The organism is Bacillus ectoiniformans (assembly GCF_016908875.1).
Lineage (GTDB): Bacteria > Bacillota > Bacilli > Bacillales > Domibacillaceae > Bacillus_BX > Bacillus_BX ectoiniformans.
This window is the reverse complement of sequence record NZ_JAFBES010000006.1, coordinates 57,672-115,342: the sequence shown is the minus strand read 5'-3', so window position 1 is coordinate 115,342 and position 57,671 is coordinate 57,672. Positions and strand designations below refer to the sequence as shown.

At 39.6% G+C, this 57,671-nt stretch carries 52 protein-coding genes and 1 pseudogene (2 of these 53 cut by a window edge); 34 read left to right on the top strand and 19 right to left on the bottom strand.

Annotated elements, in window-relative coordinates; translation table 11 throughout:
• From JOC78_RS10240 to paaX, 6 genes are all read left to right on the top strand, one after another.
• Positions 1–327, top strand: the final stretch of a protein-coding gene (locus tag JOC78_RS10240; protein ID WP_204555068.1) for an enoyl-CoA hydratase-related protein. It extends 447 nt beyond the left edge of the window; the window shows 327 of its 774 coding nt (coding positions 448–774); its start codon lies beyond the left edge, outside the window; it ends in the stop codon at positions 325–327.
• Positions 328–342: 15 nt separating this feature from the next.
• Positions 343–1,857, top strand: a complete 1,515-nt coding sequence (locus tag JOC78_RS10235) for an aldehyde dehydrogenase family protein (protein WP_204555064.1) — start codon at positions 343–345, stop codon at positions 1,855–1,857.
• Between the two features lie 66 nt (positions 1,858–1,923).
• Complete coding sequence (locus JOC78_RS10230) at positions 1,924–2,793, top strand: 3-hydroxyacyl-CoA dehydrogenase (protein WP_204555061.1); 870 nt, start codon at positions 1,924–1,926, stop codon at positions 2,791–2,793.
• Complete coding sequence (locus JOC78_RS10225; RefSeq protein ID WP_204555059.1) at positions 2,790–3,995, top strand: thiolase family protein; 1,206 nt, start codon at positions 2,790–2,792, stop codon at positions 3,993–3,995. The genes JOC78_RS10230 and JOC78_RS10225 overlap by 4 nt, the downstream gene beginning before the upstream one ends.
• A gap of 55 nt (positions 3,996–4,050) precedes the next feature.
• On the top strand, positions 4,051–4,827 hold the full coding sequence (locus JOC78_RS10220) for an enoyl-CoA hydratase-related protein (RefSeq protein ID WP_204555057.1): 777 nt from the start codon (positions 4,051–4,053) through the stop codon (positions 4,825–4,827).
• 91 nt (positions 4,828–4,918) lie between these two features.
• Positions 4,919–5,797, top strand: a complete 879-nt coding sequence (paaX, locus tag JOC78_RS10215) for a phenylacetic acid degradation operon negative regulatory protein PaaX (RefSeq protein ID WP_204555055.1) — start codon at positions 4,919–4,921, stop codon at positions 5,795–5,797.
• 54 nt (positions 5,798–5,851) lie between these two features.
• Here the strand turns inward: paaX and JOC78_RS10210 are convergent, their stop codons facing one another.
• On the bottom strand, positions 5,852–6,394 hold the full coding sequence (locus tag JOC78_RS10210; protein WP_204555053.1) for a gamma carbonic anhydrase family protein: 543 nt from the start codon (positions 6,392–6,394) through the stop codon (positions 5,852–5,854).
• An 81-nt stretch (positions 6,395–6,475) separates the two neighbouring features.
• Here JOC78_RS10210 and JOC78_RS10205 point away from each other — a divergent pair, with 81 nt between their 5' ends.
• Positions 6,476–7,441 carry a DUF561 domain-containing protein gene (locus tag JOC78_RS10205; protein ID WP_204555050.1) on the top strand — a complete coding sequence of 322 codons (966 nt, stop codon included), beginning with the start codon at positions 6,476–6,478 and terminating at the stop codon, positions 7,439–7,441.
• Positions 7,442–8,401: 960 nt separating this feature from the next.
• On the opposite strand, the gene JOC78_RS10200 is transcribed toward JOC78_RS10205, so the two are convergent.
• Positions 8,402–8,995 carry a TetR/AcrR family transcriptional regulator gene (locus tag JOC78_RS10200; RefSeq protein ID WP_204555048.1) on the bottom strand — a complete coding sequence of 198 codons (594 nt, stop codon included), beginning with the start codon at positions 8,993–8,995 and terminating at the stop codon, positions 8,402–8,404.
• Between the two features lie 154 nt (positions 8,996–9,149).
• On the opposite strand from JOC78_RS10200, the gene JOC78_RS10195 reads away from it, so the two are divergent.
• The 4 genes from JOC78_RS10195 (at position 9,150) to JOC78_RS10180 (ending at position 13,176) form a co-directional block, all read left to right on the top strand.
• Entirely contained in the window at positions 9,150–10,151 is a 1,002-nt protein-coding gene (locus JOC78_RS10195) for an NADPH:quinone oxidoreductase family protein (RefSeq protein ID WP_204555045.1), read from the top strand.
• A gap of 343 nt (positions 10,152–10,494) precedes the next feature.
• Entirely contained in the window at positions 10,495–11,835 is a 1,341-nt protein-coding gene (locus JOC78_RS10190) for a cytochrome ubiquinol oxidase subunit I (RefSeq protein ID WP_204555482.1), read from the top strand.
• Positions 11,832–12,866 (top strand): cytochrome d ubiquinol oxidase subunit II, encoded by a 1,035-nt coding sequence (locus tag JOC78_RS10185; protein ID WP_204555031.1) that lies wholly within the window; start codon positions 11,832–11,834, stop codon positions 12,864–12,866. The genes JOC78_RS10190 and JOC78_RS10185 overlap by 4 nt, the downstream gene beginning before the upstream one ends.
• Positions 12,867–13,008: 142 nt before the next feature.
• A complete protein-coding gene (locus tag JOC78_RS10180; protein ID WP_204555016.1) occupies positions 13,009–13,176 on the top strand; it encodes a hypothetical protein in 168 nt (55 codons plus the stop codon).
• Here JOC78_RS10180 and JOC78_RS10175 read toward each other — a convergent pair whose 3' ends face one another.
• Positions 13,177–13,881, bottom strand: a complete 705-nt coding sequence (locus JOC78_RS10175; protein WP_275582025.1) for a serine/threonine protein kinase — start codon at positions 13,879–13,881, stop codon at positions 13,177–13,179. It abuts the gene before it with no gap.
• Positions 13,882–14,283: 402 nt separating this feature from the next.
• On the opposite strand from JOC78_RS10175, the gene JOC78_RS10170 reads away from it, so the two are divergent.
• Both JOC78_RS10170 and opuFB read left to right on the top strand, forming a co-directional pair.
• Positions 14,284–15,243, top strand: a complete 960-nt coding sequence (locus tag JOC78_RS10170) for an ABC transporter ATP-binding protein (RefSeq protein ID WP_204555000.1) — start codon at positions 14,284–14,286, stop codon at positions 15,241–15,243.
• 1 nt (position 15,244) lies between these two features.
• Positions 15,245–16,762 (top strand): osmoprotectant update ABC transporter permease/substrate-binding subunit OpuFB, encoded by a 1,518-nt coding sequence (gene opuFB / locus JOC78_RS10165; RefSeq protein ID WP_204554997.1) that lies wholly within the window; start codon positions 15,245–15,247, stop codon positions 16,760–16,762.
• A gap of 313 nt (positions 16,763–17,075) precedes the next feature.
• Here opuFB and JOC78_RS10160 read toward each other — a convergent pair whose 3' ends face one another.
• The 3 genes from JOC78_RS10160 to JOC78_RS10150 all read right to left on the bottom strand — a co-directional run bounded on the left by JOC78_RS10160 (position 17,076) and on the right by JOC78_RS10150 (position 19,971).
• Positions 17,076–18,098 carry an alpha/beta fold hydrolase gene (locus JOC78_RS10160; RefSeq protein WP_204554995.1) on the bottom strand — a complete coding sequence of 341 codons (1,023 nt, stop codon included), beginning with the start codon at positions 18,096–18,098 and terminating at the stop codon, positions 17,076–17,078.
• A gap of 224 nt (positions 18,099–18,322) precedes the next feature.
• Positions 18,323–18,913: a YitT family protein gene (locus tag JOC78_RS10155; protein ID WP_204555480.1), complete on the bottom strand. Its 591-nt coding sequence runs from the start codon at positions 18,911–18,913 to the stop codon at positions 18,323–18,325.
• 74 nt (positions 18,914–18,987) lie between these two features.
• Entirely contained in the window at positions 18,988–19,971 is a 984-nt protein-coding gene (locus tag JOC78_RS10150; RefSeq protein WP_204554992.1) for a cation diffusion facilitator family transporter, read from the bottom strand.
• A gap of 278 nt (positions 19,972–20,249) precedes the next feature.
• Between JOC78_RS10150 and JOC78_RS10145 the strand changes: the two genes are divergently transcribed.
• Positions 20,250–21,323 carry a branched-chain amino acid aminotransferase gene (locus tag JOC78_RS10145; RefSeq protein ID WP_204554989.1) on the top strand — a complete coding sequence of 358 codons (1,074 nt, stop codon included), beginning with the start codon at positions 20,250–20,252 and terminating at the stop codon, positions 21,321–21,323.
• Positions 21,324–21,449: 126 nt separating this feature from the next.
• The gene (locus tag JOC78_RS10140; RefSeq protein WP_204554975.1) at positions 21,450–22,409 is read left to right on the top strand and encodes an MBL fold metallo-hydrolase; all 960 of its coding nucleotides are present in this window, start codon (positions 21,450–21,452) and stop codon (positions 22,407–22,409) included.
• A gap of 73 nt (positions 22,410–22,482) precedes the next feature.
• Here the strand turns inward: JOC78_RS10140 and JOC78_RS10135 are convergent, their stop codons facing one another.
• Positions 22,483–22,977: a L,D-transpeptidase family protein gene (locus tag JOC78_RS10135; protein WP_204554972.1), complete on the bottom strand. Its 495-nt coding sequence runs from the start codon at positions 22,975–22,977 to the stop codon at positions 22,483–22,485.
• Between the two features lie 249 nt (positions 22,978–23,226).
• Here JOC78_RS10135 and JOC78_RS10130 point away from each other — a divergent pair, with 249 nt between their 5' ends.
• The 3 genes from JOC78_RS10130 (at position 23,227) to JOC78_RS10120 (ending at position 26,304) form a co-directional block, all read left to right on the top strand.
• On the top strand, positions 23,227–24,618 hold the full coding sequence (locus JOC78_RS10130; protein ID WP_204554969.1) for an aspartate aminotransferase family protein: 1,392 nt from the start codon (positions 23,227–23,229) through the stop codon (positions 24,616–24,618).
• Positions 24,619–24,812: 194 nt separating this feature from the next.
• Positions 24,813–25,289: a GNAT family N-acetyltransferase gene (locus JOC78_RS10125; RefSeq protein ID WP_204554966.1), complete on the top strand. Its 477-nt coding sequence runs from the start codon at positions 24,813–24,815 to the stop codon at positions 25,287–25,289.
• 163 nt (positions 25,290–25,452) lie between these two features.
• Positions 25,453–26,304, top strand: coding sequence for a MurR/RpiR family transcriptional regulator (locus tag JOC78_RS10120; RefSeq protein ID WP_204554962.1), 852 nt, complete (start codon positions 25,453–25,455; stop codon positions 26,302–26,304).
• A gap of 32 nt (positions 26,305–26,336) precedes the next feature.
• On the opposite strand, the gene JOC78_RS10115 is transcribed toward JOC78_RS10120, so the two are convergent.
• Together JOC78_RS10115 and JOC78_RS10110 are read right to left on the bottom strand one after the other, a co-directional pair.
• Positions 26,337–27,056: a 3-ketoacyl-ACP reductase gene (locus JOC78_RS10115; RefSeq protein WP_204554959.1), complete on the bottom strand. Its 720-nt coding sequence runs from the start codon at positions 27,054–27,056 to the stop codon at positions 26,337–26,339.
• Between the two features lie 54 nt (positions 27,057–27,110).
• Complete coding sequence (locus JOC78_RS10110; protein ID WP_204554956.1) at positions 27,111–28,949, bottom strand: DNA ligase D; 1,839 nt, start codon at positions 28,947–28,949, stop codon at positions 27,111–27,113.
• Positions 28,950–29,095: 146 nt separating this feature from the next.
• Between JOC78_RS10110 and ku the strand changes: the two genes are divergently transcribed.
• Both ku and JOC78_RS10100 read left to right on the top strand, forming a co-directional pair.
• Positions 29,096–29,926, top strand: a complete 831-nt coding sequence (gene ku / locus JOC78_RS10105; protein ID WP_204554953.1) for a non-homologous end joining protein Ku — start codon at positions 29,096–29,098, stop codon at positions 29,924–29,926.
• A 209-nt stretch (positions 29,927–30,135) separates the two neighbouring features.
• A complete protein-coding gene (locus JOC78_RS10100) occupies positions 30,136–30,897 on the top strand; it encodes an exodeoxyribonuclease III (RefSeq protein ID WP_204554950.1) in 762 nt (253 codons plus the stop codon).
• 55 nt (positions 30,898–30,952) lie between these two features.
• Here JOC78_RS10100 and JOC78_RS10095 read toward each other — a convergent pair whose 3' ends face one another.
• Together JOC78_RS10095 and JOC78_RS10090 are read right to left on the bottom strand one after the other, a co-directional pair.
• The gene (locus JOC78_RS10095) at positions 30,953–31,882 is read right to left on the bottom strand and encodes an endonuclease I family protein (protein ID WP_204554947.1); all 930 of its coding nucleotides are present in this window, start codon (positions 31,880–31,882) and stop codon (positions 30,953–30,955) included.
• 43 nt (positions 31,883–31,925) lie between these two features.
• A complete protein-coding gene (locus JOC78_RS10090) occupies positions 31,926–32,840 on the bottom strand; it encodes a ketopantoate reductase family protein (protein ID WP_204554944.1) in 915 nt (304 codons plus the stop codon).
• 339 nt (positions 32,841–33,179) lie between these two features.
• Here JOC78_RS10090 and JOC78_RS10085 point away from each other — a divergent pair, with 339 nt between their 5' ends.
• Positions 33,180–33,827 (top strand): 2OG-Fe(II) oxygenase, encoded by a 648-nt coding sequence (locus JOC78_RS10085; RefSeq protein ID WP_204554941.1) that lies wholly within the window; start codon positions 33,180–33,182, stop codon positions 33,825–33,827.
• Between the two features lie 111 nt (positions 33,828–33,938).
• Here JOC78_RS10085 and JOC78_RS10080 read toward each other — a convergent pair whose 3' ends face one another.
• A complete protein-coding gene (locus JOC78_RS10080; protein WP_204554938.1) occupies positions 33,939–34,676 on the bottom strand; it encodes a CPBP family glutamic-type intramembrane protease in 738 nt (245 codons plus the stop codon).
• A gap of 169 nt (positions 34,677–34,845) precedes the next feature.
• Between JOC78_RS10080 and JOC78_RS10075 the strand changes: the two are divergent.
• Positions 34,846–37,356, top strand: a pseudogene (locus JOC78_RS10075) (dynamin family protein); the annotation flags it as partial.
• A gap of 1,291 nt (positions 37,357–38,647) precedes the next feature.
• Positions 38,648–41,248, top strand: a complete 2,601-nt coding sequence (locus tag JOC78_RS10070) for a DEAD/DEAH box helicase (RefSeq protein WP_204554932.1) — start codon at positions 38,648–38,650, stop codon at positions 41,246–41,248.
• Between the two features lie 48 nt (positions 41,249–41,296).
• Here JOC78_RS10070 and JOC78_RS10065 read toward each other — a convergent pair whose 3' ends face one another.
• On the bottom strand, positions 41,297–41,671 hold the full coding sequence (locus JOC78_RS10065; protein WP_204554930.1) for a nucleotide excision repair endonuclease: 375 nt from the start codon (positions 41,669–41,671) through the stop codon (positions 41,297–41,299).
• A 227-nt stretch (positions 41,672–41,898) separates the two neighbouring features.
• Here JOC78_RS10065 and JOC78_RS10060 point away from each other — a divergent pair, with 227 nt between their 5' ends.
• The 5 genes from JOC78_RS10060 to JOC78_RS10040 all read left to right on the top strand — a co-directional run bounded on the left by JOC78_RS10060 (position 41,899) and on the right by JOC78_RS10040 (position 47,113).
• Entirely contained in the window at positions 41,899–43,416 is a 1,518-nt protein-coding gene (locus JOC78_RS10060; RefSeq protein ID WP_204554927.1) for a spore germination protein, read from the top strand.
• Positions 43,403–44,506 carry a GerAB/ArcD/ProY family transporter gene (locus JOC78_RS10055; protein WP_204554923.1) on the top strand — a complete coding sequence of 368 codons (1,104 nt, stop codon included), beginning with the start codon at positions 43,403–43,405 and terminating at the stop codon, positions 44,504–44,506. The genes JOC78_RS10060 and JOC78_RS10055 overlap by 14 nt, the downstream gene beginning before the upstream one ends.
• Positions 44,507–44,523: 17 nt before the next feature.
• Positions 44,524–45,609, top strand: coding sequence for a Ger(x)C family spore germination protein (locus JOC78_RS10050; RefSeq protein WP_204554920.1), 1,086 nt, complete (start codon positions 44,524–44,526; stop codon positions 45,607–45,609).
• A gap of 180 nt (positions 45,610–45,789) precedes the next feature.
• Entirely contained in the window at positions 45,790–46,644 is an 855-nt protein-coding gene (locus JOC78_RS10045) for a dimethylarginine dimethylaminohydrolase family protein (protein WP_204554918.1), read from the top strand.
• Between the two features lie 22 nt (positions 46,645–46,666).
• Positions 46,667–47,113: a DUF4385 family protein gene (locus JOC78_RS10040; protein ID WP_204554916.1), complete on the top strand. Its 447-nt coding sequence runs from the start codon at positions 46,667–46,669 to the stop codon at positions 47,111–47,113.
• A 55-nt stretch (positions 47,114–47,168) separates the two neighbouring features.
• Here JOC78_RS10040 and JOC78_RS10035 read toward each other — a convergent pair whose 3' ends face one another.
• Positions 47,169–47,471: a hypothetical protein gene (locus tag JOC78_RS10035; protein ID WP_204554914.1), complete on the bottom strand. Its 303-nt coding sequence runs from the start codon at positions 47,469–47,471 to the stop codon at positions 47,169–47,171.
• A gap of 94 nt (positions 47,472–47,565) precedes the next feature.
• Between JOC78_RS10035 and mug the strand changes: the two genes are divergently transcribed.
• Both mug and JOC78_RS10025 read left to right on the top strand, forming a co-directional pair.
• Complete coding sequence (gene mug, locus JOC78_RS10030; RefSeq protein ID WP_204554912.1) at positions 47,566–48,072, top strand: G/U mismatch-specific DNA glycosylase; 507 nt, start codon at positions 47,566–47,568, stop codon at positions 48,070–48,072.
• A gap of 195 nt (positions 48,073–48,267) precedes the next feature.
• Positions 48,268–49,503 (top strand): Zn-dependent hydrolase, encoded by a 1,236-nt coding sequence (locus tag JOC78_RS10025; protein ID WP_204554910.1) that lies wholly within the window; start codon positions 48,268–48,270, stop codon positions 49,501–49,503.
• A gap of 157 nt (positions 49,504–49,660) precedes the next feature.
• Here JOC78_RS10025 and JOC78_RS10020 read toward each other — a convergent pair whose 3' ends face one another.
• On the bottom strand, positions 49,661–49,783 hold the full coding sequence (locus JOC78_RS10020) for a small acid-soluble spore protein P (protein WP_204554908.1): 123 nt from the start codon (positions 49,781–49,783) through the stop codon (positions 49,661–49,663).
• Between the two features lie 211 nt (positions 49,784–49,994).
• Between JOC78_RS10020 and desA the strand changes: the two genes are divergently transcribed.
• The 4 genes from desA to JOC78_RS10000 all read left to right on the top strand — a co-directional run bounded on the left by desA (position 49,995) and on the right by JOC78_RS10000 (position 53,695).
• Positions 49,995–51,035: a Delta(5) desaturase DesA gene (gene desA / locus JOC78_RS10015; protein WP_204554906.1), complete on the top strand. Its 1,041-nt coding sequence runs from the start codon at positions 49,995–49,997 to the stop codon at positions 51,033–51,035.
• Positions 51,036–51,151: 116 nt separating this feature from the next.
• Positions 51,152–52,255, top strand: coding sequence for a sensor histidine kinase (locus JOC78_RS10010; RefSeq protein ID WP_204554903.1), 1,104 nt, complete (start codon positions 51,152–51,154; stop codon positions 52,253–52,255).
• 15 nt (positions 52,256–52,270) lie between these two features.
• Positions 52,271–52,870 carry a response regulator transcription factor gene (locus JOC78_RS10005; RefSeq protein ID WP_204554900.1) on the top strand — a complete coding sequence of 200 codons (600 nt, stop codon included), beginning with the start codon at positions 52,271–52,273 and terminating at the stop codon, positions 52,868–52,870.
• Between the two features lie 189 nt (positions 52,871–53,059).
• Positions 53,060–53,695, top strand: a complete 636-nt coding sequence (locus tag JOC78_RS10000) for an endo alpha-1,4 polygalactosaminidase (protein WP_204554897.1) — start codon at positions 53,060–53,062, stop codon at positions 53,693–53,695.
• 31 nt (positions 53,696–53,726) lie between these two features.
• On the opposite strand, the gene JOC78_RS09995 is transcribed toward JOC78_RS10000, so the two are convergent.
• The 4 genes in view from JOC78_RS09995 to pelG are tightly spaced (at most 15 nt apart) and all read right to left on the bottom strand, a layout consistent with a single transcriptional unit that may run on beyond the window.
• A complete protein-coding gene (locus JOC78_RS09995; RefSeq protein ID WP_204554894.1) occupies positions 53,727–54,407 on the bottom strand; it encodes a DUF4956 domain-containing protein in 681 nt (226 codons plus the stop codon).
• Between the two features lie 13 nt (positions 54,408–54,420).
• Complete coding sequence (locus JOC78_RS09990; protein WP_204554892.1) at positions 54,421–55,119, bottom strand: polyphosphate polymerase domain-containing protein; 699 nt, start codon at positions 55,117–55,119, stop codon at positions 54,421–54,423.
• Positions 55,116–56,855 carry a CotH kinase family protein gene (locus JOC78_RS09985; RefSeq protein ID WP_204554890.1) on the bottom strand — a complete coding sequence of 580 codons (1,740 nt, stop codon included), beginning with the start codon at positions 56,853–56,855 and terminating at the stop codon, positions 55,116–55,118. Before JOC78_RS09985 ends, JOC78_RS09990 begins: the two co-directional genes overlap by 4 nt.
• 15 nt (positions 56,856–56,870) lie before the next feature.
• Positions 56,871–57,671 carry the 3' portion of an exopolysaccharide Pel transporter PelG gene (gene pelG, locus JOC78_RS09980; protein ID WP_204554888.1) on the bottom strand. Its footprint extends 636 nt past the window's final position, so the window shows 801 of its 1,437 coding nt (coding positions 637–1,437); its start codon lies off the right edge, out of view; its stop codon occupies positions 56,871–56,873.

Here is a 57,671-nt window from a genome sequence, read left to right as displayed (position 1 = left end):
GTAGGAGAAGCAAAAGCGATTGAACTGTCAGTACTTGGTGAAAGAATTACGGCAGAACAATCATTAAATATGGGGCTCGCAACGAAAGTTATACCGGCCGCTGACTGGGAATCAGCAGTGGACCAATTCGCTTCTCATATTGCCAATCTTCCGACAAAAGCCATTGGGTTAATCAAACGCTTGCTAACAGCAGCAGATTCGCTGACCTTTACTGAATATCTGGAGCGTGAAGCACAAGGACAGAGAATTGCTGGGTTAACGACTGACCATCGAGAAGGAATTAGTGCCTTTTTAGACAAAAGAAAACCGACTTTTTCAGGAAAATAAAAGGAGTGAATAAAAATGTCAGCACAACAAACTACACTTGAAACAACTTCATTAAAGCGTGATTATTACCACCTTATTATCAACGGCGAGAAAGTGGAAAGTTCTAATAATAATGTATTTGAAACGGTTAACCCGGCCACTGGCCAAATCATTGCAAGAGTAGCTAAGGCCTCACAAGAAGATGCAGAAAGAGCAGTGACCGCGGCACGCGAAGCATTTGATCATGGGAAATGGCGTAAGTATCCAATCAACCGCCGTGCTCAAACAATGAATAAGATTGCTTCAATAATGCGTTCACGTTTTAATGAAATTGTCGAACTGGAAATTTTGGATACAGGTAAATCACTTCATGCAGCACAAGGTCAAGTAACACAAGCTATTGAAGATTTTGAATTCTATGCGGGCGCGATCGTTGGGCATCGCGGATCCGTAAATAACGTACCAGGGCAATTTCACAATTACACTGAAAAAGAGGCGGTTGGCGTTTGCGCTCAAATTATTCCGTGGAATTATCCATTGATGATGGCAGCTTGGAAAATCGCTCCAGCTATTGCTGTAGGCTGTTCAGTAGTTGTAAAACCGGCAAGTTTAACACCTCTGACAGCTATTATACTTGGCGAAATTTGCCTGGAAGCTGGTGTACCGGCAGGAGTTGTTAATATTATCCCTGGCTCAGGATCTGAAGTTGGCAATTACTTAGTCGAGCATCCAAAAGTAGATAAAGTCGCCTTTACGGGGTCCACTCCAATTGGAAAAGACATTATGGGTAAAGCTTCTCAAACGCTGAAACGTGTGACATTGGAGCTTGGAGGAAAATCTCCAAATCTAGTTTTTGAAGATGCGGATGTCGACGCAGCCGTTGATGGTTCTTTATTTGGAATCTTTTATAACACAGGCCAGTCATGCGAAGCGCGCTCTCGTCTTTATGTCCACGAAGATATCTATGATGAGTTTGTTGAAAAATTCGTTGAGAAAACGAAAAAACTTCAGCTCGGCGATCCATTTGATAAGTCGACGCATGTTGGTTCAATTATCGATCAAGGTCAGCTTGATGTAATAGATGGTTACGTAAAGTCAGCTATTGAAGACGGTGCAGACATTCTGACTGGCGGCAAGCCTGCACAAATTGAAGGATTTGAAGGCGGATTCTGGTATGAGCCGACTGTTATTGCTAACGTAAATCATGATATGACAGTGGTAAAAGAAGAAATCTTCGGTCCAGTTGTTGTTATCATGAAATTTAAAGATGAAAAAGAAGCCATTCGCCTGGCAAATGACACAGAATTTGGTCTAGGTTCAGCTGTTTGGTCTAAAGATGGCGCAAGAGCAACCCGTGTTGCTAACCTAATCCAAGCAGGTATCGTTATGGTCAACTGTCCATTCTCTGCATTCCCTGGAACTCCATTTGGCGGATATAAGCAATCTGGTTTTGGCCGGGAACTATGCATCGAAACACTTGATTTATACACGGAAACAAAAAGTATTTTGTCCTACTATGGCAGCCGTCCATTGAATCCTTTTGGTCTTTAATAAATAAACTTTCGTACGAATGAGCCAATGTCTCATTCGTACTTCTTTATAAGAGGGGGAAAGAATATGAATAATATTACTGTTGTAGGTTCAGGGGTAATGGGTCGAGGAATAGCGTATGTAAGTGCAGTGGGCGGATTCTCTGTTACGTTGGTGGATGTAAATCAATCGGCACTAAAAAATGCGGAAGCTGAACTGAATACAATTTTTGAAAAAAGCCTTTCTAGAGGAAAACTTTCTAATGAGGAAGCTCAGCAGGCGAAGTCAAACCTGCAGTTCTCAAGTGATCTGTCGTCTGCGGTATCTGCTGCTGACCTGGTTATTGAAGCAGTACCGGAAAAAGAATCAATTAAACAACAGGTATTTGAAGTGCTAGAACAGTATGCACCGGCAGATTGCCTGTTTGCAACCAACACATCAACCATGAGTCCAACAGAGATCGCTTCCTATGCTAAGCGCCCGGATAAAACAATTGCGATGCATTTCTTTAATCCAGTACATAAAATGCCGCTTGTTGAAATTATCCGAGGCTTGGAAACTAGTAATGAAACTGCGGAAGCCGTTCGTAAAGCAGCAGAACGAATGGGAAAAGAAACGGTTGTGATTAATGAATTTCCAGGGTTCGTAACAAGCAGAATTAGCGCGCTCGTCGGCAATGAGGCGTTCTACATGCTTCAAGAGGGGCTAGGAACTCCAGAAGAAATTGACAAGGCAATCAAGCTTGGGCTTAACTACCCGATGGGACCTTTTGAGTTAGTTGACCTGGTAGGGCTGGACGCCCGATTAAACAACTTAAACTATTTGCATGAAAAGCTCGGTGAAAAATACCGCCCTGCTCCATTGCTTGAACAGTATGTAAAAGCTGGACGGCTCGGACGTAAATCAGGCAGAGGCGTATATGACTATACAAAAGATAAAGAGCTGGTGAAAAAATGAGAGAAGTTGTGATCGTCGATGCTGTCAGAACACCTATCGGAAAATATAAAGGGGCCTTAAAAAGCGTTCGGCCGGATGATCTTGGCGCGGTTGTGATAAAAGCGTTAGTCGAACGAAATCCAAAGCTGCCGCCTGAACAAATTGAAGATGTAGTTTTAGGCAATGCCAATCAAGCAGGGGAAGATAATCGGGATGTGGCAAGAATGTCCGCGCTTTTAGCGGGACTTCCTGTTGAAGTGGGTGGCACAACGATTAATCGATTGTGCGGTTCTGGCCTGGATGCTGTCATTTATGCTGCTCGGTCTATAGCAGTTGGTGAAGGTGATGTTTATATTGCAGGTGGAACTGAAAGTATGACAAGAGCTCCTTATGTCATGGCTAAACCCGAAAGTGATTTTCCTCGTGGGGCAATGGAACTTCAAGATACCACGATTGGCTGGCGTTTCACCAATAAAAAGCTGAAAGAAATGTATGGAGCGGATACTATGCCGCAAACAGCAGAAAACGTAGCTGTACGTTGTTCTGTTTCACGTGAAGATCAGGATCAATTTTCTCTAGAAAGCCAGCAGAAGGCTAAAATTGCAATGGACTCCAATCGTTTTGCGGAAGAAATCGTTCCAGTCCGTTTTCGCGACCGGAAAGGAAATGAAGTGGTCTTTGATCAGGATGAACATCCCCGTCCGGATTCAACGATAGAAAAGCTTGCAAAACTTAAACCGATTTTTGAAGGAGGCACAGTTACAGCGGGGAATGCCTCTGGTGTAAATGATGGGGCATCGGCTCTTCTAATGATGAGTGCAGACAAAGCGAAGGAGCTCGGACTGAAACCTTTAGCGCGATATGTAACCAGTGCTGTAGCTGGACTTGAGCCTGCTGTGATGGGGCTTGGCCCAATATATGCGACTAGAAAAGCCTTGGAACGAGCCAATTTGTCTATACAGGATCTCGGCTTGATCGAACTTAATGAAGCATTCGCCTCTCAGTCTCTTGAATGTATCCGTCAACTAGAGCTGGACCAGGATAAAGTAAATGTAAACGGTGGAGCTATTGCATTTGGGCATCCGCTTGGGGCGAGCGGAGCCAGAATTTTGACAACCCTGCTTTATGAAATGAAAAAGCAGAATGTACAATACGGGTTAGCAACTATGTGTGTAGGTGTCGGACAGGGAATTGCAGCTATTATTGAAAATATAGAAGAATAAAAATAAGCCCTTATGTAGCAGTAAGGGCTATTTCAAATAAATGGAGGCGGAAATAATGTCAAATGTTTTATATACTGTAGAAAACCATGTAGGTTATGTAACTGTGAATCGCCCGGATGTTTTAAATTGCTTTAACTATGAAACTCTTTCTGAGCTGCAGCATACTGTGGATGCTATACATAATAACCATGATGTTCGGGTGGTCATTTTTACTGGATCAGGAGATAAGGCTTTTAGTGCGGGCGCCGATTTAAAAGAGCGAAAAACGCTTAATGAAGCTCAAGTAAGACGGAATGTAAAAGCGATTCGCGACGTTTTCAACAGCATTGCCGCGCTTCCACAGCCAACAATTGCTGCAGTGAATGGATACGCTTTAGGAGGCGGGTTTGAATGGCTGCTATCTTGTGACTTTGCCATTGCCGCAGAGGGAGTGTCACTGGGGTTGACTGAAACAAGCTGGGCCATTATACCGGGCGCCGGGGGGACTCAGCGACTTCCGAGACTAATAGGTGAGATGAGAGCTAAGGAGTTAATCTTAACATCTAAAAAAATATCTGCAGAAGAAGCTGTGGAACTTGGCATCATATTAAAAGCTGTGCCGCGCGGTGAACTTCATGAAGCTTGTAATCAACTTGCCGCAGCTATGATGAAAAATGGTCCTGTCGCTTTAAAACAGGCTAAGTATGCGATTACTCAAGGCATGAATACAGATTTGCAGACTGGGCTTGCTATTGAATCAAAAGCATACGAATTAACCATCCCTACACAAGACCGAATTGAAGCGCTTAATGCATTTAGTGAACGGAGAGAACCGCAGTTTTCAGGTAAGTAAAGTTGCGTTTCTATTATAAATAGATATAATATGAATAATAGGAACCGTGTAAAAAACGTAAGGGAAAACAGTTGGGAAGAGTGAATAATTTATGGGCGCAAACACACAATCGATGATTTTTACTATCTATGGTGATTATATACGGCATTATGGAAACAAAATATGGGTGGGGAGCCTTATTCGCTTAATGAAAGAGTTTGGGCATAACGAACAGGGTGTACGCGTAGCTGTTTCTCGAATGGTTAAACAAGGCTGGATTCAGTCAGAAAAACAGGGAAATAAAAGCTTTTATTTTCTTACAGGCCGCGGAGTAAACCGGATTGAAGAGGCGGCAAAGAGGATTTTTAAGCTGAATCCGCATGAATGGGACGGAAAGTGGCGGATTTTAATGTATACAATCCCGGAAGAAAAACGCAGCGTCCGTGATGAATTGAGAAAGGAACTTTTATGGAGCGGATTTGGAAGCTTCTCCAATTCGTGTTGGATTTCACCCAATAACCTAGAAAAAGAAGTCCAATCTCTTATTAATAAGTATGAAATAAGCGAGTATGTGGATTTTTTCGTTTCTGACTACAAAGGACCGAAAGAAAATGAATCTCTCGTAGAAAAAAGCTGGCCGCTTGAAGAAATTGAGAAAAAATATGAAGAATTTATTAATACTTACAGCAAGCAGTTTGTCATTCACCAAAGCATTATCAGCAGGGGCGAAATGTCAGATGCCCAATGTTTTGTGGAAAGAACAAAGCTTGTGCATGAATATCGAAAGTTTCTATTTATTGACCCGGGTCTGCCTAGAGAACTGCTGCCGCCGATGTGGGATGGAAATCATGCTGCGTCGCTATTTAGCCAGTATTACAAAATTTTGGCGGAGCCGGCAAGCCGTTTTTTTGAAAGTGTATTTGAAGCGGATAACGACCTTAGAAGAAAAGACGATTCTTATGACGCGACAGATCATCCGTTGATTCTGTAATCAAAAAAGCCGTTTCTTGGTTGTTAATAAACAACCAAGAAACGGCTTTTTCATTTAAGGCTGATGAATAGGATTTTTCTCTTGATCTTCTAATATAACTTTAAATTCTTTCCCTTTTTGTACATAAGAGTCTATAGATAATTGAATTAACTCTAAATCCTTGCTGCCCAGTTCTCGAATTACTTTTCCAGGAGAGCCGACAACGAGAGAGCGAGGGGGTATTTTTTTTCCTTGAGGTATAAGTGTATTTGCCCCAATAATACACTCTTCTCCAATTTCCGCGTGATCTAAAATAGTGGATCCCATACCGATGATGGATCTTTTCCCAACTTTGCAGCCGTGTAAAATTACATTATGACCAACCGTTACTTCATCTTCAATGATTACAGGGGATCCTTCAAATAAATGAACGGTCGTGTTATCTTGTATACTGCATCTCTTTCCAATTGTAATAGAGTCTTCATCTCCCCTTAATACAGCATTAAACCAGATCGTGGATTCTTCTCCTACTGCCACATCGCCTATTATGTGTGTTCCGGGAGCAACGAACACAGTTTTGTCTATTGCTGGGGACTTGCCATTATAAGAAATAATCATCTTTTTCTCTCCTTTTTAAAAAATCAGAATTGTTTTTCTGTTTAATATAGTATAACATAAAATTAATAGGGGGTAGAAAAAGTGAAATACTTATGTGATCTTCTTTCAATAAAATATCCAATTATTCAAGGGGGCATGGGAAATATAAGTAATGCCCAACTGACAGCAGCTGTGTCAAATGCCGGGGGACTGGGCACAATCGGCTGCGGAACCATGAGGCCAGAACAAGTGGAAGAAATTATTGTGGAAACAAAAGAAAAGACTTCTCATAGCTTTGCGCTGAATATACCTATTAATGTCAGTTCATACACCAAAGACTTAATTCAGCTTGTATTAAAGCATGATATCCCTGTAGTTTCCTTATCAGCAGGCAATCCCGCTCCGTATATTAAAGTTTTACATGAACACGGCATAAAAGTAATTGTGGTGGTTGCTTCTGTTAAGCATGCGCAAAAAGCAGAAGAAGCGGGTGCTGACGTACTGGTTGCAGAAGGATTTGAAGCCGCTGGAATAAACTCTAATTTGGAATTAACAACCTTTACTTTAATTCCTCAAATCAGCCGTAACGTAAAAGTGCCGGTAGTAGCTGCGGGAGGAATTGGTGACGGCCGGGGACTTGCTGCTGCATTAGCATTAGGAGCATCTGGCGTACAGTTAGGAACTCGCTTAATTGCCACTCAAGAAGCACCGTTTCACTCTGCCTATAAACAGAGATTAATTAATGCAACGGATAATGAAACAACTATTTTAGGACGTTCAGTTGGTCAAGTAAGACGAGTATTAAAAAGTTCTTATGCTAGCGAGGTCATTGAATCAGAACGCAACGGAATAGATCTTGAGAAATATCAGGAGATGACATCTGAGAAGTACCATTTAAAAGGCGCAATTCAAGGAGACGAAGACAATGGTTTTATGAACAGCGGACAAGTTGCCGGCCTCATTGAGACAATTCCGCCTGTAAAAGATTTGTTTGACAGCATGATGAATGAGGCGGCTGCTCAACTGGAACAGCAGCTAAATCAGTTTGTTATGCCGAGCGGAACTTAGTAAACTTAGTACTCAGATCAATTCTCGAAAATTATTAGGATAGAATCATTATTTGGAAAAAAGCTTTGCTAAAATTCAAATTCCAGCAAAGCTTTTTTGTCTTGTCGCTAAATTAACAATTATTTTCTTCTGATTACATATTTAACGTTCCTCTAATATTTTCACCAGTGCATTTTTCTCTTTATTAATTTCATCGGATGTCCGGACTCTGGCTTGTCTGATTACGGTTAGGGACGGGCACCAACCTTGCAGGGGCTGCTGACAGTCCCTGACAGGAAGGTTCATTTTCGGTTGATGGTTAATGCGAGGACACTGCCAATAATCACTAAAGTGATGGATTGGCCTCAAGCACTCTTTCGGTATCGAACTCTCTATGTAACTTTTCGATTATTTTTCAATCCCTTCCTCGCTGCTGTGCTAATAAAATTGAATATTTCTTTCAATTTGACGTTTAATCTTTTCATTAATCTCTGGTTTCGTTGCTTTTAGTAGTAGATGGAAAATTTATTTTTTAAAACCTCGTATAGTCATTCATTTTCTATTCATACCTTTACTTCTATTGACATGTGGTTAAAACAAACATTAAAAAATACTAGGCTCTTTTGAACATAGAAGAATATATTTACATTTCTGTCTGGTTAAAACCAATCATTCCGGCAACAATAAAAAAATATTGCGACTTGCGCGAAGAAAGGAAGATAAGAATGGATGAATTACTGATTGCCCGCATGCCAATGAATTCGGCAAAGTGGCTAATGCCCTTTATAAACCCATTTATGTTCCTAATTGAAAAAGCACCGTTTAACGGGAGGCTACTGAAATTTGTTTTTCATAAATAAAAAACCAGGACCATTCCATATTCGGAATAGAATCATCCTGGTTGTTTATTGGCTTATAAGCCTAATTAAATGGAAAGGAAGGTATGAAGGTTCCTGTTTTCTCTGGCAGTTTAAGGCCTTTTCATTTTTGGAAATTTAGAATTTGAAGGATGGATTCGTAACATGTATCTCTATAATACCTATGCAAGCCAGCATCGTCTCTCATTAACCATTGAATTAAACTGCCATCAATCATACACCGAATACTAATAACAGTTTGTTCGATATTTTCTACCTTAAATTCACCTTCATCCACGCCTTGTTTGACTATATTCCTGCCGATTGACCAGCAATTTTCGTAAAACTGCTGATTAATTTCCTTATACCGATGATTATTTTTCGTCTGGGCTAAAAAATCTAAGTACACACGGTAGAATTTTTTATTCTCTTCAGGATTAATGAAGACTTGGTTTATATACGCTTCAAGCTTTTCAATGGCTGTTTTCTTTTCATCAATGGATTTCACTTCTTTTTCATATATTCTCGTCGTGATCCAATCAAATAAGTGAGCAAATACATCTGCTTTATTTTTAAAATAATAGTTTGTTACTCCTTTGCTTACCTCTGCATAATCGGCAATATCCTGTAATGTTACAGATTCATACCCTTTTTCAGAGGCAGCTTGAAAGGCGGCTTTTAAAATTTGTTTACGTCTTTGTTCCGCTTTATTACTCATCATCAATCCTCCATTTGCAGCTTAAATGTATTATACCAAAGGCTACCTGTATTTTATACCGACTGGACAAAATAAATTGACCAGTCAGTATAAAATTGTTATAGTCAGTTAAAAGAACAAGTAAAGTAATCTATTCAGAAGGGAACGAGATGAGATGTCAAACAAATTCAACGCTCTTGTTGTGAATAAAACAGAGGAAGATTTCACAGTAAATATTGAACCGTTATCCTTTGAAGACTTGCCAGATGGAGATGTGACGATACGTGTTCATTATTCAAGCGTCAATTATAAAGATGGTTTAGCAAGTATTCCAAATGGAAAGATCGTTCAGTCATACCCATTCGTTCCAGGAATTGACCTGGCAGGAATAGTTACCTCGTCGAAGGATTCGCGATATAAAGAAGGGGATCAAGTGATTGTGACCAGCTATGAGTTAGGTGTTTCCCATTATGGAGGGTACAGTGAATATGCCAGAGTTCCTGGAGATTGGGTTGTCCCTTTACCAGATCAATTGACATTAAAGGAAGCAATGATCTTTGGGACAGCAGGGTTTACAGCAGCTCTTTCTATCCATCAGCTAGAGAAAAACGGACTAACACCAGAAGATGGAACCATTTTAGTAACAGGGGCAACTGGCGGAGTAGGGAGTATGGCAGTGTCAATGCTTGCTAAACGAAACTATGATGTGACAGCAAGTACAGGTAAAGAGTCTGAATATGATTACTTAAAGAAATTAGGAGCAAAACAGGTGATCTCGCGTGAAGAAGTTACACCGGAGAAACTTCGTCCTATTGGAAAACAGAGATGGGCAGGGGCTGTGGATCCTGTCGGAGGTAAAACGCTGGCTTCTATTTTAAGCAGTACGAAATATGGAGGATCTGTTGCGGTGAGCGGGCTAACAGGTGGAGTAGAAGTGCCAACCACTGTTTTCCCCTTTATTCTGAGAGGTGTAAATCTGTTAGGAATTGATTCGGTCTATTGTCCAAAAGATATAAGAGAAACTTTATGGAAACGCATGGCAACGGATTTAAAGCCAGAAGGTTTAGAGGAAATAGGAAATGAAGTATCTCTTAAAGACCTGCCCCAAACGCTATCTGACATATTAGCAGGGAAAGTAAGAGGAAGAACGGTTGTCAATTTGCAAAGCGATCAGTGAAGTCTTCTGTACAAAAAGCAAGTAAGCTAATATATGCAACTAAAAAATATCATAGAAGTGAACATCATTTTAGAAGAGGACAGATGTCCGGTCAATCAGAAAAATCTTACTATAATAAAATCTAAAGATAATACAGGTAAATGAAGCAGACAGCTATCTGAACGAAATGAATCAGATAGCTGTCTTTTAATTGTTCAAAAATAGCTTAAGGCCTAAAAGCAGATTTTTTAAAGCGACAACTAGGCAAATAAAAGATAAAATTTACATTTCTTCCCGGTTAAAACCAATCTTTCAGGCAACAATAAAAAAATATTGTGACCTGCGGGGAGAAAGGAAGATGAAAATGGATGATTTACTGATTGCCCGCTCGATGTTTGGAACAACCATGGGGTTCCATATTATTTTTGCCACGATCGGCGTCGGGCTGCCGTTAATGATATTGGCTGCGGAATTACTCTATCAAAAAACGAAAGATATCCAATATGAAGTCATGGCGAAAAGATGGACGAAAGCTTTTGCTGTCTTGCTTGGTGTCGGTATTCCAACAGGCACAATTGCTGGTGTTCAGCTTTCTTTGTTATGGCCTGGATTTATGGAAGTCATCGGCACGGTCATGGCGTTGCCGTTTCAAATTGAAATTTATGCTTTCTTTATCGAAGCATTATTTATGTCCATCTACGTATATGCAGCGAACCGAATTGCTCCTTGGATGAGAATTGTGAGTCTCTCTTTAGTTGCTTTAGGGGCGCTTGCATCTGCTGTATTAATTACAAACGTGCATGCCTTTGAAGGAACCCCGGCTGGATTTAGATTTGAGGATGGGAAGATTGTAGATGTCGATCCGTGGGCGGCCTTTTTTAATCCAAGTTTTTTCGTGACGGCCGGCCATGTTGCCTTATCGGCTTATACAACGGGAGCTTTCGTCATTGCTTCTGTAGCGGCTTTTAAAATGCTGAAAAATAAATACGGCAGCCAAGTCTATCTTTTTCATAAAAAAGCGTTATTGTTCAGTCTCGTGATCGGCGGTATTTTTTCTTTCCTGACAGCTATAAATGGGCATGAATCCGCACAAATGCTTCATGAATATCAGCCGGAGAAACTGGCCGCGGCTGAAGGGTTGTTTGAAACACAGTCCCACGCACCGCTGGCAATCGGCGGGTTTACCGATAGAGAAAGTGAAACGGTCAAATGGGGGATTGAAATTCCCTGGGCGTTAAGCTTCTTAGCTGGTGACAGCTTTGATACGGTTGTGATTGGGCTGAATGATTTTCCGGAAGAAGAATGGCCACCATTGTTTGTACATACGCTGTTCAATGGAATGGTTGCGATCGGCAGTTTGTTAATCCTTCTGTCATTTGGAGGGATCATTTGGCACAGGTTTTTGAAAAAAGAAAGATTTCCGAAATGGCTGCTTTGGTCTTTCGTTTCAACAGGTCCTTTAGCAGTGCTAGCGATTGAATTCGGCTGGGTCTTTGCTTGTACAGGAAGACAGCCCTGGACCATTTATCGAATGCTTTCCACTGAAGATTCAGTTACCACCGCCAATAATCTCGGCATTTTGTTCATCTCATTTGTGCTTATTTATTTAATATTAAGTGTCGCTGTTGTATCCGTGCTTCTATATTACTTTAAGCGCCACGCGGTCGCAGATGATTTACGTAAAAGAGAGGAGGCGCACGCATGACAGATGCATTACTGGCCATCACGGTTTTATGGGGGTTTGTGTTTATCTATTCAGTCATGGCGACGATGGATTTTGGTGCGGGATTTTGGTCGATGATCTATATAAACCGGGAAAAAACAATGGCAACGAATATTGCCAATCGCTATTTATCGCCGACATGGGAAGTGACCAATACGTTCATTGTCGCGCTTGTTGTAGCCATCTATAGTATGTTTCCTGGGGCTGCTTATACATTAGGAACGATTCTTTTAGTGCCAGGAAGTATCATTCTATTGCTGTTAGCCTTGCGAAGTGCATTTCTGGTGTTTTCTCATATTGCGATTGAATATAAAAAGCCGCTTACGTATGTGTCAGGTATAACGGGGATTTTAATTCCAGGGCTGTTAATCAGTGTTCTTCCGATTACACATGGTACGTTTGTAAACTTTGAAAATGGCCAGCAGGAATTGAATCTGATGAAATTGTTATCAAGTCCAAATGAATATGCGTTTATTGGATTTGCGATCAGCAGCACATTGTTTTTGTCCTCGCTTTTGTTATCGGATTATTCAAAAGCAGCGGGGGAGAAAGAAGCCTACCTCATTTATCGAAGAGATGCTATCATTATAGGTCCGATTTCTCTCCTAATGGCATTTTTCATCATGCTGACATTAAAGAATGAGGCAAGGTGGATTTATGATAAAATGATGCTGGACTGGCCGTTATTAGCAGTTTCAGCTGGTTTCTTTCTGATTGGAGGAGTGGCATTATTCTTGCCTTCCTTGATTAAAAAAGAAATAAAAGGAATGCCAAGGGTTGCCGTCGTTGCTGTGACCATTCAATACCTTATAGCAAGTTATGTCTACGGCAAAGCTCATTTGCCTTATATGGTCTATCCTGATGTAACAATCGAATCTGGCTTTACAGATCCCGCATCATTCAGAGCCGTTTTTATCACCTATATCGCAGGGTTTGCGATACTCTTTCCCGGGTTTTTCTACTTTTGGCGCTTATTTATGAAGGATAAGCGATATGTGAAAAATATGGAATAACATCATGTGAAAATTTCAAAAGAAAATTAAGAACTCGAAAAAATATAAAGCGTTCGAGAGCAGTTTGTTTATCTGTTCGTTATATCTATGGTAGGTTAAGGTTAAATACAAAGAAATTTAAATAAATTCAAGGAGTGTTTGAATGCTTAAGAAAATCCTTAAACAGTTAAAACATCTTTCAAGCGGCAGCAGTGAGCGGAGACATAAACATTACCGCAAAAGCAGCAGTAGCAGCAGCCGCCGGAAGTATCAGTCTTCTCCATTTAGCGGAAGTAAGAGATATAAACGAAGAGGCCGAAGCAGCAGCTGATCAGTCTTTCTGCGCTTTAATAGCCGCTTCCACGTCTTTAGCCATTTCGTATGTGTCAGGGTATCTATCACGGATTCCTAATAATCTTTTTAATAAGTAAGCTGTTTCTTCTTCTAAAGAGAGCTCTTCCGTCCATGGGAGAGCTCTTTTCCCTTTAAAGGAATACGGAGAGTAAAGCAGAAACAGAAGCAATTCTCCTAAATCGTAGAAATCCTGCTGCTGCAAGCCGGAAACAGCGGAGGGATCATGTTTAGATTGAAGAGAGTTTATTTTTTTGGACAACCCGAAATCAATTAAAAAAGGCTGATAATCTTTGATTAAAATATTCGAAGTCCGCAAATCTTGATGGTATATATTTTTCTCATGCAAATAAGCAACTAAATGAATGAGCTGAGACAAAACCAGCAGAGACTCTTTTTCAGTAAATGTTTTCTTATTCAGGAAAAGTTCTTCTTCCAAATTGTCTCCTTCGATATAGCTCATTGCATAAAAGTGCGAATCATTCTCTGAAAAAACATCGTAGATCACCGGCATTTGTGGATGATTTAATGTCTTAATAATCGTAACCTCATGTTCAAATTGCACGCGCTCTTTTTTGCTGCGCCGCTTGCTCGGACGAAGCTGTTTCACTGCCCGAGGCTCTTTCGTTTGCAGATCCTCACACAGATAAATCAAGCCGTAGCTTCCAGCCCCCATGAATTGCAAAACTTTGTAACGCCTATTTAAAATGGTTCCATTTTTAACAGGTCGATCTGCAAAAAACTGATATATCTTTCGAATTGCACGAAATATAGAAATAGTACTCACCTTTTCTTTTTTATCTGTACTCATTTTTATTTAACCATAAAAGAATAGAAGTCATTATACAAATAATAAGGACAATCTCTCATTTGTTTATTTTAATTACACTATATGCAAAATTCAAATTTATTACTTAAACAAGCATTCAAGGACAATCCAGCGCTCGCAAATTGAACCATCCATGGTCTTTAACAACTAATCCGAAAGTATGTTTCATGAAAAAATTAATGTATCCAAGCTTTTCAAGGCATAATAAAGGGAAAAGAGTATGTGCATTAATGCAGATGAAGAAAAGAGGGACATATGATGATTCAATTTGAAAACGTGTCAAAGAAGTATCCAGATGGAACCTATGCCACTCATTCTTTAAATTTTACAATCCAAGAAGGCGAATTCTTCGTTCTTATTGGGCCGAGCGGCTGTGGAAAGACTACTACATTAAAGCTGATTAATCGTTTAATTGATTTAACTGATGGAACGATTTTTTTTAATGAGAAGAAAATCAGCGAATATGACATTCATGAATTGAGATGGAATATAGGCTATGTCCTGCAGCAGATTGCTCTATTTCCGCATATGACGATTGAGGAGAACATTGCGGTTGTGCCCGAACTGAAAAAATGGAGCCGTGACAAAATCAGAAGCCGTGTAGACGAACTTCTTGAAATGGTCGGACTCGATCCTGATACATACAGAGACAGAAAACCAAGCGAGCTTTCTGGCGGTCAGCAGCAGAGAGTCGGAGTAGTCAGAGCGCTGGCTGCCGACCCGCAAATCATTTTAATGGATGAACCGTTCAGCGCCCTTGATCCGATCAGCCGGGAAAAGATACAAAATGACTTGATTGATTTACAAAAAAGAATTAAGAAGACCATTGTTTTTGTGACACATGATATGCAGGAAGCATTAAAGCTCGGTGACCGGATTTGCCTGATGAATGAAGGGGAAATTGTTCAAATTGACACTCCGGAAGTGATGATCGAGAAGCCTGTTAACCAATTTGCAGAAGAATTTATCGGAAATGGTGCCACGCAGATGATTGGCATGGCCAAAGTGGAGAAAATTGCCCAAAAACATGTAGAGGGAATTGAAAATATCTCAGGGATGACAGCCATTTCAGCAGAAACACCGATTATAGACGTATTAAGTCTTCTAGCTAACGAGGAAATGATTGCAGTTGAAAAAAACGGCGCAGCAATAGGAGTGGTTACAAGGGAAGCGGCTCTGCAATTTATATCTGAAAACATGAGTGAGAGGAGGGTATAAAATGAATACGTTTATCACTGTTTTTCAAGAGCGGAGAGGAGAATTAATCAGTGCCTTAATTGAGCATATTCAGTTATCTTTTATCGCCCTGTTATTTGCGGTCATAATCTCTATCCCGCTTGGCATTTATTTAACACGAAAGGAAAGAGCGGCGGAAAGCATCATTGGAGTTGCAGCGGTTCTGCAAACGATCCCTTCTTTGGCTCTGTTAGGGTTAATGATCCCGCTCTTTGGAATAGGGAGAGTGCCGGCTATTATTGCATTAGTCATTTATGCATTGTTGCCGATCTTGCGCAATACATACACAGGCATAAAAGAAGTAGATCATTCATTAATCGAAGCGGCAAGAGCGATGGGAATGAACAGCAGGAAAAGGCTGATGAAAGTTGAACTGCCGCTCGCCATGCCAGTCATTATGGCAGGCATTCGAACAGCCATGGTATTGATTGTCGGAACGGCTACATTGGCCGCATTAATCGGGGCCGGCGGTTTAGGTGATATCATCCTCCTTGGGATTGACCGAAATAATGCTTCATTAATTGTTTTAGGAGCTATTCCTGCAGCTGTTTTAGCCATTTTGTTTGACGTGATTCTTCGGATAGCTGAGAGAACTTCATTTAAAAAGTCGTTAACGGCTTTAGGGGTTGCCGGTACCATTGCATTGCTGGTTATAATTGTTCCGCTCGTCATGGGCAGCAGTCAAAAGGATATCGTGATAGCCGGAAAACTCGGATCTGAACCTGAAATATTAATGAATATGTATAAGCTGTTAATTGAGCAGGATACGGATTTGAATGTGGAATTAAAACCGGGATTAGGGAAAACCTCTTTTGTTTTCAATGCGTTAAAATCAGGTGAGATCGACATTTATCCTGAATTTACAGGAACGGCAATTGCTGAATTTTTAAAAGAACCGCCTGTCAGCACGGATCGTGACGAGGTTTACAAGCAGGCGAAAGACGGAATGAAAGACAAGTTTAAGATGGAACTATTAAAGCCAATGGACTTTAATAATACGTACACTTTAGCCGTACCTAAAGAAATGGCGGACCAATATGATTTGCAATCTATTTCAGATCTAAAGAAGGCCCAGCGCAACATGAAGGCAGGCTTTACATTAGAGTTTGCGGACAGGGAGGACGGCTACAAAGGCATTCAGAAAGTGTATGGCATTCAAATTCCTTCGGTTCGCACGATGGAACCTACGCTTCGGTATAACGCAATCAAAAAAGGGGATATCAACTTAGTAGATGCCTACTCGACTGACAGTGAATTAAGACAATTCAACCTTGTTGTGCTAGAAGATGATAAAGAAATGTTCCCTCCTTATCAAGGAGCGCCGCTTTTGCGTGAGGAAACCCTGAAAGAACACCCTGAATTGAAGAAATCTCTCAATAAATTATCAGGCAAAATTACTGATGATCAGATGCGGGAAATGAACTATCAAGTAAACGTCGAAGGCAAAAAACCAGCGGAAGTAGCAAAACAATTTTTGATAAAAGAAGGATTAATTAAGTAATTATTTAAAAAGCAGCTTCTGATACAAGTGAGTAGTTCACTTAATGTGGTGAATACCTAAAATAACAGACTAAATCACATTTGAATTCACAGGTTAAATCGCAAAACAAATAACTTGCAAAAAAGCTCAGAGTTTATGATATGTCTCTGAGCTTGTCTTTTGTATGAGGCTTATTCCATTTAAGTTTAAATAACTAGTTCTTTTCCTTACCTATTAATTGGTGTTCTACTTTAATTATGTGTTGCAAATTCCTATTAACATAGTATTAAAGAAAACGCAGGAGTAGCTGCAAAACTTAAAGATAAAAATCAATTTATATTTCTTCTGCCATTTTTAAAATAGCATTTATTATAATATTAGGTTGATCATACATTACTGAGTGACTACTATTATTTACTAATATGAATTCACTATTAGTGGATAAGTCTGTTAATTTCTTTTGTGAATCCATCCAATTATTTTCAAGGTTTCTAGCCTCTTGTTCTGAAAATCCTAATTCTTTTGCCTGTAATTCCACTTCACTAGGTGTAATAATTGATAAAGGTTTATCACCTAAAGATTGGGTATCTTCAAGTAATTTCTCAGAAACTTTTATTTGCTTAATTTCTTCATCTAATACTTTAAAAAACGGTGGGTCCCAATGAACATTGACATACTTTTCTGGGGAAAGGTATTCTGGCATTGCGTCTGGATATATATTTTCACCAAAAAGTCGTACTATTCCAATTTGGGATAGAAACTGATTCATTTTTTGGTCCTGTGTCTCGAAAAACCTTTCATTATATGTCTTAGCTTGTTCTAAAAAATATTCATTTCTAGAATCAACAAGAACCATTCCGGAAATCTTATCAGGATACTTATCTGCAAAAAGGCGAGAGTAAATTCCGCCTACAGAATGCCCCACCAGGATGACAGGAGTATCGATATTAGAAGATTCGAGTATATTATTTAAATCATTAATTGTCATATCAATATCAAACCCGCTAGTTGGGGGGTCACTCCAACCATATCCTGCTCGGTCATAAGTAATGACAAGGGTATGCTTTGATAATTCTTCCTGTATGTTTGACCAATCATAAGACCAATTCCCAGTTCCTGTCTCAATAAGAACGGGTGGAAGACTTGTTTTATTACCTTTTATGTTTATATGAATTTCTCTGCTCCCTACATCAATCATTTCTCCATCTGGAGGGTAATTACTTTTAACATTTTTGTAACTCGTGTATTCAAAAAGAAATCCTAAGACCAATGTAAGCAGAATGATAATAATCAAGGTTATTCCAACAAGCTTCAATTTTATAAACGGTTTAATAGCATTATTGTGTTTAACTTCCAAATTCCCAAATCCCCTCTTTTTATCCTAATCCTATTAACTGGAATAAAAAAACAATTACATCTCTCTATTGATTTTAACATAAATTACCTATTTATTTTTCTCTTTTTAATACTTCAAACAAAAAATAGTCAAGGACAATAAATATTCAGCCTGTTAATTAGCATACTATTTAATTCTTTGATTTGATGATGAAAAAGAGAAAACTTTTTATATGGATTAAAACCCTAGCTTGTCTTACTATTTGCCGTGCATAAACCGGTAGATAACCCCACGAAAATAATGGTGATGGTCGAGAGAAGGAGCGTATCGGCCGAAAGCAGAATGCCGCCGGCTAAAATAACGATGAAATCGATTAGGAAAATAATCAAGCCAACATTTATACGATACATTTTCGCTAGAAACTGCGCTAATAAATCGGTACCGCCCGTGCTTGTCTCAAAGCGAAGCATGATTCCAATTCCAAGGCCGATGAAGATCCCCCCTAATATGGAGCTTACGAGCGGGGAAGGGTGAACAGCAGATGTAAACCAGGCCGTCAAAGGATGCAGAATATCAATCATAAACGAAGAAACGAGCATGCCATGAAGGCTGTTATAGAAATACGACTTTGAATAGAACCAGGCCAGCAGAAAAATTGGCAGACTCACAATAATAATGGTCAAACCCACTTTTACACCGAGAAGATAATAAAGAATGAGGCTGATGCCAATAATACCGCCATCCAAAAGATCAAACGGTACGAGGAATAAATTAATACCAATAGATAATAGACAGCTGCCGAAAAGAATGGCTAACATTTTCTCAATAAAAAACATATACACGATTCATCTCCCAATTGGTGGACATGTATCATGTATATGTTTTAATCATGTATGTTTATGAACTTACTTTAAATCGTTTTAGGGGAAATATCCCAGCTTTGTTTACCGTCATCTTCAATGATTCCAAGGGCGACATCACTAATATCTGGATCATTGGCTAATACGTCCCTTACTTTAAACTTCACATCATCCGCATCAGCAAGAGTCATGCCTTTTTGCAATTCAAGAAGGGCTTCTACATGGTAGTAACGACCTTCCTGAGTAATTCGCATTTTATTAATATCTTTTACTTTATCATCATCAAGGATCAAGACAGCGACTTTCTCCTCAATATCCCTCGGTGCTGCAACTCCAATTAAGCCAACCATGTTATCATAACCAACTCGGAAAGCGACTCCAACCATTAAGAGACCAATTAAGATAGTTGCGACCCCATCAAGTGCATCAAAATTGGTAAAAGTCGTGACGATGACTGCGATAAGCGCTAAAAGAGCGCCGGTAACAGCGACCAAATCTTCGTAGAACACGAGTCTCGTTGGCGGAGCGGCTCGTCCGACATTTTGAAATGACGACGTTACAACGGCCATTCCAGTAGCTCCACTTCTTGATTCATGAGCAATTTCTTTCATGGCTTTGACCAAGATCCATCCGTCGATTAATATGTTCAGAAGTAAAACAAGCAAATTGAGCAAAAAGCCGCCCGATTCTGCAGGATGCTGCAATAAATGCCATCCTTCAAGAATCGTTTCATACGCCATAATCGTAACGACAATTACGGCAATCATACAAAAAATATTGATTACTCGGCCAAATCCTAATGGAAACTTTGCGGTCGGTCTCTTTTCTGAAAGAACACTGCCAACAAACACAAAGCCTTGATTGACGGCATCGGCTAATGAGTGCATAGCCGATGCAAACATGGCTCCGCTGCCGCTGAATGATGCTGCGACGGCTTTGGCTATCGCAAGAATCGTGTTCCCTGTAGCGGCAATGGCGGAGGATTTATTTCCTTTTTTCACTAAACTCATAAAACTTTCTTTCTGCTGTTCCATAAATAAGCCTCCTGCCTCTGTAAAAAAATGATTCCATTTTAAAAGTAGTACCCAAAATTGGACAAAAATACACCTTCACTCCAAGAACCCTAAAAAGTTTAATAATTGTGATGAATCGGCAATAGAAGGAAATAATGAAAAAGGGATAGGAATAAAAAAATAAGAAAAAGAAAATTTTTATGTTGTTAAAAGATTCGAAAAAATTGTAAAATAGAAATCATACATATTATAGCAATGACAATGTTTACTGTGTCATTCACAACAAGGAGACGTTAGCAATGAATGCTCAAACGATAACATTTAAAGAAAGCACACAAAAAAAACAAAAGCCTAAGTCCGATCAGCTGGGATTTGGTCAAGTGTTTACTGATCATATGTTTATTATGGATTATACAGAGGGACAAGGCTGGCACGACCCGAGAATCGTTCCTTACCAGCCTATTAGCCTAGACCCAGCCTCTATGGTCTTTCACTATGGCCAAACCGTATTCGAAGGATTGAAAGCCTATTTAACGGAAGATGATCAAGTGCTATTATTCCGTCCTGAAAAAAACATGGAGAGATTAAATCGTTCCAATGACCGCTTGTGCATTCCGCATATTGACGGTGAATTTGCCATTGAAGCATTGAAAGAGCTAATTAAAAAGGATCGAGAATGGATTCCAAACGCAGAAGGAACATCCTTATATATCCGCCCATTCATTATTGCGACTGAGCCATTTCTTGGCGTGGCTCCTGCGAAGCACTATCAGTTCATTATTATTATGTCACCAGTAGGCTCTTACTATAAGGAAGGAATTCGTCCAGTAAAGATCCTTGTAGAGAACCAATTCGTCCGTGCGGTATCAGGCGGAACAGGTACGGCTAAAACAGGCGGAAACTATGCAGCGAGCCTGAAAGCCCAGCAGCTTGCCGGTGAGAAAGAGTACTCACAAGTGCTTTGGCTTGATGGAGTGGAAAGAAAGTATATTGAAGAAGTAGGCAGCATGAACGTATTCTTCAAGATTAACGGGGAGATTGTCACGCCTGCCTTAAACGGAAGTATTTTAGAAGGGGTTACCCGCAACTCCGTAATCGAGCTTCTTAAACATTGGGGTCTTAAGGTAACAGAGCGTAGAATTTCTATGCAGGAAGTGAAAGAAGCTCATCAAAAAGGTCAGTTAGAAGAAGCATTTGGAACAGGTACGGCAGCCGTTATTTCTCCAATCGGTGAATTCCTTTGGGAAGAAGATCAAATGAAAATCAATAATGGCGAGACAGGCGACGTATCAAAAAGATTATACGATACGTTAACAGGCATTCAAAAAGGAACGGAACCTGATCCGTTTAACTGGGTGACAAAAGTTAATTAATCGATGTAAGAGGAAGGGAGCCCCTTCCTCTTTTATTCATTCCTGCAGATCTTGCAGGAAGAACCAGACTGTTTAACGAAATGTTTTATAAAGAGAAGAATTTAGTTCCAGTAAAGGGAGGATTCTATGAAACAGCCAGTTGATTTAGGGCATGATATTTCTATTATTGATGTATTTGATTTAGGAGGAGAAAACCGGACGGGAAGCTACGTGATTCATGCAGAGGAAATCACGATCGTTGAAACGAGCGCTAGTCCCTCCATACCTTATTTATTAGAAGGATTAAAGACACTTGGGATTGACCCGAGTGACGTAAAGAATATCATCGTCACTCATATCCATTTGGATCATGCAGGAGGAGCGGGTTTATTGCTTCAGGCCTGTCCAAACGCAAAAGTGGTCGTACATCCAAAAGGAAAACGTCATTTAGCTGATCCTTCACGCTTAATTCAAGGAGCAAAAGCGGTGTATGGAGAGCGTTTCGATGAACTGTTTGATCCGATTGTTCCGATTCCAGAAGAGAGTCTCGTGGTAAAGAGTGACGGAGAAACGCTTCAAATCGGAGAAAATCGAGTATTAACTTTTTTGGACACGCCGGGACATGCCAATCATCACTTCTCCATTTACGACCCGTACAGCAAAGGAATATTTACAGGAGATACCATTGGGGTAACCTATCCTGATCTGTTGAGTGAGGGCGTGGAAATCTATTTGCCATCGACTTCACCTAACCAGTTTAATCCAGAAGCGATGCTTGAAGCGGTGGATCGCATTGAAGAGTTAAAGGTGGAAAGAATTTATTTTGGCCATTACGGCATGTCGAAAAACCCAGCAGAAGTCTATAAACAAATTCGTTATTGGCTGCCAAAATATTTAGAGGCTGGGAAGCAAATACTTGCAGAAAATAGCCATTTGGGATTTGAAGAACAGTCAGAAGCCTTATTTAATCATATTTTCAGCATGGTAATGAAAGATATGAAAGAAAAAGTGTCAGAGAAGAATCATGCCTTTGAAATTGCGCAGTTAGATGCCGAAGTCAGTGCGATGGGAATTATTGATTATTTAATGAAAGTGGAAGTGAAATAGATTTATATGGAAAAGCTGGCTTTCAACCGCTATCAGTGAGTTGAAAAGTCAGCTTTTTTTGTGCGAGGTAACCTTATGGACGAATAGATACAGGGGTGCCAATGGGAATGGTTCTTGCCAATTCTTCTACATCTTTGTTAAACATCCGTACGCAGCCTTTAGAAACCGATTGACCGATGGACGATGGATTATCCGTTCCATGAATGCCATAGGACTTTTTTGATAAACTCATCCACATGGTGCCGAATGGGCCGCCGGGGTTAGGTGCTTTGTTAATAATAACGTATTCCCCGAGCGGCGTTTGAGTCAGCATTTTGCCAACGGCGATTGGATAGACTTTTCTTACCTGTCCGTTATAAAGCAAAGTCAGCGTCCTTTTCGACAAAGAAATGATGATCGAATAGGGAATCGTTTCGGCTGCTGGAATACCAGGGATATAAATTCGTTCGCCGACACGAATCCTATTGGGATTTATGTTTGGGTTGGCGCTGATCAGCACATTAAGCGGCACCCGAAAATCTTCAGAAATAGAATAAAGTGTTTCTCCCGCCTTTACTGCATGATACATAATTAACCTCCATTCGTTTATTAGTAAAAATTTATTCTCACTGGACTAACAGATAGAACCGATTTATTTATCTAAGTTATAAAAATTTCACATATGGGTTGACTATGAAATATTTATTTCATATCATGTGTATATTGAAATTTTTAATCCAAATCATAAGCGCAATTTTTTTCAGATGAAAGAAATATTTATTTCATAAATTGATCTCCTGTGGAATAAATATAATCAAAAAATGTTGGAGGGTTCATTTTGAAAACAGTAAGTGAGCAATTGCTATCAGAAAAAGTAAAGGGTTCAGCAGAACAATTTCAACGGGCAAAACAAGTCATTCCTGGTGGAGTAACAGCCAATATTAAATATATTGCTCCTCATCCGATCGTGATGAAAAAAGGGAATGGAAGTAAATTGTTTGATGTGGATGAAAATGAATATATTGATTATTTACTGTGTTATGGAGCATTGATCTTAGGGCATGGACATGAAAAAGTCTATCAAGCCACAGCGAAGCAAATGCAAGAAGCAGGCACGACAATATTCGGCACTCCCCATTCTCTTGAAATTGAAATGGCAGAAAAACTGATCGAACTCTACCCTGGTATAGAAATGGTGCGCTATGCGAACTCTGGCATGGAAGCAACACTGTTAGCGATTCGTACAGCCATGGCGTATACCGGTAAAACAAAAATAGCTAAATTTGAAGGGCATTATCACGGGGGCTATGATCAAGTGCTGCTTAGTGTCAATCCTGATGAGAGTCAAGCTGGCGAAGCAGCTGCACCAAAAGCTGTGCCTGAATCGAAAGGTGTTCCGGATTATTATGTTGAAAATACGGTCATCCTTCCATTTAATGATTTGATAGCAACGGAAAAAATACTGCGAAAACACGCACATGAGCTCTCCGCTGTGATCATGGAGCCGATTCAAGGGGGATTTATTCCAGCAGACGAGGAATTTATGAAAGGTCTTCGCCGCTTGACGGAAGAATTGGGCATTGTACTAATCTTTGACGAAGTAAAAACCGGCTTTCGTTTATCGCTTGGAGGGGCTCAACAAATATATGGCATTAAACCAGACCTGACAGCCTTAGGAAAAGTCCTTGGCGGAGGATTCCCAGTCGGAGCAGTTGGCGGCAAGAAGGAGATCATGATGGTATCCGCGCCTGATCGGGGCCGGGACATTTTAACGGCTGGGGCAGAAAATGAACAAAAAGAAGATCCGCTTTTTCACAGTGGAACATACAACGGACATCCGACGGTATTGGCTGCAGGATTAGCAACGATTCATGCTTTAGAGGAAGAAGGAGCGATGGAATCTTTAATGGCGCGTACCATGTCTTTAAGAACACAGCTCGAACGTGTGTATCAGAAATATGGAATCGCCATGCAGACCATTGGAATGGGAAGCATCTTTAATATTGTGCTGACGGATGAACCAATCAAAAATTACAGGGATATGAATAAAGCTGATACGCAGCTCAGAAAGGAAATCGACTATCAATTATTGGACTTAGGAATTTATACGAAACCATTAAATCGCTACTCGATGTCAACTGTTCACACTGAACAAGATATCACCAGAACGGTGGCTGCTCATGAAGAAGCTATCAGAAGGATTCAACAGCGGCCATGTCAAACCATATAAACAAAAAGGTGTAATGAGTAAATCGTTATGTTTCTGAGGTGCAGTGTAAATCATAACTATTGAAAAAACCAAATCACTTAGTGGTTTGGTTTTTCTACTGATCGACGGCCAACTTGTTCAAACGGTCTAGACGGGTAATGACGGTCTTATGTTCCGGTGGTATATTAGTATAAAAACGAACTAGGAGAAGCCTTATGAAGAAACTTAATGACGTCAGATTAGCGCACTTCAAGCACGCACATTTAAGTGTATTAAATAATTTTATGTTACCTGAAGAACAAATACAGTTCACTGCCTTACCAAATGATGTATTAGACGTATCAGAGGGTCAATATCGGATTGTCATATTAAGTAATGATGAACCTGTAGGCTTCTTTTTGCTTCATTCGACTGAACGAGTAAAGGAATACTCGAATAACCCCAAAGCCATGTTGTTAACGGCCTTATCTGTCAATCATGCTAAACAAGGAAAAGGTTACGCTAAACAAGGTATGCTTTTATTAAGTGATTTTGTTAAAACAGAATTTCCTGCCTGTGATGAAGTTGTTCTAGTGGTTAATCATAAAAATATTCCTGCGCAGCAACTCTACTTAAGTGCAGATTTTAAAGATACTGGTGAGAGAAAACAAGGCCCCATTGGCGAACAGTTAGTAATGAAAATGTCATTGTAATTCTGTCTCCTCTTTAATTATTGAATCTATAGTTCAACAAGAAGTATCCATTATTTAACGCTGCGGACCCTTGTTTTCACATTAATTATAACTAGGCTATAATAATAGTAAATTAAAAAACAACATTCGATTGACGTAATAGTCATATTCAAAGGGGGAGCTTATGTCAAACAATGTCTACCGGCTGATCGCAGGAAAAATGGGTGGAATGAGCAAATCTCAAGAAAAAATCGCCAAATTTATTCTTGAAAATCAGCATACAGCTCCATTTTTAACTGTAGAAAAATTATCTAAACAAGCTGAAGTCAGCCAGGCAACTGTGGTGCGATTTGCGACATTCCTTGGATACTCAGGTTATCCTGAGCTTCAGCAATATATGCAGAGCTCGGTTCAGCAGCAGCTGACGACTACCGAACGATTAAAGATCTCTAAAGAGATGTATGATGAAAAAGAAACCGGGGTTTACGCCATTTTTCAAGATGATATGGACAACCTTAAATCGACGATGGAAACATTAGATATGGAGGCGTTTCATCAAGCCGTTGATTGTCTATTAAAAGCAAGAAAAGTGTATATTATTGCGAACCGAAGTGCGTTATCTTTAGGGGTGTTTCTTCACTACTATCTTCAGATGATGTTAGATGAAGTTGAACTGATTTCTTCCATTGAAACAACCGCGGAGCGCCTATATAATCTCGGCGAGGAGGATGCTGTCATCGCGTTAAGTTTTGCCCGTTACACGAAAAGTACGATTGATATATTTGCCTATGCAAAGGAGCAGAAGGCAACAGCGATCGCGATAACGGACACATTATTGTCTCCTTTAATTCCTCATGCAGATATTACTTTGACGGCTTCGAGTCGAATGCCGACATTTATTGATTCTTTCGTGGCTCCTTTAAGTGTCATTAATGCCTTGATTACTTATTTGGGTAAAGAAAAAGAAGATAATTTAAAGGATAGGCTGGATTCTTTAGAAGATTTGTGGGATCGATTAGACACTTTTTACAAGTAAAAAGCGGCTGGAAGCTCCAACCGCTTTTGTTTTTACGGATTTGTTGACCACAGTCCAGCAGATTTGATAAAAATACGAGGGTGTAATTTCAGCTGGGCGACGATATACTCAGCTAAATCCTCTGGCTGCATGACTTTGTCAGGGTTTCCGTCTGTTAAATTTTCATTAAATGCGAGTTCAGTTGCGACTGTACTTGGCGTAAGAGCAGACACGCGAATATTATGCTTGCGGACTTCTAACGCTAAAGACTCTGTTAAACCTAATAGACCAAATTTTGAAGCGCTGTAGGCACTTGTCACAGGCGCGCCTTTTTGCCCCGCAGTAGAAGAAATATTAATGATGTCTCCGCCATTTTTCTCTATTAATTGCGGAAGGACGGCTCGTGTGACGTAATATGCACCCATTAAGTTTACGTCAATAATCTTCTTCCATTCTTTTGGATCAAGCTCTAAAAACTTGCCGAATTTGCCGATTCCTGCATTATTAATTAAAATGTCAGCCTCGCCTAATTTATTTTTTATGGTGTCAACGGCTTTATTTACTTCTTCCATATTCGATACGTCTGCACCAGCATAAGCAGCTTTTACGCCTAACGCTTCGATTTCTTTTGCTGCCGCTTGTAAATCTTCTTCTGTTCTAGCGATCAGCCCAATATTTACGCCTTCTTTTGCCAAAGCGATGGCTGTGGCTTTTCCAATCCCTTTACCAGCTCCTGTAATCAGGGCGACTTTTCCTGTCAATGATTCTGCCATAAGCAATGATTCCTCCTCGACTAAATGATTGTTAATCTTAATATAGCAAGGCTCTTAAGTCAAAACAGAAGGCTTCTTCACGTTAAAATGATCAATAACTGATTGAAAAGCTGCTTCATTATCCGTTTCAAAAAAAGAGGAAAACGGACAAATCATCTGGTCGAGGCGTTCCATGACAGCGAACATAGAATAGTGAAGAGGATCACTATGTTCAACTTCTTCCCAATATAGGGGAACGGCCGCCAGTGCTTCAGGGTTGCCGCGAAGCGAGTAGGGAGCAATGATCGTTTTTCCTGGGCGGTGCTGGACGTAATCAATATAAAGTTTTCCGCCGCGATTCTTCTTCAGACGTTCAATGGTATAATCATTTGGCCGTTTTGATGTTAAATAGTGGGCAATAAAATCGGTAAATTGATTCGTTTCCTCCCAAGAAAATCGATCGATCAGGAGCGGCACATACACTTGCAGGCCTTTGTTGCCAGAAAATTTTACAAAAGATGCTAACTTCAGTGAGTCCAAAATTTCTTTTAGTTCCATGGCACATTGCACGGCGAGCGGATATTCAGCTCGAGACGGTGGATCAAGGTCAAAGACGATTTCACTGACATATGCTGAATCGATGGTCTGAAAAGGTATATGAAATTCAATAGCTAATTGGTTTCCAAGCCAAAAATAAGTATCAAGAAAATTGCAGATGATGTATTCAATATCGTCTATTTTTTTCGTCTGAACAAAATCTGGTGCGTAATCTGGACAGTTCTTCTGGTAAAAGGCTTCACCTGATACACCATGAGGGTAGCGAATGACCGTTAAAGGCCGATCTTTTAAAAATGGCAAAATGCGCGGAGTAATCGCTTTTAAATAGGATAAATAATCGAGTTTGTGAATCGTTTCTCCCCACAATGGTTTATCTGAATGTGTGATCTCCACCGTTTGTGGAATTTGAAGAGACTGCAGCTGGAATTGATCATAAGTGCATTCCTTTGGCGTGACATCAAAGAGAAATTGGTGAAAATGAGGTTCTCGCAAACTTCCTCCAAAAACCTCTAAATAATGAAGTTCCACACAGATAGAAGGGGGCAAGAAATACTTTCCTTTTATTTTTTTCGACGCATTGGCAATAATTGTTTGACTCAGCAGGCGTTTTTCCTCCGGTGTTAGGCCAAAATGAAAAGAACCGAGTGGAATTGCCTGATCTAGTTTATATACTGCTACGTCATAGTACCCGTTTTGTTCATCATAGCTTGTAATAAAACAGCGCACTTTGCGCCAGTTTTTCAATTTAACCCAGTTTTCCGTTCTTTTTCGTTCATATGCAGATCGAAGCTTTTTACCAACGATGCCTTCGCTATTATGTTCATGCATCAACCTTAGAGCTTCTGCCATCTTCTCTTCAAAAGGTACCATCTGTATTTTCATGTCATGGCCAGGGGTAGGGGAGAGGGGGAGATCCATGATAGTAAAGAGTTTCGCAAGCAGCTGCTTCCTCTTTTTTAGCGATTCGTTTTCGCAATTTTGTTCTCTCCATTGAAGTATATCAAAGGCTAAAAAGTCGGCTGGCTGCTTTTGTGATCGATCTTCGATGCTGGTTTTCGATTTAAGCCGGCCTCTTTTTTGTATTGCGCTAAAGTTTGCTTTTTTTGCTGTTTTTAAAATAACAAGTTCGCCGTCCAGAATGATTGGCAAGTGAGGAGCGGCTATCAATTTATGCTGTTTACAAAAGCCATTGATTTCGGGGAATTGCGGCAGCAGATCATTTCCATTGCGGCTGATCAGCTCAATTCCTTCTTTCGTCCATTTAAGCAAGGCACGAAATCCATCATATTTAATTTCATATACCCAATCCTTTTGTTCGGGAAGTAAATCTTTTAAAGTTGGCAGCATCCATTTCATTTTTTTCACCCATCTTTTTAATTTTAGTGTTTGTTTGTACGGTTCAATATATGTTTCCAGATCGTGTTAACAAAGCTTTTCATTTGCCAGCCCGTATGAAAAATACAGATTACCGCAAACTAAAACAAAAAAGTGAGGCAAATGATATGCATACAATATGGAAAGGCAGCATTAGCTTCGGGTTAGTCAATATTCCGATTAAGCTTCATGCCGCAACCGAAGAGAAAGATGTATCGGCAAGATCTCTTCACAAAAAATGCCATACGCCGATCAAATATGAAAAAGTCTGTCCAGTTTGTGAAGTGGAATTAAAGCAAGAAGACATCGTCAAAGGGTATGAAGTAGCAAAGGGGAAATATGTGGTCATCGAAGAAGAAGAACTAGAACAGCTGAAAAAGATAAGCGAAGAAAAAATGGTCGAAATCGTTGATTTTATCAAAGTAGAAGAAATAGATCCGATTTATTTTAACCGAAGTTATTTCCTGTCACCGAATGAAGGGGGAACGAAAGCATATAGTTTGCTTAGAAAAGCTTTGACGGAATCCGGAAAAGCTGGTTTAGCAAAAATTGTTATTCGATCGAAAGAACAGTTAGCTGTAGTTCGAGTATATGAAAACACACTGCTCATGGAAACGATTCATTACCCGGATGAAGTACGCAAGGCCGCTGACGTACCGAATGTGCCAGAAGAAAGCCAAGTGTCAAAGAAAGAAATAGATACAGCGATTCTTTTAATTGATCAATTATCGACTCCATTTGAACCGGATCAGTACGAAGATGAATACCGCAAACGTTTACTGGAGTTGATTCAGTCTAAACGAACGGAAGAAACCGTCACGCCTAAAGCCAAAAAGGAAAAAACTAATGTTACCGATTTAATGGCGGCTTTGCAAGCATCTATTGACAGGACAAAGCCAGCGGAAGCTAAACCGGCTCCGCGTAAGAAAAGGGCGGCTACACGCAAGAAAAAAGCATAATCCGACAAAAACTGATTCCGAGCGAATCAGTTTTTTTGTGCGGTTATTAGGAGAAGTTTTTTTAAAATATTATTTAAATAATAAAGAGTTAATCACTTGATTAGAATTATAATTTCTATATATTATTCAATTATATTATTGTGAAGGAAGAGATTTTGATGGAGAAATAGTATAGTAGTTAACATGAATACAAAATAAGGGGCATAAAAATGAAGTTAATTTCTTGGAATGTGAATGGAATTAGAGCATGTGTGAAGAAAGGGTTTCTTGAGTATTTTCAAGAGACAGGGGCAGATATTTTTTGCCTGCAGGAGACGAAGCTTCAAGCGGGACAAATCGAATTGGAGCTAGAAGGCTACCATCAGTATTGGAATTATGCTGAGAGAAAAGGATACTCCGGTACGGCTGTTTTCACAAAAATCCCGCCGATCTCTGTGAAATATGGGATCGGTTTAAACGAAAAGCAGGAGGAAGGACGATCACTGACACTTGAATTTGACTCTTTTTATCTAGTGAATGTGTATACAATTAACTCCAAAAGGGATTTATCAAGATTACCTGAGCGGCTCATGTGGGAAGAAGAACTCAAACAGCATTTAATAGAATTGGACAAAATGAAGCCGGTGGTTTTATGCGGAGACTTGAACGTGGCACATCAAGAGGTAGATTTAAAGAATGCAAGATCTAACCACGGGAATTCAGGCTTTACGATAGAAGAACGCCAAAAAATGACGGACTTGCTGCAGGCCGGGTTTATTGACAGCTTTAGATATGTATATCCAGATCGAACAGATGCTTATAGCTGGTGGTCATATATGAGTAAAGTGCGCGAGAAAAACATTGGCTGGCGCATAGATTACTTTATTGTTTCAGAGAGGCTGAAAGATGTTATAAAAGATGCAGACATTCATCCTGAAGTGATGGGCAGCGATCATTGCCCGGTCTCGCTGGAATTAAATATGTGCATTTGACAAAAAAGAGGACAGACCTTCAGCGCTTTAAAGCGCCGGGGGTCTGTCCCCATTTTTATTTGAATGGGATTTTCTCCGCCAAATCAGAGAAATCTATAAATGGATTTCTGTTCCCCTGAATATGAGCAATGGCTCGGTTGCGGTGTTTTTCGTAAATGGTGACGGGAAATTCTTTGTGCCAGCGGATGAGCAATGGTACATCCAATTGCTTTAAAAATGATTTTCTAATCGCATCTGGGTAGCGCAGGAGAAAGTACAAGACGGCTCGCGCTGATATTCCTTTTCCATCTTCCGGTTCAAAGCGGCCGTTCACAGCGACTCCGCATCGATTGCGAATTTTCTCTTTAGGAGATTCAGGGTTATAAAACGAAAAATCTTCAAACGGAAAATTGGAACGAGCGGTATTGCAATTCGGTTCACAGACAAATAAATGATGCAGATCGCCTTTCATCGGTTCTCTCGCTCCAAACCATGATTGAGGAATGATATGCTCCGTATTGAATTTTAGCTCTGTGTCAATGTCACGCATTTTTTCGTCGAGCTGGTAGGTAGGCTTACGGGCTTTCTCGAGCAACTTTTGAAATTGCTGATGTTTTTTATGGATCGTATCGTAATCTTCTTTTAGCATAATTTTAGGATCTTTGTGTTCGCCAGAATAAATACTTTTCACCGAGCCGTCCGGCTGCATATCAACCCATGTGTATAAGTATTGATCTTTGCTGAAAAAGTAAGGGATTTGTCTGATGTGTTTCCGTTTGACCAATTCGTGGTGGGCATTAAAAAGCTGCTTGCCGTTACCAGTTAATTTGATGGAACGATAATATGATTTCTTTTCTTTTTGATCTTTGTGTTCATCGTAATAAAGCGTTTGATCGCTTTGAATCTTTCTTTTGTTTTCGCTTAAATGAACCAGTGCTTGATCCCAGTCTTTGTTAATAGATTCTTCCAATTCTTTTACACTATTTAAGTATCTTGTGTACGCCATGTTGTACCCTCATCTTCTATAGGATTAAAAATACAGCTTGCAGTTATGCATTCTGATAGGGCTTAATTAATCCATACAGCGTTTCCGTTACAGGCAGGTCGAGATCCACTTTTTGTGCCAGACGAAGGGCACCCCCTTGTAAGTGTTCCACTTCAAGAGTCAATCCCTTTCGGCGGTCTTGATGCATAGAAGACGTCGCATCTTCCGGCATGCTGTTGATCTGTGAAACGGCGATCTCAACGTCTTGTTCCGTCACTTCAATGTCATAAGCATTCGCTAGCGTCTTCATTTCTTGCAGCATTCTCGTCGCTGTCTTCATCGTTTCTTCGTTGCTTCTAAACACGCCAATGTTATAGTCTCCAGCTGTTGTCACACCGGAAACCGCAGAAATGAACATATATTTTCTCCACATATCATATAAAATATTGTCACTTTGGCGGACGTTCATATTGCTTCCTTCACAAAGCTCGAGAAACTCTTGGCATATTGAATCTTGCGAAGGGTGTAAGGAGCCGAATACTAAATCATGCTGCTCGCTTGTATGCACAACATGACCTTGATCATTTAACGTAGCGATGATAAATGACATGCCGCCAATAACATGTTCTTCGCCTAATTCTTGCTGCAGGACGCGAATATGCTCGATTCCGTTTAAAAGCGGCAGCACTTTCGCTCCATTTAGCGCTAATATCTTTAAATCATCAATCGCACCAGAGAGATGGTGGCCTTTCACGGCTAAGATAACTAGATCAATATTCTTTGCTTCTTCAGCGGATCGAATATAGGAGACTTGTGCTGCTTGATAGTCCCCTTTCACACTTTGAATATGAAGGCCATGCTGATCAAGAAGGCTGGCTCGCTTTTCGCGTACGAGGTACTGTACTGAATGTCCCGCTTCCTGAAAACGCAAACCGAAATAAGCTCCTAATGCACCTGCTCCATAGACTAATATGTTCATATAAACCCACTCCTTTTTCCTTTAATCATAGCATAAAATCTTATTTTTTCTGAACATTCTGATGAACCTGATAGAACACTTGCAATCAAGGAGGTAAACATATTGTTTTAAACGATAAAAGTAAAATAGTCCTGAAATAAAAAGATAGTCAAATAGTAAACCAGGAGGTAAAATGAAAAGACATTCTAACAAATTCGCTAAAGATTTACATTCATATTAAAATGAGGAAACTGTATTAAATGTTACCGCGGGAGGGAACGAAAAGCATCTTTAAATACCGCTGTTAGTAATGAAAAAAATAAAATGAAAATATATTATGAATTCAGAGGTTGATGAAAGTTGACAAGAGATGTAAAAGTAATATCTAGTAAAGAACCGACTATTTTTGACCACCTAGGCAATAAAATTATTACTGAAGATCGAGTCATTAACATTATTGCCAGATTAGAAGAGCCGCTGATCGTCATTTTAGGGAATGTGCTAAGCGATGAAGAATGTGATGAATTAATTAGACAGTCAAAACTTAGAATGCAGCGTTCAAAGATCGGGAATACCCGTAAAGAAGATGAACTGAGAACAAGCAGCAGTATGTTCTTTGAAGAAGGAGAAAATGATGTCGTGGCGAGAATTGAAAAAAGACTCTCACAAATCATGAATATTCCTGTTGAACATGGGGAAGGCCTTCAGGTATTGAATTATCAAATGGGTCAAGAATATAAAGCTCATTTTGATTTTTTCTCCTCAAAAGTGAAAAATCCGCGAATCAGTACGCTGGTGATGTACTTAAATGATGTGGAAGATGGCGGAGAGACCTATTTTCCTAAATTGAACCTTTCTGTATCACCGCAAAAAGGGATGGCTGTGTATTTTGAATATTTCTACAGTGACCAAGAGATCAACGATTTAACGTTACACGGGGGAGCACCTGTTGTCATCGGAGATAAATGGGCCGCGACGCAATGGATGAGAAGACAAAAATTTCAATGAGATATTTTGTCTCACTCAGGAATATAGTATATAACTTCTTAAAAATAGACTTCATACATGTGTTAAAAACCTTGACTGGCCTGCTAGTCAAGGTTTTTTATAATAGCTTATTTAAACAGGTCGGCTTTCTTCGCGTTTTTTTATCACTCCAAAAGAGGTTTTCTCAAATGCATACCAAACTATGTGAAACAGCATATGGCAAAGGATAGCTGCTGCGAGCCCGTCCTGCCAAAGTAGCCAGCCGCAAAATAAGCCAACAATGATATTCATGCCCATGCTATAAATAACTAAAGTTTTTGTAATCTTTACTTTCATTTGGAACATACCCGGCAGATGAGCTAAAGCGAAAAGGATAGCCGCAAGCAAATTGCCAATCCATATTGAAATCAGTTCATTTGCAGTTAATGTGTACAGGAGCCACACGAAAAAACTCATGCTGCCGTAGCGGAACATCACCTCTTCGACAACGCCTCCATAAAAAATCCGAGCGAGAATTCCAACTTGATCTCTTGACTGTTCAATTCTTTTAATTGAATGAAGATCGGTTTTTTTCATCACATATCCATAATAATATCCCGCGTTTAGTAAAGCACAAAGAATGGAAAGAACAATGCTGCTTACTTGAATGCTCGTAAACAGCGGCTGGCTGAGCCCGCTTTTCTCGTAAAAGAAGTAGCCTAACAGTGATAATGGAATGACGATGATGAGATGGTTAAGCATCCGCAGCCATATGGGGGGCATCTTTTCAGCTGAAAACAAGTCTTGATAAATTTTTTCTTCACTTTTAGCCATAAGTGAGATTCCAATAACAGCTAAAGCTGAAATGAATAAAAGTTCTGTCACATTCATGATTTTTCCTCCTCAATTCCTTCTATATTTCCATGATACTTCATCACGTAAGGTGAGGTTCAAGCCGTTTTTCTTCTTATTAAATAGAAGGTTGAGCGTAGACAGAATAAAACCGATTCCGCTACACTTGAGTAAATGAATAAGCGGAAAAGGAAGGAGGCGAATGAAAATGAAGCTGACTCAGTCTTCATTAATAGAAGCTCTAGAACAAGTAAAGGCAGAAATTCACAAGGCTGGTGATGAAAATGGCGTACAAGAATGTGAAAAAATGCTTGAGAAGATGAAGCATCTTGAATATGTGATGGCGTTTTGCGGCCACTTTTCAGCCGGAAAATCGACGATGATCAATGAGTTGATGGGGACAGACCTTTTGCCTTCTAATCCCATACCAACGAGTGCCAATGTCGTGAAAATTACTTCCGGAGAACCCTATGTGAAAGTTGGATTTACCCAAAAAGAAGAAAAAATTTTTAGTTACCCATATAACCTGGCCGACGTTCAAGATTATTGCACGGATGGCGACCTAGTTGAATATGTCGAGATCAGCCATGACACGAAAAATCTGCCGCCGCATATCGCGATACTGGATACGCCTGGAATTGATTCCACGGATGATGCGCATCGAGTAGCGGCAGAATCCAGGTTATATCTAGCAGACCTCGTCATATACATGATGGATTATAATCATGTGCAGTCCGAAGTGAACTATCAATTTATTCAAGAGTTATCCAACAAAAAGAAAAAAACGTTTCTTATAATCAATCAAATTGATAAGCATTTGTCATCTGAAGGGTCATTTGAACAATATAAAGAACAGATTGTCCAATCCTTTCAAGAGCATGAGATGAACGATAGGCAGATTTTTTTCACATCAATGAAAGAGATCAATTACCCATACAATCAGCTGGCGGAGTTTAAAGAAACCTTGGCTAAAGAGATCAGCAAAAGAAAGTCAGTGGTAGTAACAAATATTCAGAAAGAATCACTTCAGTTAATCAAGCGTCATATGAATTGGAAGCGAGAGGAGCAAAAACAAGAAGTAGATTTGCTGCAATCGGTTCTCAATGAAGGGCAAGACGCCATGGAGCTGCTAAGAAAATATCAGGAATTACAATTGGAACAGGAAACATTGAACGAACGGGCGGTACAGTTTGAACCCGCCTTTCATGAAAAGTTGAAAACCGTCTTGACCAATGCCAATTTAATTCCGTATCACACGCGTGAATATGCCAGAGAATTTCTGGATTCCAGACAATTTGGCTTTAGGGCAGGCGGCCTTTTTTCACGAAAAAAGACAAAGCAAGAAATGGAGCAGCGTCTCGATCGTTTTCATGAGTCTCTTTGTTCAAATATTGATATTTCCCTGCATATCCATGTCAAGAAGCTGTTTGAGGATTATTATCAAGAACATGATTTATACAATGATCACCTCAGAGAAAATATTCAGCGTTTTAAGGTTGAACTGACTCCAGATTTTTTAATTAAAAAAATCAATCGGGGTGCTATATTAAACAATGAATCCGCTAGAATTTATTGTTCGCTATTAATTGATGCCATACATCAGCTATATACGAGACAAGCCCTAGCAGAAATCCAAGAAGCGCAAACACTTTTAAACCAGCAGCTAAAACAACGGGAGAAACAGTTGGGCGAACAGCTGCAGTCTTACGAAAGAAAACTTCAGGTGGCAAAGAGACTTGCGGCGATTCTAGAAGGAAATGAGAAGACTGAGCGCAAGTTATATTCATTTCTGGACTTTGATGCAAGCGGTCATGAAGAACATACAGAGGAAATTCACCATGCGTTTGTAACATCTGCGGAATCGAGGTTTACAGAAAAATCAAAGGGCATTCACATCGGCCGCATCGCACATAGATGGAATAAAACATTCCAAACCAAAGCAAACATATTTGATGAATCAGTAAAAGACCATCTTCGCTCTGCTTCAGCGATTTTGTCGCGCTTTACAGATCTAAAATCAGCCGCAGTCGGCATAGAACGGAAACTGGAAAAAGTAAATAACCGCCGATTTACCATTGCGCTGTTCGGTGCTTTCAGCGCGGGTAAGTCTTCTTTTGCCAACGCATTAATGGGAAAAAGAGTTCTTCCGGTGTCTCCTAATCCAACGACAGCTACTATAAATGAAATATTGCCTCCTGACTCACAACATTTACACGGGACGGTCCGCCTGTTTTTTAAAAAAGAGCAGGAGCTGATCCAAGACATTAATCAAGTGTTAGATGCGGCAGGTCTATCTGCAGGTACTCTTGAAGAGTTGGAAAAATTGGTGAGGCATCATGATCATTTGGTGGAATTGAGGGATCAATCAGAAGATATAGATGAAAAGAATAAAGAGAAAGAAGAGCTGCCGCCGCCTCTTGAATTGGTGACAAAACAGGGTATGCAATTTCTGCGTTCTGTTTTAGCTGGCCGAAGCCATAGCGAAAGTCGTTTAGGATCCATTCAACAGACGGATAGCTCTCAATTTGAGCGATATGTACAATCTGAAGAAAAAGCCTGTTATATTGAAAAAGTGCAGCTATATTACGACTGCCCGCTGACTAGAAAAGGAATCATCTTAGTCGATACGCCTGGTGCAGATTCCATCAACTCAAGGCATACCGAAGTAGCATTTGAATATACAACAAAAGCTGACGCGGTTTTATTTGTCACCTACTATAACCATGCATTTTCCAAAGCAGACCGAGAGTTTTTAATTCAGCTGGGACGGGTGAAGGATTATTTCGATAAGGATAAAATGTTCTTTCTCGTCAACGCATGTGATTTAGCGTCTGCAGAACAGGAAATAGAAGATGTTCTGACTCATGTAGAAAAAAATTTATTAACTTGCGGTATTCGCGACGCGCAAATCTTCCCTGTGTCGAGCCACATTGCATTATTAGCGCAAACATCACTGAATAGGGATGAGCAGGAAAGATATAAAAAGTTAACGAATACAAATGCTGCATTAAGTCAGGAAGAAGGATTAGCTTTCTCAGGAATAAAAGCATTCAATGATTCATTTTTTACTTTTATTTTTAAAGAGCTTCCGGCCGTCGTCATTCAATCCGCCATCACAGAGGTTCTAATGGCGAAAAAAACAATGGCCAGATGGATTGAATTACAAAAGAAGAGTGCAGAAGAGAAAAAGAAGCTATTGCTTGAACTTGAACTAGCTAGGGTGAAATCTGATCACCTCATTCAAACGCTCGAATTTTCAGCTGAAAAAGAGCGCTTAAATCAGGAAATGACTGAACTACTGTATTTCGTAAAGCAGCGGGTATTCTTTAGATTAAGGGATGAATTCAACCAAATTTTTACCCCCTCTGTTTTAAAAAGTGCCGATCAAAAAACAGTGTCGATCATCTTGCAGCGATGCTTGAATGAATTGATCCGGTTTGTGTCACTAGATGTGGCACAGGAATTAAGAGCTACGGCGTTCAGGCTTGAAGTTTATATGAGAAAAATGGAGACACTCATTTACGAACAGATAGACACCCAGCTAAAGCACTTATCACCTGATATTTCATTAAAAGCAGAAGAGCGTGATCAAATGGAACGGCCATCATTCCAAGAAGGTCTGCCTCTTTGTGAGACGATAGACTGGAAAGCCTATTTGCCTGACATTTCATCAGGGTCTGCTTTTTTCATTGAAGGAATGAACCTAACCTTGCGAGACAAACTTGATCATCAATTAAGACGTCCTGTGGAGCAATATATTCATGAAAATGATCCTGTGCTGAGACATTTCTGTGATGAATCATTTAAAGAAATCATTTCTTTTGCGAAGCGTGATATAAGTAAGCAGATCGAATCTCACTTTTCGGGTCAAATGAATGTATTGAAACAAGGAAACATATCCAATAGAGTAGAATCAAGTTATCAAGAAATAAAAGACACGCTCACATATATCAGCAGCAAGTAAGAGCAAGTATTTGTGTGTATAAAGGTATCGTTTAAAGGAGTTTTGTATGAGCAAATTAGCAGAGTCACATCGAAAGACGATTCAACTGGTTAAACAAAAAATCATGGACGATCTATCGGCCTATCTTGGCAGGAAAGAGAAGTGTGTTTCATTTGATCAATACCTGATTGATAGACGCCAATATCTTGATCAAATCTGGCTGACGGTTTGGTTAAACAAAGTGTCCAACGATCTTCCTCATAAAGAGAAGAAAACTCTTTTAAAGGACAGAAGGATCATTTCAGGCAATACAGACAGGAAAGTGGTGAATAAACTCTTTCGCAGTGAAATGAAAAGGTATGAGCGGTTTGATGTTTGGGCATGGCTCAAAGAGAAATATGGAGGCAAACACACGGACTGGACATTGCTATACGATGAAGCAAGAGCTCAGTATTTAGAGCAGGAAAAAGAAAGACATCTCGAATTAAAAAAGGGAACGATCCTTCAAAGTTTGGAACAAGAAGCTATACATTTTCTTGAGAAGGAACAGGAAGCCTTATTCTTAAAAATACGATATAATGCCGCTTTACAATTACAAAGTGACCTGACATATAATAAAAGGTTCCATGCGGTGGAAAGAGAAGCACTTGAGGAAGAACTGGACGAGGCAGGTTCTTTTGAGCCATCAAACTATAAGGAAGCCGCAGACTTTTTTGAAGAGTTAACCGGCCGTATTCATCAGGTAGGCTACGGCTTTGGTCTGCAAGCTGAATTTGAGTATGAAACCTACTACGATCAATATGAGCAGCTCGTTTTTAATGAGTTGGTGAACGAGGTTGTTTCACAGGAGCATATGGATGGTCTTTTCAATTCCTATATGAATGAATATAAAGAACTCTTTGATGAGGAAATGGATGCAGATCGATTCCAAGAGTTAATCCTGCCGTATATAGATGAATTAGCAGAAGAAATCTTTGATGAAATAGCGGAAGACTATGTAACAGATCTTTTAAATACGGCAGACATTCCATTTGAAGTTTCTGTTCATAAAGAACTTTATGAGAGGACCTCCCTAGAACGAGTGCAAAGAAAAGCTAGAGAGGTCGAAAAAGCAGAACGCCAGAGAATAGAGGAAGCTCTCTTGATCGAGGATATATTCGGGCAAGAGTATAGTCTGTCTCCTCATAGAAGCGCTCGATACGTTCTTCATATTGGAGAAACAAACACAGGAAAGACGCATCAGGCGCTTCAGCGAATGAAACAAGCGGAGAGCGGGCTTTACTTGGCGCCGCTTCGGCTGTTGGCACTTGAAGTATATGATAAATTAAATGCGGATGGTGTGCCTTGTTCGCTAAAAACGGGAGAAGAAGAAAAACTCCATTCAGAAGCAAAGCACATTTCATGTACGGTTGAAATGTTTCACGAGAAGGATTTCTATGAAGTGGTCGTGATTGATGAAGCACAAATGATAGCAGATAAGGATCGAGGATTTTCCTGGTATAAAGCGATAACGAAAGCGAATGCCCGTGAAGTGCACATTATCGGAAGCCGCAACATTAAACAAATGCTTTTAGATCTTGTGGGTGATGCTGAGTACGAAATTCATGATTACACTAGAGAGGTTCCTCTGCAAGTAGAACCGAATCGATTTACCCTCTCTCATGTGACGAAAGGTGATGCCTTGGTTTGTTTTTCTAGAAAAGAAGTGTTAGAAACGGCTTCGAAACTTAGGAAGAGCCGCCATTCTGTGAGCATGATCTACGGAAGCATGCCGCCTGAGACGAGAAAAAAGCAAATTCAGCAGTTTAATTCAGGTGAAACGAAAGTCATGGTGTCAACAGACGCCATTGGAATGGGGCTGAATCTGCCGATACGCCGCATTGTTTTTCTAAAAAATGAAAAATTTGATGGGACGAGAAGAAGAAGGCTGACTTCGCAGGAAGTAAAACAGATTGCAGGCAGGGCAGGACGAAAAGGAATCTACCCAAAGGGGCGGGTCGCTTTTTCGGCAGACGTTCGAACGATGGAATTTTTGCTGCAAAAAGAAGATGAACCATTAACGATCTTTACGGTAGCGCCGACTGCGTCTATTTTTGAGCGCTTTTTAAAATATTATCGCAGTCTTGGTCTGTTTTTTGAGCTCTGGGAACAATTCGAAAGCCCTAAAGGTACAATGAAAGCCTCACTGCATCAGGAGCGGGAATTATACGAATTAATTCAAGGGACAGACATTGAAGCGCGCCTGTCTGTCATTGATCTGTACAGCTTTCTTCATTTGCCTTTTTCAACGAAGGAAAGCAGTCTGAAAACACAGTGGTATAAGACAATGAAAGCCATCGTGCATGACAACGATTTGCCTGAGCCGCGAATTAAAACGGGGAACTTAGAAGATCTGGAATTATCCTATAAAGCAATCGGGCTGCATGTTCTGTTTTTGTATAAACTGAATCGGCCAACTGAAGCCATCTATTGGGAACGATTTAGGGAAGAGATCAGCAATGGGGTGCATGAACATCTGCAGATTGATGTCAAACCAGCTGGCAGGACATGCAGAAGATGCCGAGCAAGCTTGCCACAAGATTTTCATTTTTCCATTTGTGACGCCTGTCATAGAGAGCAGAAAAGAAGCAAATACGGAACTAAACGCTCGAATAAAAAAAGAAATTAAACACAAAAAAGAACAGGGGCTGCCTGTTCTTTTTTGTGTTTTCGGGAATTATCTGAAGAACGCTTTATCTATATTGTATTTCGCTTCAAGTTTATTAATAATATAGGTTTCGTAAATTTCCCGATCTGTTGGCTGCTCAACGAAACAAACAGCAATTTTTTCCACTTCGTCTCGATGATTTTTGATTGGTGAGACGTTATCTTCAAAGCTTTTCTTAATTCTTTGGCGTAATTTACGCGCTTTACCTACATACAAAAGTTCACCTTCAGGATTATAAAACATGAAGATGCCGCCTTTATCCCGAGGGATCCGATTGTAATCAGTAAAGCCATACACCCGACTTAGAGGTGCCTCGCTTGTGTCGCCTGCGATCTTTTTTCTTGTTAAGACCAAATCTGGCGCAGGTATTTCAATGTTAATCATTTAAAATCACTTCCTATTCTAGAGTAAATCTTAACACACGATAAAAGTGAAATCCACTCAAGTTTATTTAAACTGGTCAATAGCTTCTCTTTTATTTTTGCCTTCCTTCATATAATTAAACCAATTGACTATTTGAAGGAGTCAATGAGAATGGGTTCAGTAATTGCACATGATTTGTATATAGATGATATCTTTGGGAAATCTAAAAATTATAGGGGGTGAAGATTATGAGGCAGTATAATAAACCGAAGCAAATCAATCGGCAAGAAAAGAGCGATATGCCCATAGAACCAACTTCAGCCAAACTAGAGAAAAATGTTGAAAGTATAAGGAATATATTTTTTTACAGTGATGATATTTGTGAACGTATATTTACTTTTAATGGAAATAAAGGAATACTGATGTTCGTTAATTCCATTGCCGATCAAGATTTAATTCAATTAAATGTGTTAAAGCCGCTTTTTGAGATAAAATCTGGAGATATTGAAAATACAGTAAATATCTCGCTTATACACAAATCAAACGATTTAAATTATTGTGCTCAAACAATGGTTGAAGGACATTGTTTGCTGATGATGGAAGATGAAACAGATATATATCTATTAAATGTGGCCAACCATGATATAAAAGACATTCAAGAACCGGACAATGAACAGATAGTTCGGGGATCTCACCAAGGATTTTCAGAAAATATTATTGTTAATATTCATCTCATAAGAGAGCGAATAAAAACTCCTGCTCTCAGGGTTAAACTTTCATCTATTGGAGAAACATCTAATTCAAAATTTGCTCTTTTGTATATTGAAAACTTATCAGATCCCCAGTTGATCAATGAGATTGAAAGACGGATTAGTTATTTAAAAATCGACAGCATTCAATCGCCGGGTCACTTTGAGGAGTTTTTAGAAGACTATCCTTTTTCTCCGTTTCCTCAATTTTTGAATACCGAAAGACCTGATCGTACAGCCGCTCATTTAATGGAAGGCAGAGTCGCACTTATTATGGAAGGAAGTTCCACAGCATTAATTTTTCCAGTTACCTTTTTTTCTTTTTTTCAATCATCAGAAGATTATAACCAGCGGACGTTTATTGGTTCTTTCTTCAGGATGATTCGATTGCTTTCTTTTATCATCGCTCTTGGGCTGCCGGCTTTTTACGTCGCTATCATTTCATTTAACTATGAAGTCATACCAGCTGAGATTATTTTTTCGATCAAAAGTTCGCTGGAGTTTGTTCCCTTTCCTCCTGTGATTGAAGCGATGCTAATGCAGGTAACACTTGAACTGTTAAGAGAAGCAGCAGTCAGGCTGCCTACCCCGATTGCGCAGACTATTGGCGTAGTAGGGGGATTAGTAATTGGAACGGCGATTGTCGAAGCGCACCTTGTCTCTAATACAATGATTATTGTTGTAGCGATTACCGCGATCTCTTCTTTTGTTATTCCTTCTAATGAGATGAGCAATACGATAAGGGTGCTTGGATTTCCGATCATGGTCATGGCAGCAATATTTGGGTTTTTAGGAATTGTCATTTCTGTGTTAATTCTATTTATTCATTTAGTGAAACTAAAACCATTTGGCTGTCCGTATTTCTTCCCTCTGGCACCGCTTGATTTTAAAGGTTTAAAAGACTCCATTTTAAGGTTTCCGATATGGGCAATGAATGTTCGGCCGAAGGATGCCAATCCGGTTTATCGATGGAAAGAATCTTATTCCAGAGGGTGGAAGAAAAATGCAGATAAATAATAAAATAACCACCTTTCAATTGTATTTTTTTATTATTCAAACCCAAATCGGAGTAGGAATTCTAGGTCTGCCTTACCTGGTTCACTCAGAAGCAAAAGGAAATGCTTGGATTTCAGTTTTCTTAGCTAGTGTTGTCGTTCAGGGCTTAATCATTTTGTTTTGGTTTCTATTAAAACGCTTTCCGCAAAAAACGATTTATCAGTTCTCTCAAACCTTGGCAGGGCGTCCTATTGGAGTATTGATAAACCTTTCATATGTACTGTATGGGATTCTAGTGACTGCTCTCATATTAATGATTGCGACTAGCGTAATAGAAGTATGGGTGCTTCCCAATACTCCCAGGTGGATCATCATTGTTTTAATCAGTGCAGTTTCATTATGTTTAGTAAGAGGAAGCTTGAATGATATCGCAAATTTTGATGTGCTGGTATCAGTTTTGGTTCTGCTTCTTATCGGAATTACCATCTACGCTTTATTCTCTTATCCCGTCGACATCCGATACTTGCTGCCACTGAATCAAACAAGTATCGGAATGATATTGAAAGGGACGAAAGAGGCTTATTTTTCCATGCTGGGCTTTGAGCTCTTACTTATCTTGTTTCCTTTTATACAGTCAAAAAAAAGCACCAGTATTTTAAAGACGGCCACGCTAGCTAACGTCACAGTCACAACGATTTATATTTTTTTGACAGTAGCCTGCCTGCTGGTTTTTAGTCCTGCAGAATTAAAGGTAGTGCCGCAGCCGGTGCTGTATTTAGTAAAAGCTCTTTATTTAAAGATCTTAGAGAGAGTTGATTTAGTATTTGTCTCTCTATGGGTTGTCAGCGTGATCACCTCTTATGTCAGTTATTTGTACTTAGCAGTGGAGGGGATCACTTCTACTTTCAAAAACATGAACCGGTCTTATGTGATTTTCGGATTTGCCTTTGTTAGCGTACTAACCGCTCTCATTCCTCAGAAGGAAAAAGATATGGAATGGTTTAATAAAGCAGCCACGACTGGCAGTCTGGTTCTCGTTATCATTATTCCTATCGTCTTGTTGCTTTTGTCAATAATTTTAAAAAAGAATGAAAGACGTGAAAGAATATGAGGTGTGCTCGAATACTCTTGCCATTAATCGTTATATTCACTGTTTTTACAGCTGGATGCTGGGATCAGCGGCTCTTGAAAGAATCTCGATTAGTTTATGGAAGCGGATTTGATTTGACTGAGGATGGAAAGATCTATACCTCTTCCGTTATTCGAGATTTTGTTAACGGTGTCCCTACAAATGCAGTCGTTCATGCCACCGGAGATACGATAAGAGATACAAGGATCCAAATGGACCGTAAAGTATCCGGAATTTTTCAACCCTCAAAAAACCGAGTGTTTTTACTTGGTGAAAAGGTGGCAAAGCAAGATATCTATTCCTTTTTAGACGTTTTTTATCGCGAGCCAAATAGCTCCTTATCGGCTAATTTAGGCGTGGTAAAAGGAAAGGCCAGTGATATTATAGACATGAAAGCAACAGAGAACACACTAATCGCTGAATATTTAAGTGAAATTATAGCCAGCGAAGTACAAGTAACGAGTATTCCTAATGTCAATATACAAACAGTATGCACACTTATGTTTGACGAAGGTAAAGACTTTTTCATCCCTGCATTTAAGAAGAAAGGGGAGGAAGTGGTACTAGATGGGACAGCGATGTTTCATAAACGGTCACTTACAGGTTACTTAACGGGTGAGGAAACGACCTTGCTCTTAATTATGCAAGGAGAAAAAGCGAAAACAGCAAGGTATGTTACAAAAATATCTAGCGGTCAAAAACCTAATAAGAACAATTATATTACTTATAGCTTTAAAAAAGCGAAATCTAACCTTAAAATCGTCTCTTCAAAACCAGGAAATGTTCAAGCAGAAGTGACGGTGAATACAAAAATCTCAATCGTTGAATATCCCCAGGATCATCTAATTGATCCTAAAGTAATTGTGAAATTGGAACGAAAAATCGAAGAGCAGCTGACAAAAAAAGCGGAGAAAACAATTACCAAAATCCAAAAAGCCAATAGTGATCTGCTTGGCATTGGCCGTGAACTGATTGCCTATCACAATGCTGACTGGAAGCAAATGAAATGGGATAAAGAATATCCAGATATAACGATAATACCCAAATTTAACGTAGAGATCGTTGGACATGGAATTATTAATTAAACATGGTGCAATCAAAAATCCCTGTATGCAAAGTACCACAGGGGTTTTTACGTTATGTAGCAAGGCCGCAGTTTACATTGTTAATTTATCTTTTCGGAATTGATAAGTTTTAGTCTGCTTTTGTTTATAACCCTCCTGATGTAGGGAATATTACTTTTAAACAACTAAGGAGGACTATTCATGACATTAGTTCCTGAACGTAACTTAAAAATTTCCTGTCATTCTGAATATGATAAGCTACATACCGTAATTGTCTGTGAACCTCAATATATGGCGATACGTGAAGTGATTAATAAAACACAAGAACACTTTTTGGATGAAAATATTGATAAAGAAAAAGCAGTTCAGCAGCACCTGCAGTTTAAAGAAGCGTTAAGGAAACATGGGGTGGATGTGATCACGCTGCCAGCTAAGCCCGAGCTTCCTGAGCAGGTTTTTACGAGAGACATTGGTTTTACCTTGGGAGACACTATTTTTGTAGCGGAAATGGCCAGCAACATTCGTCAGGGAGAAGAGGTTGTGCTTAAAAAATGGCTAGAGGAAAAGCAGATTCCTTATCATAATATCACGGATGATTTTATTGAAGGGGGAGATGTCATTATCGATCGCAGCACCATCTATGTAGGAGTGAGTGACCGAACCAATGAAGAGTCGATTAAGAAATTGCGTACTCTTCTCCCGGAGTTTGAAATTTTCCCTGTTCCGTTTGATGGATCCTATCTGCATCTAGATTGTGTGTTTAACATCTTATCTCCTGATGAAGCCCTGATTTTCCCTAAAGCGTTAAATCAAAAAGAAATCGAATGGCTGTCAAATCGATATCAGCTGATAGAAGTGACAGAAGAAGAACAATTCACGATGGGAACGAATGTATTGTCCATTGGTGATAAAAAGGTGATTAGTCTCCCAATGAATAAGAAAGTAAATGAAGAGATGAGATCGCGAGGCTATGAAGTGATCGAAGTAGATATATCAGAGATTATTAAATCAGGCGGCTCATTTAGGTGCTGTACACTTCCGATTTTGCGCGGCTAATAACAAAAAGGAGTGACATGAGGTGGCCTTTGATTACTCACTTGACTTTGACCAAATAGACTTTAGAAAAAATCCTGAAAAATATCGGGTAGGCCGGGGCGAACAAGGTGTGTTAATGGTGGAGCCTTATAAAGGAGAAATCCTTCCACACTGGCGATTTAAAACTCCGGATATTGCTAAGGAATCATCAGAAAAAATTTATCAGATGTATCTTGATTATAAAAAGAAAGATGATTTTGTCGGGATGGATATGGCACGGAAGTTTTTGCAGATGGGTTATACCCGCGCAAGACGCTACACGAATTATAAAGGCGGCCGCAAATACGACAAAGACGGCGATGTGAAGAAACGGATAATTGATAAGGAAAAAGCGAAATCCGCGGCTATATTTGAAGAAAAGTGGAAAATAGTGCGAGAGGACGAGGAATATCTAACATTGAAGAAAGAACATCAGAAAAAGTATGGATAATACGCTATAAGTAAAATCCGAAAGGCCTAAAGCTTTTCGGATTTACTATTGACTGTTATTTTTTTGTGAGTTTTTGTATTTCTTCACTGACTACAAAAGCAAGGTCATCATTTCCGTATAACGATAACACACCAAGAACAGTATCATTTGAGATGTCACCAGCTTCTTCTCTAGGAACAGTTAAGTCAAGAGCTTGCTGTAAAGCCGGGTTTGCCGTTTGATTAGGGTAGGCACGCAAATATACTGATTCAGGGTCAAGATCATGGTTGATGCACCACTGGGCAAATACAAGGATCATCATTTGTTCGTCTTTTTGGTAGTTGCTGATAATTGCTTCTTCCATTTCTTTTTTGTTCACAAACATTCTCCTCTATCAAGTTCTTTCAATAGTATAAATGGATAATGTATAGAGGTAAAATAATAAGTTATAAACAAAGCGAAGGAGGAGAGCTGTGCAGCCAATTAGGGATCATTTACAAGAAAACTTAGATGTATTGTTTGTTGGCTTTAATCCAAGTCTTATGTCAGGGGAGACAGGACACCATTTTGCTAACCCTACCAATCGATTTTGGAAAATTTTATTTCAAGCAGGACTGACCCCTTGTCAGCTGCAGCCACACGATGACTACAAATTATTAGAGTATGGATATGGCTTAACCAATATAGTTGAAAGACCGACCAAAGCGGCTCAAGACATAACAATGGAAGAATACGAGGTTGGAAGAGCGGAATTAAAAAGAAAAATAAAGCACTATCAGCCTAAAGTTGTCTGCTATGTCGGTAAAGGAGTATATCAGCAATACAGCAAAAGAAAACAAGTTGCATGGGGAGTTCAGCAGGAGCCGATCATACAGAATATACAGGATTTTGTTGCACCTTCTTCGAGCGGACTAGTTCGAATGCCAATGGAGGAGATAGTGAAAATATATTCCGAGTTAACCAATTTGATCAAAAAATAATCTTGAATCCATGCAAGTGGCCGGTCTCTCTCAAAGAGAAGCCGGCTTTTTTAATGGAGTAAAACATTGAATTTTTTGAAAATAATAAAAACAAACTAGATTAATTTAATATTTTATGCAATAATGAAATTATTAAATGAAAAGTTTTTTATTGATACAAACAATATTAATTTATATTTTTAGGAGGTATGCAATATGCAAAGACAAAAAGTATTGATTAATGGTGAAAGATTAAAAGACACGTTAGAAAAATTCGCGGATTTCGGCCGTACCGAAAAAAATGGAGTGACACGTCTAACATTATCTGAAGAGGATCGTTTAGCACGTGACTACTTCTGTGAATGCTGCAAAGAGCTTGGTATGTCAGTGAAGGTCGATGATATGGGAAGTATTTATGCGACTCTTGAAGGCGTTGATAATACGAAACCACCAGTGGTAATGGGTTCACATATTGATTCAGTGAAAAAAGGCGGCCGCTTTGATGGTATATTAGGGGTGTTAGCAGGATTAGAAATTGTGCGCACACTTGTCGAAAATAATATCAAACCGCAAATTCCAATTACAATTGTAAACGTTACCAATGAAGAAGGTGCACGTTTTGAACCATCTATGATGGCGTCAGGCGTACTTTCAGGTAAATTTAATAAAGAAGAAATGCTGAAAAAGAAAGATGTTGATGGAATTACATTTGAAGAAGCACTGAATGCGATTGGCTATGCAGGAGAAGAGGCAAACCGTTTAAAAGAAGCAACGGCATTCCTTGAACTTCATATCGAACAAGGTCCTATTCTTGAAAGAGAGCAATTGACGATAGGCGTAGTTGAATGTGTGTTGGGCATGGTTTGCTACGATATTGAAGTGTATGGGGAATCCGATCATGCAGGAACAACACCAATGAATATGAGAAGAGATGCATTGTTTGCTGCTAATAATTTAATTCAAGAAGCTCGTCAAAAATTGGCTGCGCTTGATGAGGATTTAGTGTATACAATGGGCCGGATGAATGTATGGCCTAATATCCATACGGTTATTCCTAATAAAGTGGTCTTTTCTTTAGAAGCAAGACATAAAAATCCTGAAACGATCAAGCAAGTAGAGCAAATCATTCAGGAATTAACAGAGTCTGCCGCAAACGAAGGCTGTGAAATTAAAGCGACAAAATTATGGAGCCGCGATACGGTATGGTTCGATGAAGAAGTGTGCAATGCAGTGGAAGAATCAACAAAGTCATTAGGATATTCGTATAAAAGAATGGTGAGCGGGGCAGGTCACGATGCTCAATTCTTACAAAGCTATATCCCATCTGCCATGGTATTCGTTCCAAGTATTAATGGCAAAAGCCATGACGAAGATGAATTAACGACATGGGAAGATTGTGAAAAGGGTGTCAACGTCGTATTAGAAACGGCTTTGGCTATTGCAAATAAATAATTTTAAGATGGGAAAGGTCACTTTTAAGTGGCCTTTTTTTAAACTGTTATTGGCTTTCGTGGATGGCTTATTAGCTTTCAGGATGGGTTATACTTTCAGAACATATTTCCCTGGTATTTACACTTATCCAGGGAAATATGCTAAAGGTAATTAATTCTTACATATCGTGACTGCTATGCTTTTTCTGTTTGGAATGGTTCTTGTTTTTCACTTTATGAGAACCGCTCATTGGTTTAGGCTGACCGGAGTTTTGCTCATTTTTATTTGCGTTTTTATCCATCTGAATACACCTCCTGATCATAAGATGAACAAAACGAAAGGGTTTCATGCCCTTCAATGTTTGGCAAATCATGATCGTTATCACATTTTTTTTTAAAAAAACTTCTTAAAACATGACACTTGTCATACTCCTTGCATGACGGGTGCTACTGCACAAAGAAAAACCCTTTCTTTATAATTAGAAATATCAAAAGAGGAAAGGGATATGCAGTATGACAAACCTAAAAACCTTAAAAAAAGAAATATCACCTTATGAGAAATCAAACACAAAAGATAGTATATGGCAGCTCGTTAATACAATTGTGCCGTTCATATTAGTCTGGATCTTCGCTTATCAAAGCTTGTCCATTTCCTATTTTTTAACACTTGCTTTTGCGGTCGTTGGGGCGGGATTAATGACAAGAATCTTTATTATTTTTCATGATTGCTGTCACTACTCTTTCTTTAAAAACCGGAAAGCCAATCAAATTGTTGGAACGATCACTGGCGTTCTCACATTTTTCCCTTTTTATCAATGGCAGCACAGTCATTCCGTCCATCATGCGACGAGCAGTAACTTAGATAAGCGCGGAACGGGAGATATTTGGCTTTTGACGGTAGAAGAATATCAAGCGGCTTCATTTTGGCAGCGTGTGGCTTATCGATTGTACCGCAGCCCGCTTGTTATGTTTGGGTTAGGTCCAATATATGTCTTTTTAATTACGAATCGTTTCAACACGAAAGAGGCTAGAATGAAGGAACGGATCAACACATATATCATTAATATCAGCATCGTTTCAATTATTGCCCTGCTTTGCTGGACACTAGGGTGGCAGTCGTTCTTACTTGTCCAGGGCCCGATTTTCTATATTGCCGGTATGGCTGGGATTTGGCTGTTTTATGTTCAGCATACGTTTGAAGATTCTTATTTTAAAGAAGATAAGGAATGGGAGTATGTGAAAGCGGCAGTAGAAGGCAGTTCTTTCTATAAGCTGCCTAAACCTTTGCAATGGCTGACAGGAAATATTGGTTTCCACCATGTACATCACCTGAGCCCGAGAGTGCCCAATTACAAACTTGAAGAAGCTCATTATAACTCGGTGCCGCTGCAAAATGTGCCAACGATTACGTTATCGACGAGTTTGCAATCGCTTCGCTTCCGTTTATGGGATGAAAAAAATGAACGGTTTGTCGGGTTTAAATATTTAAAAGAAGTGGCTCCAAATAAAAAGAATACAAATTACATCTCTGTTCAAGTGAATGAGAATAAATAAGTAAGCCTGCTTCAACATGCTTCTCCCTTTTTGGAACGTAATCAGAGAGTGAGAAGCATGTTTTTGTTATGATAAAATATATATTAAGTCAAACCATTTCATAGAGGGTTGAAATAATGCAAAAACGTTTAAGTTCGGGTACTAGTCCGTATATTTGGGCCGTGTTAAGTTTATTGCCTTTTTATTTTATTTTCCAGTCATCATCTACAAAAGAAATTATTATCGGAATTGCACTGACTATTTTCTTTTTTATCACCTTCCGATTTGCGTTTATCTCAAATAAGTGGCCTGTCTATTTGTGGACGTGTATTTTAATTGCCATTTCAATGACAATGACCATTCTGTTTCAATTTGTCTATTTTGCCTTTTATATTGCTTATTACAACGGCAATATTAAGAGCCGCGTGGCTTTTATTACGTTGTATGTCATTCATTTAGTGTCAACAACGATTGCGATAAACTACAATATTGTGCTGCAGAATGAAACATTTCTAAAGCAGCTTCCGTTTATTGTCATTGTGTATATCAGTGTCATCTTAATGCCGTTTAATTTATTTAACCGCAAGAAACAAGAGGTGCTTGAAGAAAAGCTGAAAGATGCGAATGACAGAATTTCTGAATTAGTGAAACAAGAAGAGCGTCAAAGGATTGCCCGTGATCTGCATGATACGCTGGGGCAAAAGCTTTCGATGATCGGTTTAAAAAGTGATTTAGCCAGCAAATTAATCTCCAAAGATCCTGAGCAGGCTCGAAGTGAATTAAAAGATGTTCAGCAAACAGCAAGAACCGCCTTAAACGAAGTAAGGAAAATGGTTTCTTCCATGCGGGGCATCCGGTTAAAAGATGAAATCGTTCTTGTGAAACAAATACTGAAAGCAGCCCAGATCGAACTGGTTAGTGATGAGGAATTTAAAACAGCCCATTTGTCTTTATTTCTTGAGAACATTTTGAGTATGTGTATGAAAGAAGCAGTGACGAATGTGGTGAAACATAGCCAAGCTACCTCCTGCCAGATCTCAATTGAACAATCTTCAAATGAAACAATATTGACGGTAAAAGATAATGGCGTCGGCTTTAAAGAAAATGATTTCGGTAAAGGCAGCGGTTTGTTAGGCATGAGAGAGAGACTGGAATTTGTCAATGGGACGCTTGAAATCTTAGAAGAAGAAGGAACAACCGTGGTAATGGTTGTGCCACATGATGTGAAGCATAAGGGGTAACGGGGAGGAACTTTAATGATTCGAATAGTAATTGCCGAAGATCAGCGTATGTTGCTCGGAGCCTTGGGTTCCTTGCTTAGCTTAGAAGATGATATGGAAGTGGTGGGGAAGGCAGCGAATGGCGAAGAAGCGATTAAGCTTGTCAAGCAACTGAAGCCGGACGTTTGTATCATGGACATCGAAATGCCAGGAAAAAGCGGTCTTGAAGCGGCAGAAGAATTAAAAGAGAACGGCTGTAAAGTCATCATTTTAACGACGTTTGCCCGCACCGGTTATTTTCAACGAGCATTAAAAGCGAAAGTAAGCGGATATTTGCTGAAAGACAGTCCCAGTGAAGAATTGGCAAGCTCGATCCGCAGCATTATGAAAGGCAGAAAAATATATGCGCCAGAACTAATGGATGATTTTTACAGCGAAGAGAATCCTTTAACCGAACGGGAAAAAGAAGTGCTGGAACTCGTAGCTGAAGGGAAAAACACGAAAGAGATTGCGGAACAGCTCCAAATAAAAAATGGCACCGTGCGCAACTATATTTCCACCATTTTTGAAAAGCTGGAAGTGAAGAATCGAATTGAAGCCATTTCTCAGTCAAAAGAAAAGGGCTGGTTTAAATAAACAGTGAGAAGGAGGGAGAAAGTTTCCGTCCTTTTTTTGTTGAACAGATAACAATATAGTGAACACTCAAACATAAAATTCTATAGCAGATATGAAGGTGAGTGACAAGCGAGGCGGGTGAGTTGACTGCGAAAAAAAACAGGTCAAATTTTGCTAATAGTATGCGCTATATTATTAGGAAAGGTAGTGATGGATACATTGTGGTTGAATCCTCTTCATCAAATAAAAACATTTCAAATATTTTATGGAAAACCTGATAAAGAAAAAATAACCGAACTTTCTAAGCTAGATGCCGCTATTATTGAAGCAACAGCATTTAAAGAAGATGACTTGAACGTTTTAAAAAGCAAAGGGGTAAAGCTATTTGGCTATGTGAGCCTCATGCAGCTGGAGAATTGGAATGCCGAATTAAAAGATAGGGTTCAAGAAACGGACTATGCAAAAGTGGATGGTGAAAAGATTTATATAAAAGAGTGGGATACCTATGTGATGGATATAAGAGAAGAACATTATCGGCAAGCCTTGTTATGGAAAGTGGAACATTATATAGCTGATCAGAAACTAGACGGTGTGTTCTTTGATACGGTGGATGATCTTGATTATTATTTTCGAGACCGGCCGGCTGTACTAGAAGAAATGCAAGCAGCCTATCGCACTCTGTTAAATGAAATACACAAGAGGCATCCGGATATGTTGATCATTCAAAACCAGCGATGGGGACGGATCCAAGTATGGACGGTAGTCGAAGATGAAAAAAGCCGGAAGTTCAGTGATAAACACCACTTTCCGGCTTTTGTACGTAAAGGAGACACTTATCAGAAATAGTCCATGGGTGCTGTTTAATGAAAGTCTGGATTTAAACTGCATAATCTCCGTTGTATTGGACGAGTGATACATCGCGCACCCCGTCTAGGTTCCCAAGCTGATTCATAAATGCAGTGTTGTCAATTTTCAATCGGATTTCAGCGGTTAGTTCAACGATTTCTTTGCGGACAATTTTTGATTTCAGTGTATAACTCAATTTTTGAAGTTCACGTTTCACGTCTTCATTCGCTTCGGCTGAATAGTGAATGACGAGCAAATACATCGTATCTGCATGTTTTTTCCGTGATAAGGCGACGATGACTCCAGCAATGATAACAACACCAAACAAAGTTAAAAAGTAGAGCCCGGCACCGCTAGATATTCCTGCAGAAATGGACCAGAACATAAACACAATATCTAGGGGATCTTTAATAGCGGTTCGGAAGCGAACGATACTGAGCGCGCCAACCATGCCAAGTGACAAAACAACATTTGTACTGATGGTCATGATGACGAGGCAAGTAATCATTGTCATAACTGGCAGCGTCGCATTGAAGCTCGGGCTGTATAAGACTCCTTTATACGTGTGTTTATACACACCGTATATAAGGGCACCCGCTAAGAACGCGGTTAACAATCCGAGGAGAACATCCACAGCAGATAAATTGCCAAACATAAAGTCATTTAAAAAGCTTTGTTTTAAAATATCATTAAAATTCACTGTGTTTTCCATTCAGATGACCTCCTTATACACCGTGGTAGCGAATCGATGCCATCCGGCAATGAACATATTTTGAAATCGCAGACCGGTTGTGGGCGTTGAGCTGAAGCAGCTGGCGAATGTAGTCAGGCAAATAATCATCATACTTTACTTCTAGGATCGTTTGCGGATAAGCAATAACTTCTTCTGATATATAATTTGGTTCAAACAGATCAGTTGTATTGGAAACAAAACTTAACTCTTTATCAAATGTTATTCGTACGTTCCCGATAGACCCGACATAGGCTTCGCGAATATAGTCAACAATCACACGCGGTCTCATATAATAACTGTTTAAATAATAGTAAAATTCACGGTAGACAGGGTCCTCTTTCTCTCTTAAAAACGCATAATCCCACTTGATGAGCCGCTCATATTCTTCGCGAGTAATTGGGGCAGAGGTTTTGAGGATATATTCCCCCTGCCTGCTTTTCTTTTCAAGTTTAATGACCTGATCCGAGTGGTTATAGGTACGGATGCGAAATTTCTTACGGCGGAAAATGCCATTGTTTTTTTGAAACAAATCATCATCATACACGTTGTCAAAATAAAGACTTCGTATTAAATAGCCTTGTTCGTCAATGGAGTGCCTATCTTGCGGTAAAATCATCCCGATTTTTCTTCTAAGGGTTAAATAATCATATTCATTAATAAAATATTTCAGCTCATGGCGAAATTTTTTCATTGAGTGGGCCCTCCTGGTATGATAATCTGCTGGACGCCCCAGTACATTTTACCGCTGTCATCCCGGAAGTAGTCAAAAGGAATCTGAGTATTTCCTTTACTATCGGTGATCCGTACACGCCAGTAATAACGGCCGGCAGGCAAGACAGCCATATGATGGGTAAAGCCTTTGGCATCATGTATGTTAGTTAGCGCAGTAGAGAAATCTGGAGTTTGACTGAGCTGAAAATGATAGGAAAGTTCATCTCTCTGCAGGTCATGGGAGGCTTCCCATGTAAACACATCCTGATTATTCTTTCGCTCATAATGCAGAAAGATTGGCATCGGATTTTCCAGTGAAGCAATGTATTGTTTTTTATAGCGTGTGGTCACTGTTTCAAGCTGGTTGTAGTAAAGGTCAAATTCTGATGCTTCAATGCTTAGAAATTTCAAGTCGGGATCTCTAGTAGCTAAGGTCTTAGCGGTTGGATAATACGAATCAATGAATGTGCGGGTTGTTTCTTCATTGATGACTTCGGACAATTCTTTTATCTTGGCAGTAAGTTTTTCAGCATTAGCAGGATCACGTAAATACCGTTTATGCAGGACAGTTCCCCAGTAACGCTGTATGCCCTGTTGCCAAAGAGGGAGAGGGTCCTTTCTTTCCGCGTCACGCCCCAATGCTTTATCAAAATCCCAAGGGAGGAAGTACCATTTTTCGGAGTTGAGAGGACTATACAAGTAATAATTAGTAGACATCGTGTCGTAGTTTCCGAACAATATATTCACGGCCAGCCAAGTCAGGTAATTATCTTCCTGAAAGTAAGTGTCAAATACTTGATCAAAAGGTTTAGACAGATCGTTTACATCGTCAAGCATTTGCAGCAATTCTTCATGATTTTCACTGCCATTGATGTTTAAAACCGATTCAAATAACTTTTTATCATATTGCGGGTCATCTTGGTGCCGCAGAATGTCAGGGTAGCGATAAAATTCAAAGTTCTCCACTTTGTACAAATGGCCATCAGGATTTAAACCTCTGGCAGCAAGCCCGCGCTCATTTAGCTGTTCAATATGCGTGTACATCCCATAATCTTCAAAAGAATCAGGAGCATTAGGATTTGTCAGGTCTTTCACATGAAGATGGACAAAGTTCGTACGCAGACTGATTAAATTTGGAATGCGGCGAAAATAATCAAACGCTAGTTTATTACGGACACGGGTTCGATCATCAGCGTGTTTGTTTAAGTTCAGCACATTTTGGCCATACCAAAGACCGCCATTATCACGGAGACGAATTTTATAGGATTTCTGAGCCTCAAGGCGGCTGGATCGGCCTCGAAGCTCAATCGTTGCGTTCGGTGTACTTTTTCCGCTGCGGATAAATCCGTTTTGAACGGGACCTTCTGCAGTACCCGTTTGAAATAAAACATCTAGCTTTGGCCCGTCATCTAAATTGCTGTACTGCTTATATGATTCATTTAATTCATAAAAAGTGTGATCATTTTCTGCGACTTGGTCTTGGCTGTACACCGTAATATATATATGTTCCACTTTCGTTCCTTCATGCCCCTCGTAGACGCGGCTATCTTCTACAAGCGCATCTGTCTTCGATTCTTCTTTCGTTAAAACATGGGGTGCGGCTTTCTTATCAAGCTCTTTTTCTGAAGTTATATTCCCTGCATATTTAATCGTTAATAGTGTGAATAAAAGAGCAGCAAGAGCCATGATCGTTTTCAAGTATGGGGGCCTTCTCATATTCATTCACTCCTATCAATCAAGGCTGCCGATTCGTTTCAAAAAGCGCTCAGTCCGGGTAATGGATTCTTTGTAAATAATCGGCTGAGAGCAAAATGTCGTATAATCGATATCATTTAAACGTGATACAAGAAGGCGGCTGCCCATTATGGCACCAGCAAGAGACGCAATAAACATTCCTGCACCATACAAGTTTAGAACATTCATAGCCGCGATCGTTAGCGTGAAACTTAATACCGCATAGGAAGCAGTAAGTAAAAAGGTTGATTTCCGCTCATCAAAGTATAGTAGTATGAGAAACATCGTAATCATTAAACTTAAAAACCAGCTGCCCAATACAACGATCATAAATATATCAATTTGGTCCTGTGTCAGTCCTAAAAATGGCAGGAAACGAACACCGATGAATAAAAAAGCAAAGGTGACCAAGAGCTGTACTTGAGCGAGAAATAAGATCTCCAGTTTTAAAACTCTGTACATTTCTTGACGGGCACTATCAATATCCTGTAGCGGAAAACCATTTAAAATACGGCCGTAGTATTTTTTGTAAGAAGTATAAAAGGTCGTTTCTAGCGTGACCATAAATAAAATTAATGCAGGAAGGACGCTTAAGTAGGCGTAAAAGACGGGTGTGTCATAATAAGGAGCCATTAGAAATGTCTCGCCAATGACGATACTTCTGTCGCCAAGCCACACAGCAATGTTATGGCCATATAACCCAATATAGTAAGACAGACCAATAAAGAATAAATAAGGGTGTTTTTCAAAGTAAGTCAAATAATGAAAATATTGTTTGTTATTAATTTGAAAGTAACT

Bases quoted from the DNA above. Each gene is read 5' to 3' on its own strand.
- JOC78_RS10025 (WP_204554910.1), top strand. From the start codon at position 48,268: ATGCAAAGACAAAAAGTATTGATTAATGGTGAAAGATTAAAAGACACG.
- JOC78_RS10220 (WP_204555057.1), top strand. From the start codon at position 4,051: ATGTCAAATGTTTTATATACTGTAGAAAACCATGTAGGTTATGTAACT.
- JOC78_RS10115 (WP_204554959.1), bottom strand. From the start codon at position 27,056: ATGGCAGAATCATTGACAGGAAAAGTCGCCCTGATTACAGGAGCTGGT.
- JOC78_RS10070 (WP_204554932.1), top strand. From the start codon at position 38,648: ATGAGCAAATTAGCAGAGTCACATCGAAAGACGATTCAACTGGTTAAA.
- JOC78_RS10100 (WP_204554950.1), top strand. From the start codon at position 30,136: ATGAAGTTAATTTCTTGGAATGTGAATGGAATTAGAGCATGTGTGAAG.
- paaX (WP_204555055.1), top strand. From the start codon at position 4,919: ATGGGCGCAAACACACAATCGATGATTTTTACTATCTATGGTGATTAT.
- JOC78_RS10095 (WP_204554947.1), bottom strand. From the start codon at position 31,882: ATGGCGTACACAAGATACTTAAATAGTGTAAAAGAATTGGAAGAATCT.
- JOC78_RS10045 (WP_204554918.1), top strand. From the start codon at position 45,790: ATGACATTAGTTCCTGAACGTAACTTAAAAATTTCCTGTCATTCTGAA.
- JOC78_RS10090 (WP_204554944.1), bottom strand. From the start codon at position 32,840: ATGAACATATTAGTCTATGGAGCAGGTGCATTAGGAGCTTATTTCGGT.
- JOC78_RS10135 (WP_204554972.1), bottom strand. From the start codon at position 22,977: ATGTATCATGCAGTAAAGGCGGGAGAAACACTTTATTCTATTTCTGAA.
- JOC78_RS09990 (WP_204554892.1), bottom strand. From the start codon at position 55,119: ATGAAAAAATTTCGCCATGAGCTGAAATATTTTATTAATGAATATGAT.
- JOC78_RS10020 (WP_204554908.1), bottom strand. From the start codon at position 49,783: ATGGATAAAAACGCAAATAAAAATGAGCAAAACTCCGGTCAGCCTAAA.
- desA (WP_204554906.1), top strand. From the start codon at position 49,995: ATGACAAACCTAAAAACCTTAAAAAAAGAAATATCACCTTATGAGAAA.
- JOC78_RS10055 (WP_204554923.1), top strand. From the start codon at position 43,403: ATGCAGATAAATAATAAAATAACCACCTTTCAATTGTATTTTTTTATT.
- JOC78_RS10000 (WP_204554897.1), top strand. From the start codon at position 53,060: ATGGATACATTGTGGTTGAATCCTCTTCATCAAATAAAAACATTTCAA.
- JOC78_RS10005 (WP_204554900.1), top strand. From the start codon at position 52,271: ATGATTCGAATAGTAATTGCCGAAGATCAGCGTATGTTGCTCGGAGCC.
- JOC78_RS10145 (WP_204554989.1), top strand. From the start codon at position 20,250: ATGAATGCTCAAACGATAACATTTAAAGAAAGCACACAAAAAAAACAA.
- JOC78_RS10060 (WP_204554927.1), top strand. From the start codon at position 41,899: ATGAGGCAGTATAATAAACCGAAGCAAATCAATCGGCAAGAAAAGAGC.
- JOC78_RS10110 (WP_204554956.1), bottom strand. From the start codon at position 28,949: ATGAAATGGATGCTGCCAACTTTAAAAGATTTACTTCCCGAACAAAAG.
- opuFB (WP_204554997.1), top strand. From the start codon at position 15,245: ATGAATACGTTTATCACTGTTTTTCAAGAGCGGAGAGGAGAATTAATC.
- JOC78_RS10180 (WP_204555016.1), top strand. From the start codon at position 13,009: ATGCTTAAGAAAATCCTTAAACAGTTAAAACATCTTTCAAGCGGCAGC.
- JOC78_RS10065 (WP_204554930.1), bottom strand. From the start codon at position 41,671: ATGATTAACATTGAAATACCTGCGCCAGATTTGGTCTTAACAAGAAAA.
- JOC78_RS10120 (WP_204554962.1), top strand. From the start codon at position 25,453: ATGTCAAACAATGTCTACCGGCTGATCGCAGGAAAAATGGGTGGAATG.
- JOC78_RS10225 (WP_204555059.1), top strand. From the start codon at position 2,790: ATGAGAGAAGTTGTGATCGTCGATGCTGTCAGAACACCTATCGGAAAA.
- JOC78_RS10185 (WP_204555031.1), top strand. From the start codon at position 11,832: ATGACAGATGCATTACTGGCCATCACGGTTTTATGGGGGTTTGTGTTT.
- ku (WP_204554953.1), top strand. From the start codon at position 29,096: ATGCATACAATATGGAAAGGCAGCATTAGCTTCGGGTTAGTCAATATT.
- JOC78_RS09985 (WP_204554890.1), bottom strand. From the start codon at position 56,855: ATGAGAAGGCCCCCATACTTGAAAACGATCATGGCTCTTGCTGCTCTT.
- JOC78_RS10190 (WP_204555482.1), top strand. From the start codon at position 10,495: ATGGATGATTTACTGATTGCCCGCTCGATGTTTGGAACAACCATGGGG.
- JOC78_RS10195 (WP_204555045.1), top strand. From the start codon at position 9,150: ATGTCAAACAAATTCAACGCTCTTGTTGTGAATAAAACAGAGGAAGAT.
- JOC78_RS10170 (WP_204555000.1), top strand. From the start codon at position 14,284: ATGATTCAATTTGAAAACGTGTCAAAGAAGTATCCAGATGGAACCTAT.
- JOC78_RS10230 (WP_204555061.1), top strand. From the start codon at position 1,924: ATGAATAATATTACTGTTGTAGGTTCAGGGGTAATGGGTCGAGGAATA.
- JOC78_RS10200 (WP_204555048.1), bottom strand. From the start codon at position 8,995: ATGAGTAATAAAGCGGAACAAAGACGTAAACAAATTTTAAAAGCCGCC.
- JOC78_RS10125 (WP_204554966.1), top strand. From the start codon at position 24,813: ATGAAGAAACTTAATGACGTCAGATTAGCGCACTTCAAGCACGCACAT.
- JOC78_RS10080 (WP_204554938.1), bottom strand. From the start codon at position 34,676: ATGAATGTGACAGAACTTTTATTCATTTCAGCTTTAGCTGTTATTGGA.
- JOC78_RS10010 (WP_204554903.1), top strand. From the start codon at position 51,152: ATGCAAAAACGTTTAAGTTCGGGTACTAGTCCGTATATTTGGGCCGTG.
- JOC78_RS10155 (WP_204555480.1), bottom strand. From the start codon at position 18,913: ATGTTTTTTATTGAGAAAATGTTAGCCATTCTTTTCGGCAGCTGTCTA.
- JOC78_RS09995 (WP_204554894.1), bottom strand. From the start codon at position 54,407: ATGGAAAACACAGTGAATTTTAATGATATTTTAAAACAAAGCTTTTTA.
- JOC78_RS10140 (WP_204554975.1), top strand. From the start codon at position 21,450: ATGAAACAGCCAGTTGATTTAGGGCATGATATTTCTATTATTGATGTA.
- JOC78_RS10210 (WP_204555053.1), bottom strand. From the start codon at position 6,394: ATGATTATTTCTTATAATGGCAAGTCCCCAGCAATAGACAAAACTGTG.
- JOC78_RS10150 (WP_204554992.1), bottom strand. From the start codon at position 19,971: ATGGAACAGCAGAAAGAAAGTTTTATGAGTTTAGTGAAAAAAGGAAAT.
- JOC78_RS10235 (WP_204555064.1), top strand. From the start codon at position 343: ATGTCAGCACAACAAACTACACTTGAAACAACTTCATTAAAGCGTGAT.